Genomic DNA, 57,671 nt, shown 5'->3' with positions numbered 1-57,671 from the left:
GGCCCTGCTGCGGCCGCCCTTGACCATTCTGCCGCTGCCTGCCGTCGCCGCCCTGACGTCCGCCGCCCTGGCCGCGGTTGCCGCCGCGCTCGCTCTTCGCGGGCGCCCCCGGCTCGTCGTCCAGGCGCAGGGAGAGACCGATGCGCTGACGGGCGACGTCGACCTCGAGCACCTTCACCTTCACCACGTCACCGGACTTCACCACCTCGCGCGGATCCTTGACGAAGTTGTGCGACATGGCCGAGACGTGAACCAGACCGTCCTGGTGCACGCCGACGTCGACGAACGCGCCGAACGCCGCGACATTGGTGACCACGCCCTCGAGCACCATGCCGGGCTTCAGGTCGGCGACCTTCTCCACACCGGCGGCGAACTCGGCGGTCTTGAACTCCGGGCGCGGGTCGCGGCCCGGCTTCTCCAGCTCGCTGATGATGTCGGTGACGGTCGGGACACCGAACTTCTCGTCGGTGAACTCGGCGGCCCGCAGCGCGCGCAGCACGGTGGTGTTGCCGATCAGTTCGGACATCCCGCGACCAGTGGATTCCAGAATGCGCCGGACCACCGGGTAGGCCTCGGGGTGCACCGCGGAGGTGTCGAGCGGGTCGTCGCCGCCACGGATGCGGAGGAAGCCCGCGCACTGTTCGAACGCCTTCGGACCGAGCCGGGGCACGTCGAGCAGGGCGGTGCGGCTGCGGAACGGACCGTGCTGATCACGATGCGCCACAATGCTTTCCGCCACGGATGACGCGATGCCCGATACCCGGGAGAGCAGCGGCACCGAGGCGGTGTTCACGTCGACGCCGACCGCGTTCACCGCGTCCTCGACCACCGCGCCCAGCGAGCGAGCCAGCAGCGTCTCGGAGACGTCGTGCTGATACTGGCCCACGCCGATCGACTTCGGGTCGATCTTCACCAGCTCGGCCAGCGGATCCTGCAGGCGGCGCGCGATGGACACCGCGCCGCGCAGCGAGACGTCCATGTCCGGCAGTTCCTGGGAGGCGTAGGCGGAGGCGGAGTACACCGACGCGCCCGCCTCCGAGACCACGATCTTGGTCGGCTTGTTCGCCGGGATCCGCGAGATCAGCTCGGCGGCAAGGGCGTCGGTCTCGCGCGAGGCGGTGCCGTTGCCGATCGCGATGAGTTCGACGCCGAACCGCGCGACCAGCGCGCCGAGTACCGCAAGCGACTTCTCCGTCTGGCCCTGCGGCTTGTGCGGGTAGATGACCTCGGTGGCGACGACCTTGCCGGTGGCATCGACGACCGCGACCTTGACGCCGGTGCGGTAGCCCGGGTCCAGGCCCATCGTGGTGCGAGTGCCCGCGGGCGCCGCGAGCAGCAGATCGCGCAGGTTGGCGGCGAACACGTCGACCGCGTCCTTCTCCGCGGCCTGACGCAACCGCATGCGGGTGTCGATACCGAGGCTGACCTGAAGCTTGGTGCGCCACGCCCAGCGCACCGTGTCCAGCAGCCAGGAATCAGCGGGGCGGCCCTTGTCGGCGATGCCGAACCGCACCGCGATGCGGCCTTCGTAGACACTGCGCTCGCCTGGCTCGGGCTCTTCGGTGTCCGGCTCGAGGTGCAGGGTGAGCACGTCCTCCTTCTCACCGCGCAACAGCGCGAGCACGCGGTGCGAGGGCAGCTTGTGGAACGGCTCGCTGAACTCGAAGTAGTCGGCGAACTTCGCGCCCGCCTCCTCCTTGCCCGGCCGCACCGTCGAGCTGATCTGACCGCGGTTCCACATCATCTCGCGCAGCTCGCCGACCAGATCCGCGTCCTCGGCGAACCGCTCGACCAGGATCGCGCGGGCGCCGTCGAGCTGCTCGGCGGTGTACTGGCCTGGATCGGTGGTCGGATCGCCGATCAGCGCGTCGGCCACCGGCTCATGCCCCGCCTCGCGCGCGATCTGCGCCTTCGTGCGCCGCTTCGGCTTGAACGGCAGGTAGATGTCCTCCAGGCGGGCCTTGGTCTCGGCGAGCATCAACTGCCCGAGCAGCGCGTCGTCGAGTTTGCCTTGGCCACGGATGGATTCGATGATCGCGCCACGGCGCTCGTCGAGTTCGCGCAGGTAGGACAGCCGCTCGTCGAGCTGGCGCAGCTGGGCGTCGTCCAGCCCGCCGGTCACTTCCTTGCGGTAACGCGCGATGAACGGCACGGTCGAACCCGCGTCCAGCAGTTCGACCGCGGCGCGGACCTGGCTCTCGCGCACACCGAGTTCGTCGGCGATACGCCTGCCCACGCTGGCCAGCGGGGCGCCTGTCGGTGCGGCGGCGGTCGTGTCGGTGCTGTTCTGCTCTGAACTGGCGATCTCGGGCGCTGTCGTCACGACCCGCAACACTAGCTCGTCAGCCCGCCTCTCCGCGTTTCAGGCCGGTCGTGAGAGCCTCGGGAGTTTCGCAACGGGCCGGCGGTCGGGAGCGGTGTATGTTTTGGGCGTACCCGACGAGTTACCCGGGCCTCGCGAAATCAGTTGTCGCCTCGGCAGGCCTACCCCCGCGTTCGCTCCGGCCGTGCGCGGGCTGACAGCGGACTACCTCCGGCAGCGCTCATCGGGCGTACCTCCGCATTCCCTCCGGCCATGTGTGCGCTGACGACGGGCTCCGTCCGGCTGCGCCCATTGTGCCCCGAGGAACGGAGGCGCCGGTTTCGGTGCGCCCGTTCCTCTGGGCTCAGTGGGGCAGCTCGGGCTAGCCGAGGAGTTGCCTTGCCATCTCTCGCATTTCGGCCTTGCGGATCTTGCCCGTGACGGTCATCGGGAATTCGTCGACCAGGTGGACGTAGCGCGGGATCTTGAAGTGGGCGAGTTTGCCGGTGCAGAAGGCGCGCAGGGACTCGGCGTCCAGCGGGATGGCGCCCTCGCGCATGCGGATCCAGGCCATCAGTTCCTCGCCGTACTTCGCGTCGGGCACACCGATCACCTGGGCGTCCAGGATGTCCGGGTGGGTGTAGAGGAATTCCTCGATCTCGCGGGGGTAGATGTTCTCGCCGCCGCGGATCACCATGTCCTTGATCCGGCCGGTCACGGCGATGTACCCGTCGGCGTCCATCACGCCGATGTCGCCGGTGTGCATCCAGCGGGCCGCGTCGATGGCTTCGGCGGTCTTCTCCGGCTGATCCCAGTAGCCGAGCATCACCGAGTAGCCGCGGGTGCACAGTTCGCCGGGCTCGCCGCGCGGGACGGTCAGACCCGTTGCGGGATCGACGATCTTGACCTCGAGATGCGGGCCGACGCGGCCGACGGTCGCGGTCCGGCGATCGAGGTCGTCGTCGCGGCGGGTCTGGGTGGAGACCGGAGACGTTTCGGTCATGCCGTAGCAGATGCACACCTCGTGCATGCCGAGCCGGTCGATGACCCGCTTCATCACCTCCACCGGACACGGCGAACCCGCCATGATGCCGGTCCGCAAAGTCGACAGATCTGGTGTCGCGCCCGTCTTCTCGAGCACCGAGTCCAGCTCGGCGAGCACGGCGATGAACATCGTCGGCACGCCGTAAAGGGAGGTGCAGCGCTCCAGGGCGACCGCTTCCAGGGTTGCCGCCGGGTCGAAGGCCTGCGCCGGAATCACCACCGCCGCACCGTGACTGGTGGCGGCCAGATTGCCCATCACCATGCCGAAGCAGTGGTAGAAGGGCACCGGCACGCAGATCCGGTCTTGTTCGGTGTACCCGCACAGCTCCCCGACGAAGTAACCGTTGTTGAGGATGTTGTGATGGCTGAGCGTGGCGCCCTTGGGGAAACCCGTTGTGCCCGAGGTGTACTGGATGTTGATCGGATCGTCCGCCGACAACGTCGCCGCGACGGCGGCCAGCCGCTCGGCGTCGACCGGCGCGTCGGTCACCGCGGCCCAGTCCGCGCCGCCGAGGATCAGAACCTGGTCGAGGCCCGGGCATTCGGGTCGGACCTCCTCGATCATGGCGACATAGTCCGAGGTCTTGAACTTCGGTGCGGCGATGAGCATCCGAACCCCGGCCTGGCGCAGCACGTATCCGAGTTCGCTGGTGCGATAGGCCGGATTGATGTTGACCAGGATCGCGCCCAGCTTGGCGGTGGCGTACTGCACGAGGAACCACTCCGCGCAGTTGGGGGCCCAGATGCCGACGCGATCGCCCTTGGCGAGACCGCGGGCGGCGAGACCGGACGCTATCGCGTCGACCGCCGCGACGAGTTCGCGGTAGGTCCAACGGCGTCCGGTCGGCGAGTCCACCAACGCTTCCCGATCCGGATGCGCCGCGGCGGTGCGGTCCAAGTCGGCCCCGATGGTGTCGCCGAGCAGCGGCGCGTCCGAGGTGCCCGAGGCGTAGCTCGGCAGCGCGAGGTTCATCGCGCACCTCCCTGCTGCCGCAGCACGAAACGCTGCACCTTGCCGCTGGGCGTCTTCGGCAGACTCGTCACGAAATGCACCCGGCGCGGATAGGCGTGCGCCGCGAACTTCTCCTTCACCAATTGCTGTAGCTCGGCGGCCAATTCGGCGCTGCCCGCGGATGCGTTGCGCAACACCACGAATGCCTCCAGCACTTCCCCGCGCAACTCGTCCGGCAGACCGACCACCGCGGCCTCCGCCACCTGGTCGTGCAGCACCAGCACGCTCTCCACCTCGAACGGGCCGATGCGGTAGCCCGCCATGATGATCACGTCGTCGTCGCGGGCGGAGAAGTGGAAGAACCCGTCGGCGTCGCGGGATCCGGCGTCGCCGGTGAGATACCAACGGCCGTCGGCGGTGTAGCGCTGCGCGGTGCGCTCGGGGGCGTCGAGATAGCCCAGGAACCACAGCAGCGGACTGCGCTCGGTGTCGATCGCGACCCGGCCGAGTTCACCGGGCGCGGCCTCGACGTCCGCGTCCTCGGCGAGCACGGCACAGGTCCAGCCGGGCAGCTGCCTGCCCATCGATCCGAGCGGGGCGTCGGCGCTGAGCTCGTCGTGCCAGGCGTTGCAGACGACCATGCCGTGCTCGGTCTGCCCGTAGTGGTCGCGGACGGCGACGCCCAGATTCCGCGCCGACCAGGCGACGACCTCGGGGGTGAGCGGTTCGCCCGCGGAGGAGGCGCGGCGCAGCGCGAAACCCGTTGGCGGCGCGTTGTCGTCGGCCCGCAGGGCGCGGTAGACGGTGGGCGCGGCGGCGAAGTTGGTGACCCCGAAGCGCTCCATGACCCGCCAGGTGAGCGGCGCGGAGAAGCCCGCGTGCAGCAGCAGGCTGCGGGTGCCCGACGCGAGCGGGCTCAGGATCGCGTAGTAGAGCCCGTAGGCCCAGCCCGGATCGGCGGCGTTCCAGTAGACGTCGTCGGGGCGGACATCAAGCGCGAACTCCTGATACGCGTGGAAGGAAGCCAGCGCGCGCAGCGGGATCGGCACGCCCTTCGGGGTGCCGGTGGTGCCGCTGGTGAACAGCTGGACGAGCAGTCCGTCACCGCCGACCGCGACCGCGGCGGCGCGCGGGTCGTCTGCGGCGTACGCGTCGAGCAGGTCGGCGAAACGCAAGGTGTCCGGTCCGACCTCCTCGGACGATCCCGCGACGACCAGCCGCCATGGCGCGTCGGCCGGAATGTCGTCGCCGGGCGCCAGCTTCACGGCCTGATCGGCGTCCGCGACGACGAGCGCGGCGCGGGCGGCCGTCAATCGGAAGGCGATGGCGGGCGGCGCGAACGCGGTGAACAGCGGCACGTGCACAGCGCCGCGGCGCCAGATGCCGAGCAGCGCCACGATCAGGTCCGCGGACTTGCCCATCAGGGTGGCGACGCGATCGCCTCGCCCGACCCCGAGCCCAGCCAGCGCCGCGGCGAAACGCGCCGAACGCTCGCGGAGTTCGCCGTAGGTGAGGTCGGTGGCGCTCAGGTCGGCGTCCACCACCGTGAACGCGACGCGGTCCGCCGGATGTCGGTCGCACAGCAGCTCCGCCGCACAGGCCTCCGGTCCGTCGTAACACTCCAGCAGTTCGCGCACCCGCGCGTCCAGGTCCGTGCTCATGTCGCCTCTCCTCGTCGGTGATCCACGCCACCCTCGTGTCCCATAGGATGTGGGTTGCATCACGTTCGTCACTACCCCCGAAAAGGGGTGAGTCGTTTGACCACCACTTCCCTGCTGCGGCCCCGCGACGCGGACGCGCTGCGCGCCGAGATCCGCTGGGTGGCGCATCGGGCGGGCGTCCCCGTCGTATTCGGTGGCGAGGTGCACGAGGATGCGTTGCTGCTCACCGAGTTCGTCGGGACGATGACCAACGGGCTGCGTGGCCTCACCGTGTTGCGCCGTTCGGGCCTCGGCGGCCGGGTCATGGATATGCGCAGGCCCGCGTCGGTGGCGGACTACCGCAACGCCGCCTCCATCACCCACCACTACGACGCGCCGGTCTCGGGCGAGGGCATCCGCTCGGTGCTCGCGGTGCCGGTGGTCGTCGACGATCGGTCGCGCGCGGTGCTCTACGCCGCGACGCGCGGTACGAGCCCGCTCGGCGACCGGACCGCCGATCTGATGATGCAAGCGGGCAAACGGCTGGCCACCGAGTTCGCGATCCGCGACGAAGTGGATCGGCGGCTACGGCTGCTGGAGATGACGGCGCCGACGCCGGACACCGCGCCCGCCGCCGCCGAGGAATTGCGCGACATCGGCGCCGAACTGCGCGGCCTGGCCCGCACGGCCACCGACGAGCGACTGCGGGCCCGGCTGCACGGCATCTGCGACCGTCTCGGCCGGGTCCTCACCGGCGAACCCGCTCCCGACGCGCCGCGCCTGTCCCGCCGGGAATTGGACGTGCTCGCCGAGATCGCGCTCGGCTGCACCAATCAGGAAGCGGCCCAACGTCTCTCGCTCGGCGCGGAAACGGTGAAGAGCTACCTGCGCAACGCCATGACCAAACTGGACGCGCGCACCCGGCACGAGGCCGTCGTCACCGCCCGCCGCCTCGGCCTCCTCCCCTGATTCGGACCGACCTCCCTCATCAGGCACCGACCGTCGGCTCGGCCCGTGCCATGATCATGCGGTTGTGCGAACGCACCCTGGTCGCTGGCCGCGAACCCAGCGTGCGCGGGGAAGCCCCGATTCTTGCCATGGCGTTGGATCATTCGGAGCCGCCGAGTCCGGTGCCCTGGGGTCTGATGATCCACGGGTACCAAGAGCATCGCCGTCAAACCGGCTCGGTAGCAACCGCTCTGCGCCCCTTGGGCCTTCAGCGTTTCCGGTGTTCGGGCCAATTCGCCCGGCCGCCAAGGGATTGCGGCGGCCGTTGGAGGACTCCCGGGTCGGGGCGGTGATGTGGTCCGCCCTACACTCCCTTGCGTGACAGAGCCTTTCCGTATCGCGGGATTGTCCCTGGACTGCGCCGACCCCGATGCGCTCGCGCGGTTCTACCTCGATCTGCTCGGCGGACACACACTGTGGAGCAAGGAGCGCAGCGCGGCGATCCGCATCCCGTCCGGTCTAGCGGTCATCGCGCAGCGGATCGCGGACTACAAGCCGCCCGTGTGGCCCGGTAGCTCGATCGTGCACTTGGATTTGGCGGCCGACGACGACTTGGACGCGTGCGAGCAGCGCGCGCTCGCGTTGGGTGCGGTGCCCGCGCCCACCCAGCCGGGCGACCGGTGGCGGGTCTTGCTCGATCCGGCCGGGCATCCGTTCTGCATCACGACGGCGCAGTTGCCCGACTGAACGACGCTGTCGATCCTCCGACTGGCGGACAACCCGATAACGTTGGCGCTTCAGGAAATTCGGCCGCTGGATGATTCACTCCGGCGGCAGCAGATCCGGGCGGCGTTCGCGGGTGCGGGCCAGCGACTGTTCGCGACGCCAGGCGGCCACCTTCGCGTGGTCGCCGGAGAGCAGGATCGGTGGCACGTCGAGGCCGCGCCAGCTGACGGGGCGGGTGTAGCTCGGACCTTCGAGCAGGCCGTCGGAGAACGAATCCTCTTGGTGCGACTGCTGATTGCCGAGCACGCCGGGCAGCAGGCGCACGACGGCCTCGGTCATCACCAGCACCGCGGCCTCGCCGCCGATGAGGACGTAGTCGCCGATGCTGACCTCTTCGACGCGCACCCGCCGCGCGGCGTCGTCGAACACGCGCTGATCGATGCCTTCGTAGCGGCCGCAAGCGAAGACCAGATGCTGCTCGGCGGCCCAGCGCTGGGCGGTGGCCTGGGTGAACGGGACGCCCGCCGGGGTGGGCACCACCAGCAAGGCGTCGTCGGGGCACACCTCGTCCAGCGCGTCGCCCCAGACGGTCGGCTTCATGACCATGCCCGGCCCGCCGCCGTACGGCGAATCGTCGACCGACTTGTGCACGTCGTGCGTCCAGCGCCGCAAGTCGTGCACGTCGACGGAGATCAGTCCCTTGTCGATGGCCTTGCCGAGCAGCGCCGTGCGCAGCGGCTCCAGATACTCCGGAAAGATCGTGATGACGTCGAGCCTCATCCCAGCCCCTTCGTTCCGCCGAGATTCCCGCGCCCGGCGCGCGCAGTGCCCATCACTCGGGATCGAGCAGGCCCTCGGGCGGATCGATGACCACCAGCCGGTCGGCGAGCGACACGGTGGGCACGATCGCCGTGACGAACGGAATCAGGATTTCCCGGCCGTCGTCGGCGGCGCGTACCGAAAGCAGTTCTCCCGCAGCCGAATGCAGCACCTCGGTGACCGTGCCGACGACCGTGCCATCGGTGAGCTGGACGGTCAGCCCCTCCAGCTCGTGGTCGTAGAACTCGTCCGGATCGTCCGAGGGCGGCAGGTCCGCGCTGTCCACGACGAACAGCGTGCCGCGCAGCGCGTCGGCGGCGGTGCGGTCGGCGATCCCGGCGAGAAACACGAGGAGCCGGCCCGAGTGCTCGCGGGCCGACTCCACGGTGAAGTCGCGAACCTCCGACGAGCGCGGCAGGCGACCACGCAGGGTGGTGCCCACCGCGAAACGCTCTTCGGGTTCGTCGGTGCGGACCTCGACGACGAGTTCGCCGCGCACACCGTGCGACTTGGCGACCCGCCCTACGACGAGTTCCATCTACTGATCGGTGTCGACCACGTCGACCCGGATGCCCCGGCCGCCGATGCCCGCGACGAGAGTGCGCAGGGCGGTCGCGGTGCGTCCGCCGCGGCCGATCACCTTGCCCAGGTCCTCGGGGTGGACGTGCACCTCGACGGTGCGCCCGCGACGGCCGGTGATCAGCTCGACGCGGACGTCATCGGGATTGGCGACGATGCCGCGCACCAGGTGCTCGACGGCATCCGCCACTACCGCGCTCACGACTCCACCCCGCTAGCGCTCGGCTCGGTCGCGAGCGCGGTGCGCGCTGTGTCGATGGTTCGCTCGCTGCGCTCGCTCACGATTACTCGGCAGCCTCGGTAGCGGCCTCGCCCTCGGCCTCTTCCTTCTTGGCCTTCTTCTTCGGGGTGACGGCCTCGGCGACCGGCTCGTTCTCGGCGGCGGCCAGCGCGGCGTTGAACAGGTCCAGCTTGGACGGCTTGGACGGCTTCACCTTGAGCGTGCCCTCGGCGCCCGGCAGGCCCTTGAACTTCTGCCAGTCACCGGTGATCTCCAGGAGGCGCTGCACCGGCTCGGTCGGCTGCGCGCCGACACCCAGCCAGTACTGCACGCGCTCCGAGTCGATCTCGATCAGCGACGGCTCTTCCTTCGGGTGGTACTTGCCGATGGACTCGATGGCCCGGCCGTCACGACGGGTGCGGGCGTCCGCGACGACGACGCGGTACTGCGGGTTGCGGATCTTGCCCATGCGGGTGAGCTTGATGCGAACAGCCATGCTGATCTGCCTCTTTCAGGTAGTTGGTCACGGCGCGATTCAGCGACCCGCACGGTCTGCGAGCCCGGTTTCGCGCTTGAAGTGTGTGACCGCCGCGCGGTGCGTAACCGGAGACGGGCTGACACTGTCCGGAAGGACGGTGGTCCATTCTGCCAGACCGGTCCGCTCCGCCCGAAATCGCCTCTCGACCTCGATCACCACGGCTCGGTGACGCGGCCAGGGCGACGATACCGGGGGGTTTCGGCCCGAATGCAACGTTTCGCGGCCGCGCCGCAATAACCCGGTCATGGGGATCTTCCGACGCAACACCAGGCGCACCAGTTTCAAGCGCGAGGCCGCGCGTGAGGTGGGCGGCGAGGTCGCGGCGGAAGCGGCGATCAATGCCGCTCCGCTGCTGTTCCGACTCCTCGGCGCGGGGTTGCGCGGCATCGGATCGGCTGTCAACGCGATCCTGAACTGAGCTGCCGGGCGGCCGTACGGGCCGGATCCTCCCCTACCTGCGATGAAATCGCCGCGAATCAGGCGGGGCGGTAGCGCAGCAGCACCACTCCGGAACGGAACGTCTTGCTCTCGACGAGGCGCAGCGCCGGAATCCGCGCACCTTCGTCGAACAGCCGCGCGCCGCGGCCGAGCACGACCGGGTAGACGAACAATCGGTATTCGTCGACCAGCCCGGCCTCGATGAGCTGGTGGGCCAGCGCGATGCTTCCGGTGCAGACGATGTCCTTCCCCGGCCGCTCCTTCAGCGCGCGCACCTCGTCCAGCCCGCGCAGCACCGTGGAGTTCTGCCATCCCGGGTCGTCCATCGAGCGCGACACCACGTATTTCGCCATCTGGTTCAGGTCGTCGGTGATGCCGGTCCGGTCGTCGGTCTGCTGCGGCCAGTAGCCGCGCATGTCCTCGAAGGTGACGCGCCCGAACAGCACCGCGTCGCAAGCGGCGGTGTGGGCCATGAGCTCGGCCAGGATGTCGGATTGATCGTCCACCGCGTCGTTGCCGACGGTGAACCATCCCTCCGTCGCATCGATCACCCCGTCCAGCGTGATGTTCTCCGTCACCACCAGATCCCGCATGGGCCGACCTCCTTGGTACGAAAACGCCTTCCTCACTACCGACGAGACGAGTACGCCGAATTCATCGCGCCGGAGCCACACACCCTTCATACGCCCCACACAGGCGGTGCCTATGTGCGGCGTATAGAAGGCGTGTGGCTCCAGATCGATCCCCCGCGCGCAGACGATGAAGTCGCCGGTGAGGCCGGAGACTCCGCGGGAGCCGAACTCGCTTGCGAGGTGGTACGCGGTGCGATTGGCCGCACTCAGCGGTGACCGGTGACGGGGTCGGCGGAGGGGTAGACGCGGCCACGGAGGACGACGTATTCGGGACTACGGAGAGCCGCCGGTGCGACGCGGGGGTCTTCCCGGTAGACGACGAGATCGGCGGGCGCGCCGTGCTCGATGCCCGGCCGACCCAACCAGCTGCGCGCGTTCCAGGAGGCGGCGCCGAGCGCGTCGTGCGCGGACAGGCCCGCGCCGGCCAGCGCGGTGATCTCGTCGGCGATGCGGCCGTGCCGGATGGAGCCGCCCGCGTCGGTGCCCGCGTAGATCGGCACGCCCGCGGCGTACGCGGCGGCGACCGTCTGGCGCGCGCGACGGTGCAGGTCACGCATGTGGGCGGCGTAGACGGGAAACCTGCCCGCGCTGTCCGCGATGGACGGGAAGGTGTCGATGTTGATCAGGGTCGGGACCAGGGCGGTGCCGTGCTCGACCATCATCTCGATGGTCTCGTCGGTGAGGCCGGTGCCGTGTTCGAGGCAGTCGATGCCCGCGCCGATGAGCCCGGGCAGCGCGTCCTCACCGAACACGTGCGCGGTGACCCTGGCGCCGTTGGCGTGCGCGGCGTCGATGGCCTCTTTCAGGATGGCGTCGCTCCACAGCGGGCGCAGGTCGCCGACGGAGCGGTCGATCCAATCGCCGACGATCTTCACCCAGCCGTCCCCGAAACGCGCCTGCTCGGCCACGATCTCCGGGAGGTCGCGTTCGTCGTCCAGATCGATACCGAGTTCGCGGATGTAGCGCTTGGGCCGCGCGATGTGCCTGCCCGCGCGGATGATCGTCGGGAGTTCCTCGTGCTCGTCGACGAAGTGCGTATCGATCGGCGACCCGGCGTCGCGCATCAGCAGCACCCCGGCGTCGCGCTCGGTCACCGCCTGGGCGAGCGCGCCCTCGCGGGTCTCGTGGCCGCCGCCGTAGCGGATGCCGACGTGGCAGTGCGCGTCCACCAGCCCCGGCACGATCCACCCTGCGGCGCAGAGGGTTTCGGCTCCCGGCACCGGCTCGAAGGACACCAGCCCGTCGCGCACCCAGAGATCGCGCACCTCGTCGTCCGGCAGAACAACCCCGCGTAGATGCACAGCGACCTCCTCGACGTCCTCGGCTGTCCTCAACGTATCGGCCGCCGAGGGCAGACCGGAGATCGGCCCTCGCACCACCGTCCGCGCCCCGGTGGTCCCCTACTTCTTCGGGAACTTGAGCTTGGACAAGTCGAAACCGTCCAATCCCGGCGGCAATTCGTTGAGACCGGCGGGCATGTTCGACAGATCGGGCATGCCCGCGGGCATCTGCGGCATCCCCGGCATTCCCATGCCGGGCAGACCGCCGCGCACCTTCGGCGGCGTCGGCCCGCGACCGCCCTTCTTGCCCTTCTTGCCCTTCTTGCCGCCGCCGCGGCGCGAACCGGGCAGGCCCATCTGACGGCCCATCATGGCCATCATCTTCTTGGCCTCGAAGAACCGGTCGACGAGCTGGTTGACCTCGGAGACCGAGACGCCGGAGCCGTTGGCGATGCGCAGGCGGCGGGAGGCGTTGATGATCTTGGGGTTGTCCCGCTCGGCGGGCGTCATGCCGCGGATGATGGCCTGCACCCGGTCCAGCTGCTTGTCGTCGACCTGGGCGAGCACGTCCTTCATCTGACCCGCGCCGGGCAGCATGCCGAGCAGGTTGCCGATCGGGCCCATCTTGCGGATCGCCAGCATCTGCTCGAGGAAGTCCTCGAGGGTGAGTTCGCCGCTGCCGATCTTGCGCGCGGCCTCCTCGGCCTGCTGCGCGTCGTACACCTGCTCGGCCTGCTCGATCAGGGTGAGCACATCGCCCATGCCGAGGATGCGGCTGGCCATGCGGTCCGGGTGGAAGACGTCGAAGTCCTCGAGCTTCTCGCCGCTGGAGGCGAACATGATCGGCTCGCCGGTGACGTTGCGGACGGAGAGAGCCGCGCCACCGCGCGCGTCGCCGTCGAGCTTGGTGAGCACCACACCGGTGAAGCCGACGCCGTCGCGGAAGGCCTCGGCCGTGTTGACGGCGTCCTGACCGATCATGGCGTCGAGCACGAACAGCGTCTCGTCCGGCTGCACCGCGTCGCGGATGCCCGCGGCCTGGCGCATCAGTTCCTCGTCGATGCCGAGGCGACCGGCGGTGTCGACGATGACCACGTCGTACTGCTTGGTGCGCGCCTCGGCGACACCGGCGCGCGCGACCTCGATGGGGTCGGCGGCGGAGATGCCGAGCGGGTTGTCGCCACCGCCGATCGAGGTGCCGGGATGCGGTGCGAACACCGGCGCGCCCGCGCGCTCGCCGACCACCTGGAGCTGGGTGACGGCGCCGGGACGCTGCAGGTCGCAGGCCACGAGCAGCGGCTGATGGCCCTGGCCCTTCAGCCACTTGGCGAGCTTGCCCGCCAGGGTGGTCTTACCGGAACCCTGCAGACCGGCGAGCATGATCACCGTCGGCGGGGTCTTGGCCAGGTTCAGCCGCCTGGTCTCGCCGCCGAGGATGCCGATCAGTTCCTCGTTGACGATCTTGACGACCTGCTGGGCCGGATTCAGCGCCGCGGAGACCTCCGCGCCCTTGGCGCGCTCCTTGATCTTGGCGATGAAACCGCGCACCACGGGCAGCGCGACGTCGGCCTCGAGCAGGGCCAGACGGATCTCGCGGCACGTGGCGTCGATGTCGGCCGGTGACAGACGCCCCTTACCACGCAGATCCTTGAGGGCACCGGTAAGCCGGTCGGACAGGGATTCGAACACCGATCGCGCTCCTGATCTCGAGTGACGTCAACTTGCTCCCAGCGTAATGGGATCGCCCGCGTGTTCGTGCAGGCGGTGCGTCCTTCGAGCGGCGCGCGAAAGTTATTCGAGTGCGCGGCGGCGTGGTTTGGAAGTCTTGCGGTAATCGTGGTTCTCGAGCCGGACCATGTACGCGGCCTCCCGGCCGGTCAGTCCTAGCTCGAGCGCCAGATCGTCGAGCATCGCCCAGTCCGCGCCCTCCGGCGCGTCGGGCGTGGTGGAAACCGTCGAGGCGATCGTCATCGCGGTCACGGCCTGCTGCGCGGTCAACGTACGGCCAGGCAACCAGGAAACGACCCATCGATCTCCGCCGACACACCGCGCCATATGCGTGGTTTCGTCGCTCGTCATCATCGAAGCCGAAACAACCTCAATTGCCACCGACCTGCTCCCCTCGTGCTCGCGATAGCCAGACGCTCTGATAGTAGGGGTCGCCCGCCCCCGCGGAGAGAAGTTCCAGCAAATCGCGTGCAACGCCGCGGTTCGCATCGCGGCGCGGGCTGTCGAGGGTCAGGAAACGGACGAATCGGCGTCCTCGGTGTTCTTCGGCGCTGGGCGCGGCACCACGTCCAGCACGGCCTTCTCGATGGCGTCGCGGCGTTGCGGCCCGTCCTCGGCGCCGAGCTCCAGGCAGAACGCGTCGACCACGGCCGAACCCATGGTCACCACCTTCGCCCAGCGCACGTCCGCGCCGCAGCCCGCGAACGCGGCCGCCAACCGGCTGAGCAGGCCGACACGGTCCTCGGCGCGCAGTTCGAGGATCACCTGCCCGGGCGTCGCGGTCGACGACCAGATCAGCCGCGGCTGGGCTCGAGCGTAGGGACTCGGGCCCGCTCCGGTCGCTTCGCGTTCGCGCTTGGCGAGCAGCGCGGGCAGATCGAGGTCCCCGGCGATGGCCCTGATCAGCTCCTGGCGCAGCAAACCGGCGTCCGGCGGGTCGCCGAATTTCGGCGAGACGACGAAGGTGTTGACGGCCGAGGAGCCCTCGCCGCCGAGCGCCGCGGAGAGGACCCGGAGCGAATGCAGCGCGAGCACGCCCGCGGCGTCCGAGAGCAGGCCCGGCGCGTCCGGCGCGATCACCGTGGCCACGTAGGTGAACTTGCCCTCGCCCGGCTTCAGGTCGACGTGCACGCCGCCCGCCGCGGCCTTGGCCAGCAGTTCCGGCGCGATGGGCTCGGGCGTCGGCAGTTCGTAGCCCGCCATCACCGTGCGGCAGCGTCGCACCAGGTCACCGATGAGCGAGGCCTTCCAGTCGCCCCAGACGCCGGGGCCGGTGGCCAGCGAATCGGCCTCGGCCAGGGTGTGCAGCAGTTCCAGCAGCTGCGCGTCGCCGTCGAGCGCGTCGACCACGAACCGCACCGTGTCCGGGTCCGCGAGGTCACGACGGGTCGCGGTGTCCGGGAGCAGCAGGTGGTGGCGCACGATGGCGCTCAGCGTGCGCACGTCGGAGGGCCACAGCCCGAGCCTGCGGCCGATGTGGGTGGCCAGTTCGGCGCCGACCACGCTGTGATCGCCCGCGCGGCCCTTGCCGATGTCGTGCAGCAGTGCGCCGAGCAGAAGCAGGTCCGGGCGGGCGACGCGAGTGCTGAGCGCGCTCGCGTAGGCCACCGTCTCCATCAGATGACGGTCGACGGTCCAGGTGTGCAGTGCATCGCGCGGCGGCAGATCGCGCACCGCGCCCCATTCCGGAAGCAGCCTGCCCCACAGCCCGGTGCGATCGAGCGCCTCGATCGCGTCGATGGCGCCGCGACCCGCGCCGAGCAGCACGAGCAGATCATTGAGCGCGTCCTTGGGCCACGGCTCGCGCAGTTCCGGTGCGTCCTCGGACAGGCGGTTCAGCGTGGTGGCCGACATCGGCAGCCCGGTCTGCGCCGACGCCGCCGCCACCCGCAGGATCAGCCCAGGATCGCGCTGCGGCCGCGCGTCCCTGGCCAGCACCACCTCGCCCGCGTGTTCGACCACCCCCTCATCGAGTGGTCGTCGCACGGGCATCCGGCGCAGCCGAGCGAGTCCGCGGCGTGGCAGCGCGTTGGCCGCGGTGCGCAGTCCGACGTCGACGGAGTAGCTGACCGTCCGAGCCGAATCGCTGAGCGTGCGCGCGAGATCGAAACGATCGCCGATCCGCAGCGCCGCGCCGATCTCGTCGGCGTCCTGCGCGCGCAACTGATCGCGGGACCGTCCCGCGACCCGATGCAGCTCCGTGCGAACATCCAGCAAACGCCGCTGTGCCTGCTTGACGCCGCCACCGGGCACCTCGGGACCGAGCCCCGGCATGGCGTCGGTCAGCTGGGCGACGGCCAGCGCGTCGAGCAGCTGGATATCGCGCAGGCCGCCGCGCCCGTTCTTGAGGTCGGGCTCGGCGCGGTGCGCGATCTCGCCGCTGCGCTGCCAGCGGGCGTGGGCCTGGGCGATCAAGTCGTCGAACCGGTTTCGGATTCCGGTGCGCCACTCGCGGCGCACGCCGCCGATCAGCAGGTTGCTCAACTCCACGTCGCCGACGATGTGCCGCGCCTCGAGCATGCCGAGTGCCGCGATCAGATCGTCGTTGGCGACCCGCAGCGCCTGGGGGACGGTGCGCACGCTGTGGTCGAGTTTGATGTGGGCGTCCCAGAGCGGGTACCAGAGCTGGTCGGCGACCTCGGCCACCCGGGCCGGGTCCACGTCGTCGTGCAACAGCACCAGATCCAGATCCGAGTACGGCAGCATCTCCCTGCGCCCGAGCCCGCCGACGGCCACCACCGCGAGGCCGCTGTCGGCGGTGATGCCGAGTTCGGCGCCCTTGCTGGTGAGCCACAGTTCGAAGAGGTCGACCAGCGCCGACCGGAGGGACTCGGCGTCCAACCGCGGATTGCGCGGCACCCCGCCGTCGAGCAGCTGGTTGCGCGCCGCGACCAGATCGGCGGCCCCGTTGGAGACCCGTTCGCCGTTGCCCTGCTTGCCGTTTCCGCTACTGCTACCCACAACCCACCGCCCGTTCGATGCGTGCGGCCCCGCCCCGACCGGGCTTTCCGGTGGGAGCGGGGCCGCCGCTCATCAGTGTTCGCTTACAGCGCGTCGGTACCGCGTTCGCCGGTCCGCACGCGGATGATCGACTCCACCGGGGTCACCCAGACCTTGCCGTCACCGATCTTGCCGGTGCGGGAGGCCTCGACGATCACCTCGACGACCTTGTCGACCGACGCGTCGTCCACGACGACCTCGACCCGCACCTTCGGCACGAAGTCGACCGAGTACTCGGCACCGCGGTAGACCTCGGTATGGCCCTTCTGCCGCCCGTAGCCCTGCACCTCGCTGACGGTCATGCCGAGCACGCCCGCCTGCTCCAGCCCGGACTTGACGTCCTCGAGCGTGAACGGTTTGACGATTGCGGTGATCAGTTTCATGTCGTCATGCCTCCTTGACGAGCGAGCGTGCCGTGCCACCCACAGCAGCGAAATCGTATGCGGTTTCCGCGTGCTCGGACTCGTCCAGGCCCACCGACTCGCCCTCGTCCGTAGCGCGCAGACCGATCGTGAACTTCACGATGTAAGCGATCACCGCGGTCGCGACCAGGGAGAACGCAAGCACGGTGAACGCACCGACAGCCTGCAGCTTCAACTGCTCGATCCCACCACCGTAGAACAAGCCTTCGACAGCCGCCGGAGCTTCGGGCGCGGCGACCAGGCCGACCATCAGCGTGCCGACCAGACCACCGACCAGGTGCACGCCGACCACGTCGAGCGAGTCGTCGAAGCCGAACTTGAACTTGAGGCCGACCGCGAGGGCGCACAGCGCACCCGCGACGATGCCGATGGCCAGCGCGCCGACGACGTTCACCGAGGAACAGGCCGGGGTGATCGCGACCAGACCGGCGACGATGCCCGAGGCGGCGCCCAGCGAGGTGGGGTGGCCGTCGCGGATCTTCTCCACCAGGAGCCAGGCCAGCATGGCGGCGGCGGTGGCGATGGTGGTGGTCAGGAAGGTGGCGCCCGCGATGCCGTTGGAGCCGACGGCCGAACCGGCGTTGAAGCCGTACCAGCCGAACCACAGCAGACCGGCGCCGAGCATCACGAACGGCAGATTGTGCGGACGGAACGGCGTCTGCGGCCAACCCTTGCGCTTGCCGAGGATCAGGGCGAGCACCAGACCGGCGGCGCCGGCGTTGATGTGGACCGCGGTGCCACCGGCGAAGTCGATGGCCTTGAGGTTGTTGGCGATCCAGCCGCCCTCTTCACCGGTGTAGCCGTCGAAGGCGAAGACCCAGTGCGCGACCGGGAAGTACACCACGGTGACCCAGATACCGGCGAACAGCAGCCAGGAGCCGAACTTGAGGCGGTCGGCGACCGCGCCCGAGATGAGTGCGACGGTGATGATCGCGAACATCAACTGGAACGCAACGAACACCGACAGCGGAATGGTTCCGTTCAACGGAATCGCGGCCGGGGCCGCCGGATCGGTGGAGGCAAGGTAGCTACCGCCGAAAACGCTCTTCAGACCGAAATACTGCCCCGGGTCGCCGATGAGGTTCGCCTTGTCCTCACCGAAGGTCATGGAGAAGCCGTACAGCGCCCACAGGATGGTTACCAATCCCATGGCGCTGATGCTCATCATGATCATGTTCAGCACGTTCTTGCTGCGGACCATGCCGCCGTAGAAGAACGCGAGTCCGGGTGTCATCAAAAGCACGAGTGCTGAACTCGCCAGCATCCATGCGGTGTCACCGGCGTCCGGCGCGCCGATTACGGGAAATGCCACCTTGAAGTCCTCCTCATCTCGGGCCCAGCCGCCTTCGGCAAATGGACCTGCACAGAAGGGTCGCCATTCGGTGTTTCATCCGTTGAGCTGTCGTGTTTCACCTGGGTGAACGGATAGCGCGGTTGTGTTGCTTCCACGTTTCGCGATGTACACCACGTGTTTGCGGGTCGTTGTGAGCTTTGTTTCGACGCGCCGCGAGGAGGGGTTACCGGCGAGTTCAGCGCCGCAAATTTTCCGTTCACCGACCGTCGCGTCGGAAGTCTCGAGGGCGCGGGCGGAAGTCTCGAGAAAGAACGCCGAGGCGGCCCCCGAGTCGAGATCGTCCGCTATCGATTCGCAAACGAGGAACGGCCGAGCGGGTGGTCCGCTCGGCCGTCGAACGACTCCTCGGCTCAGCCGAGCAGAGCGTCCACGAAGGCGCCGGGCTCGAACGGGGCCAGATCGTCCGCGCCCTCGCCGAGACCGACCAGTTTCACCGGGACACCCAGTTCGTGCTGCACCTGGAAGACGATGCCGCCCTTGGCCGTGCCGTCCAGCTTGGTGAGCACCACGCCGCTGATGTCGACGACCTCGGCGAACACGCGCGCCTGCATCAGGCCGTTCTGCCCGACGGTGGCGTCCAGCACCAGCAGGACCTCGTCGACCTCGGCCTTCTTCTCCACCACGCGCTTGACCTTGCCCAGCTCGTCCATCAGGCCGGTCTTGGTGTGCAGGCGGCCCGCGGTGTCCACGAGTACCGCGTCGACGCCGCGCTCGATGCCCGCGCTGACCGCGTCGAACGCGACCGCGGCCGGGTCGGCGCCCTCCTTGCCGCGCACCGTCTCCGCACCGACCCGCTCGCCCCAGGTCTGCAACTGGTCGGCGGCCGCGGCACGGAAGGTGTCGGCCGCGCCGAGCAGCACGCGGCGGCCGTCGGCGACCAGGACCCTGGCCAGCTTGCCGGTGGTCGTCGTCTTTCCGGTCCCGTTGACACCGACGACCAGCAGGATCGACGGATGGTCCGCGTGCGGCAGCGCGCGGATGGAACGGTCCAGTTCGGGGCGCAGCGCCTCGACGAGCACGTCGCGCAGCACGGCCCGGGCCTGGTCGGTGGTGCGCACGCTGCGCGCTGCCAGTTCCTCGCGCAAGCGGGCGACGACGGCGGTGGTGCTCGCGGTGCCGAGATCGGCGAGGACCAGGGTGTCCTCGATCTCCTCCCAGGAGTCCTCGTCCAGGTCACCGCCGCCGAGCAGGCCGAGCAGGCTCTTGCCGACCGCGTTCTGCGAGCGGGACAGGCGGCCGCGGAGACGGACCAGGCGGCCCGCGGTGGGTTCGATCTCCTCGAGCGCGGGTGCGGTCTCCGCGGCGGCCGCGGTGTCGGGCACCGTCGTGGCGGGCTCGGTGAGCGCCGTGTCGGACGGCGGCTGGTCGACCGGGGTCTTCGGCTCGGCCGTCGGGGCGACCGGCTGCTCGACCGGGGCCTGCTCGGTTGGTTGTGTGTCGGTCGGAACTTCTGCGTCCGCTGGGGCCTGTGTGTCCGCAGGTGCCTGTGCGTCGACGGGCGACTGCGTGTCGGCCGGGGCCTGCGTATCGGCTGCTTGCGATTCGGTCTCCGTCGCGGCGGGAGCCTCCGTCGCGTCCGCCTGTTCCGGTTCGACCGGCGCGGTGGTCGGCCCCTCGGGCTGGGTGAGGACATCGCCGTCCGGTAGCGGCACGTTGGTGATGCCGCGCCGCGGCGCGTCGCGCGGAACGGCCGCGTCGTCGCCGACGTGCGGTTGCCCTTCGGTATCGGTTCGCTCCAGGGTCGGTTCCGGGCGTGTCGCGGTGGCCGCGCCGCCCTGACTGAAGCTGAATCCGCCCGCCGCCGTGTAACCGCCCGACCGGTCGGTCAGCTCCTTCTCCGGCTTCGGCGCCGTGATCGAGACGCGGCGGCGCTTGTACAAGACGAATCCGGCGACGAACGCCACCACGAGCAGGGCGGCGACCGCGGCTATCAGAATCCAGGCTTCGGAACTCACGCCGACCATCCTTGCAGAACTCCGCATCGCCGCTGGATAGGGTCGCTCGGCCGCGGTGCGCGAAAGGACGTGCACATAGCACGCCACGCGCGGGACCCGGACACAGCCCCCGAGATTTCTTGTCCTGCGGAACTTCTCGCGAACTGACAATAGGATCGGCGACGTGACCGATCGAAACGTGCTTGGGGGGCCGCTGGAAGAGTGCGGCACCGATCCTCTGACCGGTTTCTACCGGGACGGCTGCTGCAGCACCGGGCCAGAGGATCTGGGTAGCCACACCGTGTGCACCGTCGTCACGGCCGAGTTCCTCGAACATCAGGCGTCCATCGGCAACGACCTGAGTACGCCGCGCCCGGAGAACAACTTTCCCGGACTGCAGCCGGGCGACCGGTGGTGCGTGGTCGCGGTGCGCTGGTTGCACGCTCACGAGGACGGCGTCGCCGCGCCCGTCGTGCTCGCGGCCACCCACGAGAACGCCCTGGAAGTGATCTCCATGGACATCCTGCGCAAGTACGCCGTCGACGTCCCCGACGACGTGAGCGATTTGTTGTAGCGGTCACACGCCCCCACCGAATCATCCGGTGGTCTCGTTCCCGCCCTGGGATCTCGCCGCGCCGACCATCGGCACAGAAGGACCATCGATGACGTCCTCGCCGCCGTCGTGCCGGTGACACCGCCCGGATAGCCGCATCGAACACGACTCGCCCGGCCGCTCTCGTGGCCGACGGGTGGCCGCACGGGGGTAGGGGTGATCAGCGTGTGGGCGCCTATAGGAACAGCCCTCGAACCCACAGATCCGCCCGGACGCGACGCCCCGGCCGTTCAGCCGATGGCGCGTGCGGCGCGCGATCGGTGCGCCTTCTGCCGACAAGCCGCCGAGCAATAGCGGCGCGGGCGTCCGGCCCCGAGCACGGCCAGTGCCGTCCCGCAGACCGGGCAGCGCGGACTGGCCTCCATTTCGTTACGAGCATCTGTTTCGTCACGCGACTTCCGAGCGGGGCCGAATTTCGTTACGCCCGCAGCGCTCGGCGTGGCGCGCAGCGCGTCGAGCAGGATGACCACCGCGGGCGCCAGCTCGGCACCGGCAGGCCGATTGCGTTGGATGGCAACGCATCCGGTGAAGACGTCGAGCACATCGGCCACCGCGATGTCGGCGCGGACCGCACCCTGCCGCTGCGCCGCGAGCAGCAGCGCATCGAGCGCGCGGTGGAAACGCTCACCCGCACTGCGCATCAGCGTGCGCGGCCAGCCGTCGTCGGACTGCACCATCTCGCAGAGCGCCTGGTTGCGCGGGGTGGTCGACACCACCTCCGCGCACACCGCGAAGAACGCCGCGCCGGGATCCCGCGCACCGACCTGCTCGGCGGCGAGCCGGGCCAGCCGGTCGACGCGCTGTTGCATGACCGCTTCCAGCAGATCGGTTTTCGTCGGGAAGTGCCGGTAGACCGTGCCCGCGCCGACGCCCGCGCGGCGCGCGACCTCGGCCAGCGTCACCGCGACGCCGCGTTCGGCGAAGGCCCGCTGCGCGGCGGCCAGCACGAGGGCGCGGTTGCGTTGCGCGTCGGCACGCGCCGCGAGGGTGGAGGAGCCGGTGGAGACCGCCATTTCGTTACGCACCTTCCATAGAGCGCCTGGCGAAGCGGGTCGAATCGCCCGTAACGTCCGAAAACGGGTCGAGCGACCCGATTCTATCGAGAACGCAGAAAAGGCGAACATGTCCACACAGCACGACCCGATACTCGTCACCGGCGGCACCGGAAAGCAGGGCGGCGCGACCGCCCGGCGACTTCTCGCGGACGGTATTCCGGTACGCGCCCTGGTGCGCGACCCCGACGCTCCGGCCGCCCGGGCACTGGCCGAGGCGGGCGCGGAGTTGGCGATCGGCGACTTCGACGCACCGGATACTCTGGTGAAAGCCGCGACCGGCGCACGCGGCGTATTCGTTGTTCCCCCAGCGACTTACCGCGCCGACGGCTGGGACGGCGACCTGGAGGCCCAGCGCGGCATCGCACTGGTCGACGCGGCGCGCGCCGCCGGAGTCGACCACGTCGTCTTCGCCGGCATCGCCTCGATGGGAGATGCCAGCGCGTGGGGTGCGCACGGCAAAGAACGCATCGAGCAGGCCGTCGCCGCGGGCGGTCTTCGCTACACCGTGCTGCGCCCGGTCCGATTCATGGAGAACTACCTGCTCCAGGGTTCTCCGGTGGACGGCATCGCCGACGGCGTGCACCGCCACCTGTTCCCGGCCGAGCGGCCGTTGCAGATGATCGCGGTCGACGATGTCGCGATCTTCGCGGCGCTGGCCTTCGCCGACCCGGACCGCTTCCACGGCCAATTCCTCGAATTGGCAGGCGAGGCAATCACTCCCGTCGACGCCGCCGCCGCGCTCGCCCGGGCCACCGGGCACCAGGTGCGGTACGAAGAGGTGAGCGAGGCCGAAGCCGCGGCGATCGGGCCCGAGATCCACACGGTGTGGCGGGTGACCAGGGAGACCGGCGGCTGGCACGCCGACATTCCCGCGCTGCGTGAACTGCACCCAGGCTTGCGAAGCCTCGAGACCTGGCTCGCGTCCGGCGGAGCCGACCGGATCAGGTCGCTGATCGACACTTAGAAGACAAGCGCCCCTGTTGGGGCGAGAAATGCTCTACAGCACCGAGATTCGATCGACCGCTCGCGGCGACACGGCGCCGAAACACCGATAGAGTCATAGCACCTCCACACCGAACGCCAGTGAAAGCCGAGTCGCGATGACCACCACCGTCGCCGAGCGTTTGATCCAACCCGCCCCGATCCGCACCGTGCATGTCGGCCCGCTCCGCGTGACCTACCTGCCCGACGGACTGACCACCATGAACGCGCGCGCCTGGCTGCCCACCGCGCCCGACGGGTTCTGGAACACCCACCGCGAGTACCTCGACGCCGACGCCTTCGTGGGCAGCGTCGGCGGACTGCTGATCGAATACGGCGAACGGGCGATGCTGATCGACGCCGGTTTCGGTCCCCTCACCTTTCGGACCGGTGTCGGGGTCCTGCGCGGCGGCGCGCTGCTGGACAGCCTCGCCCAGGTCGGCCGCGAGCCCGCCGAGATCGAGACGGTCGCCGTCACCCACCTGCACGCCGACCATTTCGGCTGGCTGTGGCAGGCGGCGCCGGGTGCGACCCGGCCGCCGTTCGCGCACGCCCGTGTGCTGATCTCCGAGGTCGAGTGGCACCATCGCGCGCTGGCCGCCGCGGCAGGCACCACCGCGGAGATGCTGGACGCGTTCGCCCATCAGGTCCGCACCGTAGCCGACGGTGACGAGGTCTTTCCCGGTGTGCGGGTGCGGGCGCTTCCCGGGCACACCACCGGGCACACGGGCTTCGTCATCGGTTCCGGCAGTCAGCGGCTGGTCGCGTTCGGCGACGCGCTGCACTCGTCCCTGCAGATCGCCCACCCCGAGCTATCGGCCGTGGCCGATCACGACCCGATGTGCTCGGCCGACGTGCGGCACGGCCTGGTCGAGGAACTCGCCGTACCCGGGACCCTCGGCTACGGCTGCCATTTCGCCGACGTCCAATTCGGCAGCGCCATCCCCGCCACCGCCGGGCGTATGTGGCAACCGCACCGGTTCCCCGCGCCGGATCGGATCCGGTGACAAGAAGACGCACGGGCGTACGACGACCGGCAGTCGGGTGACGATCCGTTCGTCGACCTGGAATCCGGAGTGGTCAGACTGCTCGCGATCACCGGGGGACCGCCGACTTCCATACGGATGTGACATATCTCCCGAAGAAGAATTCTTCTGGATGTCGAGTGTTTCAGACTGCGAGAATTGATTCAGGCCGGAAATATCGACACGCCCGATCACAGCCGACCCGAGAGGATCATTCGACTCAATGGTCGATCGACAACCGAGCGCAGAAGACTTCGAAAACGCCGTGGCGATGGCGGTCCGCGCACCGTCGGTGCACAACACCCAGCCGTGGCGCTGGCGACTGGATGAAGGTTCCGTCGACCTGTACGCCGATCCCACCAGGCGACTTCCCTCGACCGACCCGACCGGCCGTGCGCTGCTGCTCAGCTGCGGCGCGGCGCTGCACCACCTCCGCGTCGCGCTCGCGTTGCACGGCTGGTCCGCCGAGGTGGACTACCTGCCGAATCCGCTCGACCACGAGCACCTGGCCCGCGTCACGGTCAGCGTCGACAGCCCGTCCCGCGACGACATCGACCTCGGCGCCGCCATTCTGCACCGGCAATCCGACCGCAGGCGCTACTGCGACCGCCGGGTTCCCTTCGGCCGGCTGCGCCAGGTCGCCGAGCGCGCGGTGTCGTTCGGCGCGGTGGCGCGAGTGGTCCCGCCGCCGATGCGCAAGCCGCTCAGCCGCGTGACCCGCGCCGCGGCGGGCAGGCACGCCCGCGATCGCGCCTACCTCGCGGAACTCGCCGCGTGGAGCGGCAGACACGGCACCGCGGACGGCGTCCCCGCCGCCAACACCCCGCGACCGCGCCCCGACGACGACGTCCCGCAGCGCGTCTTCCTCGAGCCGGAACTCGCCGACACCCCATTCGAGAACGACGGCTCCGAATGGCTGGTGGTCGGCACCGCCGCGGACGACCAGCGTTCCGCACTGCGCGCGGGCGAGGCCGCCAGCGCGTTGCTGCTCACCGCGACCAGTCTCGGCATGGCCAGCTGCCTGCAGACCGAACCGCTCGGCATGGCCGAATTGCGCTCGGCCATCCGCGCCGACGTCCTGCAGGGCTGCGCCCACCCGCAGGCGATGGTCCGCCTCGGCTTCATGCCGACCAGCGTCGCCCCGCTGCCGTTCACCCCGCGCCGCTCGATCGACGAGGTGATCGACGCCCGGATCTCGGCCTGACCAGCGCTATCGGACGCCGCAGTCGTCGAACCGCGCAGTCGGCGAATCGCATACGGCCGCAGCGATAGCGGAGATACGCCTACGCCGACGCGGGCGCGAGGTTCTCGCCGCGAAGTCGCTGCGAGATGACCTGGGTGATGCCGTCGCCACGCATGCTCACGCCATAGAGCGCGTCGGCGATCTCCATGGTCGGCTTCTGGTGCGTGATCACGATCAGCTGACTCTTCTCCCGCAGCTGCTCGAACAGCCCGATCAGCCTGCGCAGGTTGGTGTCGTCCAGCGCGGCCTCGACCTCGTCCATGACATAGAACGGCGACGGCCGGGCGCGGAAGATGGCCACCAGCAACGCGACCGCGGTCAGCGACTTCTCGCCGCCGGACAGCAGCGAAAGGCGCTTGACCTTCTTGCCCGGCGGGCGGGCCTCCACCTCGATGCCGGTGGTGAGCATGTCCGACGGGTCGGTGAGCAGCAGCCTGCCCTCGCCGCCGGGGAAGAGCTTGGCGAACACCTGGACGAACTCGCGCTCCACGTCGGCGTAGGCCTCGGTGAAGACCTGCAGGATGCGCGCGTCCACCTCGGCGACCACGTCGAGCAGGTCCTTGCGCGCGTTCTTGACGTCCTCGAGCTGCGTGGACAGGAAGTTGTAGCGCTCTTCGAGGGCCGCGAACTCCTCCAGCGCCAACGGGTTCACCTTGCCGAGCGTGGCCAGGTCCTTCTCGGCGCGTTTGGCGCGACGCTCCTGGCTCGCCCGGTCGTAGGGCATCGGCTGCGGCGCGCTGACCTGTTCGCCGCGCTCCTTGGCCTGCTCGTACTCCGCCATTTCCAGCGGTGACGGCGGCAGCGGCACGTCGGGGCCGTACTCCGCGATCAGGTCGTTCAGCGCGATGCCGAACTGTTCGGCGATGGTCGTCTCCAGCTGCTCGATCCGCAGCGCGGCCTGCGCCTTGGCCACCTCGTCGCGGTGGACCGCGTCGGTGAGCTGGGCCAGCTGGGTGCTCAGCGCGCGCACCCGCTCCTTGACCTGCTCGACCTGCGCCGCGCATTCGGTGCGACGGCGAACGAGGTCGTCGCGGCGGGCGCTGGCCTCCGCCACCACCTTCTCCAGCTCCGCGGCCACCCGCGCGCCCGACTCCGCGACGGCGGCGGCCACCGCGGCGGCTTGGCGGCGCGCGGCCTGGGCGCGTTCGGCGCGGGCCCGTGTCTCGCGTTCGGCGCGGGCCGCGCGGCGCAGCGAATCCGCCTTGCCGCGAACCGATTCCGCGCGTTCCTCGGCGGTGCGCACGGCGAGCCTCGCCTCGACCTCCATGGAGCGGGCCTCGGCCAACGCGGCCGCCGCCTCCTCGCGATCGCGGCCCGCGGACTCGGTGCCCGCGGCGCCGATGCCGTCGGCGTCGATCTCGGATTGTTCGAGTTCGGCGTGCCGCAGCCGGTCCTCGAGTTCGGCGAGCGACGCCAGCGCCTCCTCCCGCGCGGATTCCGCCTCGGTGCGCTGGGCGGCAAGCCGGTCGCTGTCGGTCTGGGCGGCGCGGGCGGCTTGACCGAGCCTGCCGAGACGGTCGTAGATGGCCATCAGCGCCTGATCGGATTCGTGCAGCGCGAGCAGCGCGTGGTCCACGGACTCCTTGCGATCGGCCTGTTCGGCCAGCGCGCCGGAGAGCGCCGCCTCCAGTTCCTCCGCGTGCCGCTGCGCGGCGATCAGTTCGGTCTTCGCGGCGTCGATGTCGGCCTGGATCTCCAGCTGGCTCGGGGCGCGGTCGGATCCGCCGAGCAGCCAGCCGGTGCCGGTGAGATCGCCGTCGCGGGTGACCACCCGCAGCTCGGGGCGGGCCGCGACGAGTTCGGTCGCGGCCGCGAGATCGTCGACCACCGCGATGCCCGCGGTCAGCGCGCCGATGGCCGCCCGCACGGAGTCCGGGCATTCCACCACGTCGACCAGCCAGCGGGCCGAACTGGGCAGCGCGCCGCCGGTCGCGCGTGCCGCGTCGGCCGCGCCGAAGACCAGTGCGGCCCGGCCACCGTCGGCCTCCTTGAGCGCGGCCACCGCCGCCTGCGCGGAATCCTCGGTGTCCGCGGCCACCGCGTCGGCGAGCGGGCCGAGCGCCGCGGCGACGGCCGCCTCGAATCCGGTGTGCACGCGCAGCAATCCCGACAGCGAACCGAGCAGCCCGTCGGCGCGGTTCTCCAGTAGCCAGGCGGCGCCGTCGCGGCGGGCCAGACCCATGCCGAGCGCCTCGATGCGCGCGGACAGCGAGGCCACCCGCTTGCTCGCGTCCCGATCCTGTTCGCGCAGTTCGGTGACGCGCTGATCGGCCAGTTCCAGCGCCTGCACGGCGTGCTCGTGCTGGGCGTCGAGGCCTTCTTCGCCCGCGTCGAGTTCGCCGAGTTCGTCCTGCACGCTGTCGAATTCGGCCTGCGCGGCCTCGCCGCGGTGCCTGGCCTCGGCGATCGCCACCGAGAGGCGGGCGATCTCCGCGTCCACCGACTGCGCCCTCGTCCGCAACGTGTCGACCTTGCCGGAGAGCCGGGCCAGTCCCTCGCGCCGATCCGCGATCGCGCGGACCGCGGCCAGGTGCGCCTGCTCGGCGGCCTTCGCCGCGTACTCGCGCTCGGCCAGCTGCTCCCTGGCGGCTTCCAAGGTCTCGACCGCGATCTCGACGGCCTCGCGCAGCTCGGCTTCCTCCGCTTCGACGCGATCGGCCTCCGCCTCGAGCTGATCGGGGTCGCGGCCGGTGCCGACGGGCGCCTCGGTGTCGAGATGACGAGCCCGATCACCCGCGATGCGGATGGTCGCGTTGACCCGCTCGGCCAACGCCGAGAGCTGGAACCAGATCTGCGCCGCGGCCTCCGCGCTCGGCGTGAGCTTGGACAGCTGGAATTCCTGCTGCGCCAGCGCGGCGTTCGCGGCGTCCAGCTCGCTCTGCACGGTGATCTGCTGTTCGCGGGCGTAGGCCTCTTTGCTCTGCTGGCTCTCCAGTTCACCGCGGCGAGTCACCAGGTCGTCGGCCGCCAGCCGCAGGCGCGCGTCGCGCAGGTCGGCCTGCACGGTCTGCGCGCGCCGCGCCACCTCGGCCTGCCTGCCGAGCGGTTTGAGCTGGCGGCGCAGTTCGGTGGTGAGGTCGGTCAGGCGCGCGAGATTGGCCTGCATCGCGTCGAGCTTGCGGACCGCCTTCTCCTTGCGCTTGCGGTGTTTCAGCACGCCCGCGGCCTCTTCGACGAAGGAGCGGCGGTCCTCGGGCCGCGATTCCAGGATCGCGGAGAGCTGGCCCTGCCCGACGATGACGTGCATCTCCCTGCCGATGCCGGAGTCGCTCAGCAGTTCCTGCACGTCCATCAACCGGCAGGAGCTGCCGTTGATCTCGTACTCGCCAGCGCCGTCGCGGAACATGCGCCGGGTGATCGACACCTCCGCGTAGTCGATGGGCAGCGCGCCGTCGGAGTTGTCGATGGTCAGCGTCACCTCGGCGCGGCCGAGCGGGGCGCGTCCCGCCGTGCCCGCGAAGATGACGTCCTGCATCTTGCCGCCGCGCAACGCCTTCGCACCCTGTTCGCCCATCACCCAGGTGAGCGCGTCGACGACGTTGGACTTGCCGGAACCGTTCGGGCCGACCACACAGGTGATACCGGGTTCGAAGCGCAGCGTCGTCGCGGACGCGAAGGACTTGAAGCCCTTCAACGTCAGACTCTTCAGGTGCAAATTCGACGACCTTTCCGTGCGCGGTGGTCGGACACATCCCCGCGGGGCGACCAGCCATGGTATCCGCCTGCCGCCGCATCGCTCGTCGGCGGGCGGCGCACCACGGCGCGGGCAGGGTCCGACGCGACCGGTGCGCTACAGGTTGACGAGCCGACCCGCGATGTCACGCGTTTCGATGTGCTCGAGGCCGCTCATCTCCCGCCAGAGGCCTACTGGCCTTACGATCCTGTCTGATTCGGCAGCGGCAATGTCTTTGTTCGGGAGCAATCAGCGGATGCGCGCACCTTCGGTCGACACCGGCACGGCCCTCCGGCTTGCCCGGATCGCCGCGCTCGTCGTGGGCTGTCTGCTGTTCCTGCACGCGTGCGAGCGGACGCGGCGGGTCGTACCGACCGACGTCTGGATCGAGCTGGCGATCGCGGCCGCGCTCGGCGCCGCCGCCATGGTCGTCGCCTGGTTCGAGATCGCCCGCGCGGAAGAACTCGACGAAGCCGAAGCGCCCGAGCCCGCGCGTGACGCCGGTCCGGCGGAAGCGCCGCGCGAGTGCCGCATCGAGTCCGACGGGCGCACGGTGCGTGCCCGCATCGCCAAGTCGGGCAATCTGGTCTTGCACGGACACGACTACAACGGACCCCATCCCGGCCACGAATGGTCCTGGACCTTCCGCCCTGCGGTCTTCCCCGCCATCCGCGCCGCGCTCGGCGGCGACAGCGAGAGCGATCTGATCGACCTCCTGGAGGACGTCGTCCTCGACTCGCGTCCGGAGATTCGGGACGACCCCGGCGCCTGGCTGCGCGCGCACGGTATCGCCGCCGCCTACCGCGAGAAGGGCGACCACCCGAGTCGCGTCACCACCAAATTGCCGATCTTCCGTGGCATGCGCCGCCTGCCCGAGAACGAAAGCGCCAGGGCGCTGCCGGGTGGCCGCGGCGAGGACGAGGTACCGGAGCGGTCCGCACGGTCGACGAGCGGTCGGGAGCCGGTGGCTACGAGAGCAAGCGTCACCAGGTCGCGGGAGCGATCACCGCGGGAGGTGTCGGAAACCCAGCAGACGGCGCAGACTCCCGACTCCCGTCGCGCCACACCGGTTTCCCGCCGCGGAGCAACCGCTACCGAAACCCGCCGCGCCACCACCGTTGCCGAATCAGGTCGCGCCACCAACGGCTCCGAAACCCGCCGCACCGCAACCGTTGCCAAAACTCGCCGAGCCGCTGAGACTTCGGAAACGCGCCGAGCCTCGAGAGCTTCCGATACTCGCCGAGCCGCAACGGCTTCCGAAACGCACCGCGGCACAAACGTTGCCGAAACTCGCCAGGCCGCAAAAGCTTCCGAAACACACCGCGCCGCGGCGGTCTCCGAAGCCGTGGACGACCGCCCCGCCCTTCCCCGGCGCGAGCGCACAGCCGAACGCGCGACCACCGGGCGCGCCCGGCAGTCCTACGAACCGCCGCGACCAGCCGACGAACCAGCATCCGACCGCCCCTCGCGCGACCACCATCCGACACCGAAACGTGCTCCGGCGGCGGCCGCTTCGCCGTCCGCACCGGACCGCCCTGTACCGCGCATACCCGCCGCGGCCGCCGCTTACGAAGCCGCGTCCGACCGAGCCGCCCCACCGCACCACACACCCGCCTATGACGCGCCCACCAGCAGGCACTCCACGGAACCGCCCGACCGCGGCTACCCGCCCCCGCCCCTCGAGCGCCGCCGTGCACACCGGTACCGATGAGCGCATTCGCCACTACCGACCGTCCATGGAGCGGCCCGTGAGCTTTTCCGATCGGCGCTCCGGAGCGGTGCGATTCACACGCTCTTGTCCCCGCCTGCCGCTGGATGCGATCTCCGCCGGAACGGCTCGCTGACGCGTCGACAGCACCGAGTCCGGTAAGCAGCCCCCGATCGGGCGCGTCCGGTGTATCGAGTCGCGCTCCACCTCGGATGATGCCGACTCGGCGCAGGCTGAGCCGCGACGCTCACCGTCCGTCGTGCTGAGGCTCCGCCCATTTCGCCACCCAGGTCTCGTTCTGCTGGGCGATCACCGTTTCGCAGTCGTCGACGAACGTCGTCCAGCGTGGCTTGTCGGTGGGCGAGCCCTCCGCTCGCCACTCGCGTAGCAGCTGCCCGAGCCGCCGGGCGGTCGCGGAGTAGCTCATCACCAGGAACTCGTAGCGGCGGCCCGCCAGGTAACCGGCGACTCCCGCGCCGAGCGTCGTCAGCACGGCGACCCACGGCGTGAGGTTGGCGGCCCAGGTGGTTCGGCCCGAGCTGGACGAGGCGCCGACGAGGACCGCTCCGATGGCGGCGACCACGGTCGCCGCCACGCCGAGCAGCAGGGCCGCCGCGCGCAACCGTCGCGCCCGTGCGGCGTATTCGCGGGCCCTGCGGTCGTAATAGCCGGTGATCTGGCCCTGCACCCGATCCCGCACGTACTGGTCGGGGGTCAGCACCGGGGGCGGCCTGGAGGCGGCGAGCGCGGCGGCGTCGGCACCGTTCGACGTCAGAAACGGCAGCAGATCGTCGGCGGACTCCTCGATTTCACCGACGGCCCGGTGCAGCCGGAGCAGGGCGTCGGCGTCGCGAAAGGGGCGCGCCCCGGCCCGGAACCGGTAGATCACCTGTTTGATGTTCTCCGCGACGGCGCGGGCCCTGGTCCAGCGACGGAGTTCGGCGGGGGTCAGGAAATGCGCGGCGAGGAACGTCGCCAGGGCGAGGCAGACCGCACCGAGGGCGGCGACCACGAGTTGCGGAAGGCCCGACGTGCGCAGGACGGTCGCGGTCGCCGCCGTGGCGATCGCACCCAGGCCGCTGAGGCAGAGGACGGCGACCCGGGTGCGGTCGGCACGCCGTTTCGCGGTATCCGCGGCCCGAGCCCAGCGCATTCGCCGCGCCCACAGCGCCGCGACTGCCTCGTCGTCGCTCACGATCGCCTACTCGGCTGCACGCCTCGTATTCTCACCTGCGGCGATGGCGCCGTCCGGGAAATCGGCCGGGTGGCACTCGGCCTGCCGCGACAGGTTCGGGCGGCCGCCGCCTCGTGGGCTCCGGCCGACCGCAGACCGCGCCCGGCCGGAGCGAAGGCGGACGTCGCCTAACTCGCCCGCTTGCAGGCGCCGCCGGATTCCCAGCCGGTGAGCATGCGGAAGGCAAGCACCGCACCCCACGGTCCGATGACCCAGACCGGCCACGGGTAGGTGAACTCGCCGACGCCGATCGAGATGGCCGCCCAGATGACCAGCACCAGGATGCTGACACCGAGCCAGCTGCTGCCCTCGATGCGCTGCCACACCGGAATCCGCGGCCGCGACTTCGGCTGCGCGGCGGACTCTTTCGTCAGCTTCGGCAGGTCGGCGAGCACCAGTTGCAGGTCGTCGCGGGTGGTGGTGCCGTAGACGCGCGCGACCCGCTGATCGTATTCGGCCAGGTCGAGGCGACCGTCGGCCATGTGCCTGCCGAGCAACCGGACGACTTGGTCGCGTTCCGCATCGGAGGCGCGGGTGCCGGTCGAGATGTCCATGCCAGTTCCTATCGACGATTCCACCCTCCACAGTGGAATAATACCCATAGCCTGCACCCTCCAATGTGGAATGTCAACCCTCGGCAGGCGTGGACTTCACCGGACACCTCCCCGCGCGGCGCGCGGCACGGCAAGATGGATCGGGTGCCGACGGCGGCATGCGAGCTTCGAGGAGGATTTCGTGTCCGAAACCGTGCGCGGCGTCATCGCCCGAGCCATCGGCGCTCCGGTCGAACTGGTCGACGTGGTCGTTCCCGATCCCGGTCCGCACGACGTGGTCGTGCGTGTCCAGTCCTGCGGCGTCTGCCACACGGATCTGCACTACCGCGAGGGCGGCATCAACGACGAATTCCCGTTCCTGCTCGGCCACGAGGCGGCGGGTGTGGTGGAAACCGTCGGCGCGGCGGTCACGCACGTGGCCCCCGGCGATTTCGTGGTGCTGAACTGGCGCGCCGTCTGCGGCGAGTGCCGCGCGTGCAAACGCGGACGCCCCTGGTACTGCTTCGCCAGTCACAACGCGAGCAAGAAGATGACGCTCACCGACGGCACCGAACTGAGCCCCGCGCTGGGCATCGGCGCCTTCGCCGACAAGACGCTGGTGCACGAAGGACAGTGCACCAAGGTCGATCCCGAGGCCGACCCCGCCGTCGCCGGCCTGCTCGGCTGCGGCGTGATGGCGGGCATCGGCGCCGCCATGAACACCGGCAACGTCTCGCGCGGCGACACCGTCGCGGTGATCGGCTGCGGCGGTGTCGGCGACGCCGCCATCGCGGGCGCCCGGCTGGCCGGTGCCCGCACCATCGTCGCGATCGACCGCGACCCGCGAAAGCTGACCTGGGCCAAGGAGTTCGGCGCCACCCACACCGTCGACGCCAGTACCGAGGACGTGGTGAGTCGCGTCCAGGAACTCACCGACGGTTTCGGCGCCGACGTGGTGATCGACGCGGTCGGCCGCCCGGAGACCTGGAAACAGGCCTTCTACAGCCGCGATCTCGCGGGCACCGTCGTGCTGGTCGGCGTCCCCACCCCCGACATGACCATCGAGATGCCGCTGATCGACCTGTTCTCCCGCGGCGGCGCGCTGAAGTCCTCCTGGTACGGCGACTGCCTGCCGGAGCGCGACTTCCCGATGCTCGTCGACCTGTACCGGCAGGGCAGGCTGCCGCTGGACCGCTTCGTCACCGAGCGGATCGCGCTCGACGAGGTGGAGCGCGCCTTCGCCGCCATGCACGCGGGCGAGGTGCTGCGCTCGGTGGTGGTCTGGTGAGCGCGCGCATCGACCGGGTGGTCACCTCGGGCACCTTCTCGCTGGACGGCGGCACCTGGGCGGTCGACAACAACGTCTGGCTGGTCGGCGACGACCGCGAGGTGCTCGTGGTGGACGCGGCGCACGATGCCGACGCCATCGTCGCCGCGGTCGGCGGGCGGCACGTCGTCGCGGTGCTGTGCACGCACGGCCACAACGACCACGTCACCGTCGCGCCGGAACTCGCCGAGCGCCTGGACGCGCCCGTCCTGCTGCATCCCGGCGACGAACCGCTGTGGCGGATGACCCATCCGGACGCCGACTACCGCTCGCTCGCCGACACGGCGCGAATCTCGGTGGCTGGCACCGAGATCGAGATCCTGCACACGCCGGGCCATTCGCCCGGCTCGGTCTCCCTCTACCTGCCGGAGCTGCACGCGCTGTGCACCGGCGACACGCTCTTCGCCGGAGGCCCCGGCGCGACCGGCCGCTCCTACTCCGACTTCGACACCATCATCGATTCCATCCGAGACCGCCTGCTCACGCTGCCCGAGGAGACGACGGTGCACACCGGCCATGGCGAGGGCACCACCATCGGCGCGGAGAAGCCGTCGCTGGCCGACTGGATCGCCCGCGGGCACTAGCGACTCGGATGTCGGTCACTGGGCGAACCGGACGCGGAGCCGGGCCGTCGCCCGCACGACTCGCCGCGCTGGAATCGGTCAGAGAATGGCGACCGCGACCACCAGGCCGAGCGCGAAGTGGGCGGCCGCCACCACGAGCACCTCGGTGGTGAACTTCTCCGCGTGCAGCGCGGTGCCGATGTCGATGCCGAGCACGCGCTCGACGACCCGCACCGAGATCACCTGGGCGATGATGCCGACCAGACCGAACACCAGCGCGGCGATCAGGCCCTCGGCGAGCTTGCCGCCCGCCGCGAAGATCGCGAGCACCACGATGAACGCCATGCTCAGCATGCCCGCCGCCGTGACGATGATCGCGTTGGGCTTGCCCTGGGCCACCATCCCGCGCAGCTTGCCGGGGGTGGTCAGGTCGATGGCGTAGAAGCCGACGAGCATCAGCGCGAGGCCGACGAGCGCGTAGAGGATGATCGCCCCTACGCCTTCGCCGAGCGCGCTCCAGTACCCCGATTCGAGGGCGACTGCGGTCATCGTGGTCCTTCCGGAAGTGGTCCCTACTGGGTGAATGGTCTATTCGGTGGGTATGCGGTGCGGGACGAACGCCGCGGCGTCGTCGGTGATCAGTCCCGCGGTCTCCCGGATGCCGAGGCCCGCGGAAGCGTCGCCGACGATCCAGGCGCCGAGCACAGGCCGCATGTCGTCGAATTCCGGCAGCGGGTCGAGCAATTGGTACACGAACCCCTCGGCGCCGTAGACGCCGCCGGTGGCGGTCTCCAAGCCCGCGCCGACGATCGTCATATTGGCGCCCTCACGGCCGAGCTTCGGTTTGCGAATATATTCGGTGAGCTCGTTGGGCTGGTCGAGATAGGCGGGCAACAGATTCGGATGCCCGGGATACATCTCCCACAGAATCGCCAGGATCGCCTTGTTGCTGAGCAGTGTCTTCCACAGCGGCTCGATCCACATGGTCTGCGGCAGGCTCTGCACCACACGCTTGCCGAAATCGTCGTCGAGCACCCACTCCCAGGGGTAGAGCTTGAAGACGGACTCGATCGGCGCCTCGGCCAGATCGACGAAACGCTCCAGCTCCGTGTCGAATCCGACTTCCTCGATGGGCAGCGCGATGGTGTCGAAGCCCGCCTCGGCGGCGGTCTCCTGCATGTAGGCCGTCGTGACGTTGTCCTCGCCGGTGGCGTCGGCGGAGGACCAGGTGAAATGCAGCTGCGGGGAGGGCAATTGGTCGCGCAACTCACCCCAGCGCTCGACCAGCTTCTCGTGCAACGAGTTCCACTGGTCGTCGTCGGGATACTGCGCGGTCAGCCAGTGCCACTGCACGATCGCCGCCTCCAGCAGCGAGGTCGGCGTATCGGCGTTGTACTCCAGCAGTTTCGCCGGGCGGCGCGCGTCGTAGCGCAGGTCGAAGCGGCCGTACACGTGCGGGTCACCGCGACGCCAGGATTCGGCGATCGGCTCCCAACTCCATTCCGGCAGGCCGAAATCCCGGAACCGCTCGGTGAGCACGACGTGCTCGACGGCGTTCAGGCACATCGAGTGCAGCAGTTCGACATCGGCCTCGAGCGCGAGGATCTCCGGCATGTCGAACTCGTAGTGCACCGACTCGTCCCAGTACGGGCGCGGCTGGCCGCTGGCGTCGCGGCCCGGGGCGCCGTAGACCAAGCCCTGCCCCTCGATGATCCGCTTCCAGTCCTGGCGCGGCGTGCCGCGGACTCGACGCATCAGGAACCACCGCCGCCGGTGCTCTTGCTGCCCAGTCCGCCGCGCTGGATGGTGGTGCCGGACTTGGTGGTGATCTGGGCCCCCTTGGGTTTCAGCGTGGAGCCGCCGACGGGCGGCTTGCCGACGGTGTTGTTGCCGCCGTAGTAGTAGCGGTACTGCGGGCCGCCGCCGTAGATGATGATCGGGCCCGCGTGGCCGTGCGAGCCGCCGCCGCTGTCGTCGACGAAGCCCGTCGTGCCGGGCGTGCAGTACTTGTCCTCGACGACGATCTCCTGGCCGTTCTCGTTCTTCACGCAGTAGGCGGTGACCTCGTCGGGCGCGGTGAGCGCCCGGTACGCCAGATAGCCGCCGCCGACGAGACCCGCGACGCCGACGATGGCGACGCCGCCGATCAGCACGCGCTTGCGGGTCCGCTTCTTGGCCTCGGCCGCCGCTTCGGCCGCGCGCTGCGCCTCGGCGGCGCGTTTGCGCGCCTTGTCCCTGGCGCGCGCCTCGGCCACGGTCGGCGGGCGGGGCTGGGTGACGCCGGGTTCCTGACGGTGAATACGGCCCGGTCGAGGACCGGGCGGCGGTCCCTGCTCACTCGGCCCCGGCAGGTCCGGCGGCTCCGGCACGTTCAGCTCAGGGGTGGTCCACTCCGGTTGCTCGGCGGGCTCCTCGGGACGCCGCTGGTCCCCGTCGCCCGGGTTCTGCGTGCTCACCGATCTCTCCCCATGGCCGTCGGATCCACCACTAGCGCTCCTCGAATCCGGTCGAATCACCCCGCGGAGGCTCCCAGCTTTCCACAACCAAAGTCACCCGGCCAGGCGTATCACCCGATCGCAGCAGTTCCAGCAAACGCTCGCACGCCGCGCGGGTGCCCTCCGCGATCACGTGCACGCGTCCGTCGGGGGCGTTCCGCGCGGAACCGACCAGACCGAGTTCCAGCGCACGCGACCGTGTCCACCAGCGGAAACCGACGCCCTGCACCGTGCCGTGCACCCAGGCGCCGAGCCGGACCCGGTCGGTGGATTCGGCCGCGCCGTGCGGAGTCTCAGTCATCCGCTCAGAATGCCGTACCGATCGCCGCGCGCGGCGCAGGGGGCCGGACATGCCGAGCGCCCGGCCGCAGAAAGGTGCGGACGGGCGCTCGGGAACGGTTCGGGCGTAGCGCGATGCGCACTTCGCCGGCAGTGCTGTCAGGAGTCGATGTCGAAGGCGAGCGTGACCTTGGTGCCCGCCTTCAACGTGCGGCCCACGGTGCACACCTTGTCGATGGCGCGCTGCACGGTGACCAGCAGCCGCTCGCGCGCCTCCTCGTCGAGCTCGCTCAGGTCGAGCTCGAACACCTCGTCCAGCTGCGGGTAGACCTCGTTCTCCCGGTCGGCGTCGCCCGCGACGTGGATGGTCGCGTCGAAGTTGTCACCCAGCTTGCGCGAGAGCGGGAAGTCCGCGCTCAGGCCGGAGCAGGCGGCCAGCGCGATCTTCAGCAGCTCGCCGGGCGTGAACACACCGGGCACGCCCTGCGATCCGATCAGCACCTCGGCGCCGCGGGAGCTGCGTCCGGTGTACGCGCGGGTGCCGGTGCGCTCGACCCAGAGGGTGGTCGGCTCCACGGTGGTAGACGCCGTGGCGCCGGTCGCGGGGGCAACGGTTGGTTCAGCCATGGGTTCGATCCTGCCATCTTCGTCGGGAACGGCTCACGCCTGCCAACAGCGTGCGAGCGGACGCCATTCCTGGGTGCGACCGCGGCCACATCGGCCATCCGACGCCGTGCGTCGACGGCCCACGCCTGTCCGAGGAAGGCGCGGCTCCGCTCAGACCTGGAAGCGATACCCCATGCCCGCCTCGGTCAGCAGGTGCTTCGGCCGCGACGGATCGTCCTCCAGCTTGCGGCGTAGCTGCGCGAGATAGACCCGCAGATAGTGGGTTTCGGTCGCGTAGGACGGCCCCCACACCTCGCGCAGCAGTTCCTTGCGGCCGACGAGTTTGCCCTTGTTGCGGACCAGCATCTCGAGCATCCCCCACTCGGTCGGCGTGAGATGGACGGCCGCGCCGTCCTTGGTGACCTGCTTGGCGGACAGGTCGACGGTGAACGAATCGGTGACCACCACCGGATCGGACGTCTCGCCGTCGGTGGCGCCGCGGCGCACGGCGGCACGCAGCCGGGCCAGCAGTTCGTCCATGCCGAACGGCTTGGTCACGTAGTCGTCGGCGCCCGCGTCGAGCGCCTCCACCTTGTCGGTCGAGTCGGTGCGCGCCGAGAGCACGATGACCGGCGCGCTGGACCACCCGCGCAGTCCGCCGAGCACCTCGATGCCGTCCATGTCGGGCAGCCCGAGGTCGAGGATGACCACGTCGGGGTGCTTGTCCGCGGCCGCGCGCAGTGCGGCGGCGCCGGTGCCCGCGGTGATCACCTCGTAGCCGCGCACCGACAGGTTGATCCGCAGCGCGCGCACGATCTGCGGCTCGTCGTCGACCACGAGCACCTTGGTCGGCGGCGGCTTCGACGCTTCGGCCTCCGGCCTGACGTCGCTCACCACGAATTCCCGTGCGGCCAGATCCGTTTCACCACGTTCCACCACCTTCGTCATCCTGGCGTACCCCCGGCCCGCGCCGCGCCACCGCCGTCTCTACCATCCTCCCCGGCCCCGACACGCTCCCCCGAAGCCGCGCCGGACGACTCGCGACCGACCCCGGCCGGGCGCCATTCGCTCGCCGCGATCCCGCCGCCCGCCGCTGACTCCGACGACGGCGCTGACGCCGAACCGCTTCCCCCCGGCACCTCGACCTCGCTCGTCGCCCCGCCGCCGTCGACGCCGACCGCCGACCCGGGCTCTGGCGCCGCACGGTTACGCTCCGACACCTCGGCCGCACTCGGCCTCTCGCCCCCGTCGAGGCCGACCGCCGACGCCACCTCGGCCGCGCCTCGTGCGTCCGCGCTTTCCGAACCGGCCGTCCACGCTTCGGCCCGCACCTCCGCCGCCTCTTCCGCGACCGGCGCAGCCGACTCCGCCGCGGGCAGATCGACCAGCATCGTCAACCCACCGCCCGGCGTCGGTTCGGCGTGCACCACGCCGCCCATCGCCTCGACGAAACCGCGCACCACCGAGAGCCCGAGGCCGACGCCGGTGGTGTTGTCCCGATCGCCCAGCCGCTGGAACGGTTCGAAGAGCTGCTCCTCCGCGCCGGGCGGCACCCCGGGTCCGCGGTCGACCACCGCGATCGCGACATGGTCACCAGCACGTTCGGCGGTCACCCGCACCGGGCTGTCGGGCGGTGAGTGGCGGATCGCGTTGTCGATCAGATTGGCGAGCACGCGCTCCAGCAGACCCGCGTCGGCCAGCGCCGACACCTCGCCGACGGACACCTCCACCCGGTTCATCGCCGCGCGGCGCAGACCGCGGGCGCCCATCCCGACGCTCACCAATGCGCGGTGCACCACCTCGTCCATGTACACCTGCCGCAACTGCGGGCTGACCACGCCGACCGCCAGCCGCGAGGAGTCGAGCAGGTTGCCGACCAGCGCGGTGAGCTGGTCCACCGATTCCTCGATGGTCTCCAGCAATTCGGTGGTGTCCTCCGGCGAGAACTCGATGTCGTCGCTGCGCAGACTGGATACCGCGGCTTTCGCGCCCGCCAGCGGCGTCCGCAGATCGTGGCTCACCGCAGAGAGCAATGCCCGGCGCAACCGGTCCGCCTCGAGCAGCGCCGCCGCGGCGCCCGCCTCCTCGGCGAGCCTGGCCTGGCGCACCAGTCCCGCCGCCTGGTTGGCCACCGCGTTGAGCACCGGAAGGTCCGCCGCGTCGAGCGTGCGTCCGGCGAGCAGCAGCAGGCTTGTGCCGTCCCCCGCCTCGATGACGGTGTCGGCCGCACCCTGCTCCCCGGGCGGTTCCGTGCCGACCTCAGCGACGACGGCGCCGCCGTGCACCATGCTCACCGCCCGCAGCCCGAACGTCTCGCGCACCTGTTCGAGCAGATTGGGCAGGTCCGCGCCGTGCAGCACCGCACCGGCGAACATGGTCAGCAGCTCGGCCTCGCGGGAGGCCTTGCGCGCCTGCCGCGTTCGCTTGGCGGCGACGTCCACCAGCGCCGCCACCGCGAGGGCGACGATCAACATCACCACCACCGTGACGAAGTTGTCCGGTTCGGCGATGGTGAGGCTGTAGCGCGGATCGGTGAAGAACCAGTTCAGCAGCAACCCCGACAGCAGTGCCGAGAACGAGGCGGGCAGCACACCGCCGAGCAGCGCGACCGCCACTACCCCGATGAAGAACACCGCGCTGAGCCCGCCCAGCTGCAGGTGGGCGTCGAGCACGGTGGCGCTGAGCACGCACACCAGCATCGGGACCAGGAGGGCAGCGGTCCAGGCGAGAGCGGGCTGACGCGGCACCAGTCCGCGCCAGCGCACGCCGTTATGGGCCTCCTCGTGGGTGACCATGTGCACGTCGATCTTCCCGGAGCGCTGCACGACGGCCGAGCCGATGCCCTCGTCGAAGATGCGCGCCCACCGGGAACGCCGCGAGGTACCGAGCACCAGCTGGGTCGCGTTCACCTCGCGGGCGAACTCCAGCAGCGTGCCGGGCACGTCGTCACCGGTGACGGTGTGCAGCGAGGCGTCCAGGCTGGCCGCGAGTTCGCGCAGCCGAGCGAGCCGCTCGGTCGAGACGCCCGCGAGCCCGTCCCCACGCACCACGTGCACGACGACGAGATCAGCGCTGGATTTCGTCGCGATCCGGCTCGCCCTGCGCACGATCGTCTCCGACTCCGGCCCGCCGGTCACCGCGACGACGACGCGTTCGCGCGCCTCCCACAGCTCGGTGATGTGGTGGTCGGCACGGTATTTCGCCAGCGCGGCGTCGACCTGGTCGGCCAGCCACAGCAGCGCGAGTTCGCGCAGCGCCGTGAGATTGCCCGGCCGGAAATAGTTGCGCAGCGCGGCGTCCACCTTGTCGGCCGCGTAGACGTTGCCGTGCGAAAGCCTGCGCCGCAGCGCCTCCGGCGTGATGTCCACCAGCTCGACCTGTTCGGCGCCGCGGACGACGGCGTCCGGGACCGTCTCGCGCTGCTGGATGCCGGTGATCCGCTCGACGACGTCGTTGAGGCTCTCCAGGTGCTGAACGTTGACCGTCGAGATGACGTCGATGCCCGCGGCGAGCAATACCTCGATGTCCTGCCAGCGCTTCTTGTTGGCGCTGCCCGGCGTGTTGGTGTGCGCGAGTTCGTCCACCAGCACGACCGCGGGCGCGCGCCGCAGCACCGCGTCCACATCGAGTTCCGGGAACCGCGCGCCGCGGTATTCGATGAACTTCGGCGGTATCCGCTCGATACCCGCCAGCAACACCTCGGTCCTGGCCCGGCCGTGCGTCTCGACCACCGCGGCCACCACATCGCGACCGCGCCCCAGCCGCCGGTGCGCCTCGCCGAGCATGGCGTACGTCTTGCCGACGCCCGGCGCGGCACCGAGGTAGATGCGTAGTCGACCGCGTTTCACTTGTCCATCATCGCTCTTCCGAGCAGCCACGCCGCGAATCCCTCGAATCAGTCGGCGCGCTGCGTCGACCCTCACGCATCGACGGTCCGCGCGGCGTCCCGCGGCCGTACGCGCCGGCCCCCGACGGTCGCCCGCCGCGGCCCGACCGCCTCCCCGCGCAGCGCGAACCCCCGAATGACCAGCGCGCAGCACACGAATCCGAGCAGCACCGCGATGGTGACGGTCGACATATCGATCCTCTCCACAGAACAAGAAGGGCACCGGTTGCGCTGAAAGCCCCGCCTGGCCGGCCACTACACGAATACCGCCGTCACCGCCGTCCACCACGCGTCTTTACGGTCTCTTGACGCTCTCCGCCCCGTCCTTGACGCCATCCTTGTGGTCGGTCGAAAGCGGTTTCAGCGCCGCCTTCTCGCACTCCGGATGGCGGCGCGGTGGGCGATCCAGCGGCCGGTGGAGCGGGCTGAGGCACAGATGAGCACAGTGCCGAAAAAGAGGAAACCGAGAACGGAAGGCCCCAATGGGTCGCCGTTCTTCGTCACTATGGCCGCACCGATACCGAAGGTAGCCAGCAGTACGGCGATAGCTGAAGAGACGATTGCCAGGACACGGCCGACCCGGGTGGCCATGAACAGCAGTAGTCCGGAACCGCCCGACAGCACCGTGACGATTCCGACGACCACGAGCGCGAGGAACGACTCCGCCGCACCATCGGAACGGGTCTCGACCATTTCGCTTGTCTCGATCGCGCCGAGAACGAAGAGGGCGCCACTGAGCAATCCGACGAGCGTCATGAGCAGTCCCGCGACCACCGCGGCGGCCTTCGACGGGGCCGGGTCGTGCGGTCCGGCCCAACCCGGCCAGGGATAACCGCCTGCGGCAGCCAGCGGGTGCGGCCCGGCCATCGGGACCGGCCCACCGGGCGTCGGCCATGCCGCGGGATCGACCCGCTGCTCCGGTCGCCGATCCTCGACCGGGTGTACCGTCGGCGCCGCGGGCATCACGACATGCTTGCCCTCGAGCACATCCCGAAACGCGGTCGTGAATTCCGAACAGCTGCCGAACCGTTCGGCACGCTGCTTGGCCATGGCGCGGGCCAGGACGGCGTCCACGGCGGGCGGCAGATCCGGGCGCGTGGCGGTGAGCCGCGGCACCGGCTTCGAGAGATGGCCCATGACGACCTGGCCGGGGTTGGTGGCCGCATAGGGCGGATGTCCGCTGAGGATGGCGAACAGCGTGCAGGCCAGGGAATACTGATCGCTGCGCTCGTCGACCACCTCGCCCGACAGCTGCTCCGGCGATCCGTAGGCGATGGTGGCGGTGAAGGTGCCGGTGGCGGTGAGGTGGGTGTTGGCGTCGGTGAGCCGGGCGATACCGAAATCGGTGAGTACCGAATGTGATTCGCGGCCACCTGCGGCGTCGGCGAAGAGGATGTTGGCGGGTTTGACGTCACGGTGCAGCACAGCCCGGCTGTGCGCGTAGTCGAGTGCCGCCGCCGTCTCCCCGATCAGCCGGGCCGTCGTCGTCACCGGCTGCGCTCGACCATTCCACGCCGAGGCGTCCATGCCGCGGATGTACTGCATCGCGATCCACAGATGCCCCTGCTCCGCACCTCGATCGAACACCCCGACGATCCCCGGATGCTCCAGCCGCGCAACGACATCGGCCTCCAGCTCGAACCGCCGAGTCAGCTCGGGATCGGTGGAAACCTGCTGGTGCAACAGCTTCAACGCGACGCTGCGCGGCAACCGCGGATGCCGAGCCAGATAGACGGTCCCCATTCCGCCCTGCCCGAGCACCCCTTCGAGCCGATAGCCGGCGAAGGTAGCACCCACCCCCAACACGACCGCTCCTTCCGCACGCCTTCGACACCGTGACGCTACCGCACCCTTCTGCTCCGGCTCGGCGCGGAACGGGCGGGCGGACGCCGATCACCACGGGTCGCCCCGTCGAGGCGATGTGTGTGGCAGGGGTGCGGCCCGCACGTTTACGACCGGTTCGTCCAGCGACCCGCCCGTTAACGGATCGTCAATGCCGAGGCACGAGGCGCTAAGAACCCGTCAGGGAGGCGGCCTGCCACGACGAACGAGCGTTGTACTCGCTGTGCGCTCCACATCCGGGAGCGCAAGGAGGTCGGAAAGTCATGTCTGTCGTGGTGTTCACGGCGCTCACGATCGCGGTGTTCGCACTGCTGGGTCTGATTCAACGAGGGGTGGAGAAGCTGTGACCGCGAACCTGATCGGTCTCGCGCTCGCCGTTCTCGTCGCCGTCTACATGGTGGCGGCCCTGCTCTTCCCCGAGAGGTTCTAGGTGAACACGACAACCGCGGGGATCGTCTTCGTGGCGTCCCTGGTCTTGGCGCTGGTCCTGGTGCACGTCCCACTCGGCGACTACATGTACCGCGTCTACAGCAGCACAAAGCACTCCCGCGCGGAGCGGCTGATCTACCGCGCCATCGGCGCGAAGCCGGAAGTCGAGCAGACCTGGGGCGTCTACGCCCGCAGCGTCCTCGCGTTCTCGGCGGTCGGCATCCTGTTCCTGTTCTTCTTCCAGTTGATCCAGGACAAACTGCCGCTGCACCTGAACGATCCGGGCACCGAGATGACCCCGGCGCTGGCCTGGAACACCGCGGTCAGCTTCGTGACGAACACCAACTGGCAGAACTACTCCGGCGAATCCACCCAGGGGCACCTGGTGCAGATGGCCGGGCTCGCCGTGCAGAACTTCGTCTCGGCCGCGGTCGGCATGGCGGTCGCGATCGCGCTGGTGCGCGGTTTCGCCCGCAGGCACACCGGTGATCTCGGCAACTTCTGGGTCGACCTGGTGCGCGGCACGCTGCGCATCCTGCTGCCGATCGCGTTCGTCTTCGCGATCGTGCTGGTGGCGGGCGGCGTCATCCAGAACTTCCAGCTGCACGACCAGGTCGCGCGGACCTTGGCGGGCGCGGAGCAGACGATCACCGGCGGCCCGATCGCCAGCCAAGAGGTGATCAAGGAACTCGGCACCAACGGCGGCGGCTTCTACAACGCCAACTCCGCGCATCCCTTCGAGAACCCGACGACCTGGACGAACTGGATCGAGATCTTCCTGCTCCTGGTCATCGCCTTCTCGCTGCCGCGCACCTTCGGCCGGATGGTGGGCAGCTCCAAGCAGGGCTACGCGATCGTGGCGGTGATGGGCACGATCGCGCTGGCCAGCATCGCGCTGACCAACCTGTTCCAGCTGCAGCACCACGGAACCGTGCCGACGGCCATCGGCGCGGCCACCGAGGGCGTGGAAACCCGCTTCGGCGTGTCGAATTCGGCCACCTTCGCGGCTTCGACGACGCTCACCTCCACCGGTGCCGTGGACTCGTTCCACGATTCCTACACCAGCCTCGGCGGCATGATGGTGATGTTCAACATGCAGCTCGGCGAGGTCGCGCCCGGCGGCGTCGGCTCCGGCCTGTACGGCATGCTGATCCTCGCGGTGATCACCGTCTTCGTCGCGGGCCTCATGGTCGGACGCACACCGGAATACCTGGGCAAGAAGATCACGCCGCGCGAAATCAAGCTGGCCGCTTCGTATTTCCTCATCAGCCCGCTGCTGGTGCTGACGTTCACCGCGATCGCCATGGCGCTGCCCGGTCAGCGCGCGGGCATGCTGAACGGCGGGCCGCACGGCCTGTCGGAGGTGCTGTACGCGTTCACCTCGGCCGCCAACAACAACGGCTCCGCCTTCGCGGGCCTCACCGGCAACACCGAGTGGTACAACACCGCACTCGGCCTGGCCATGGTGCTCGGCCGGTTCCTGCCGATCATCTTCGTGCTCGCGCTCGCCGGATCACTCGCCAAGCAGGGCACCACGCCCGCGTCGATCGGCACGCTGCCGACCCATCGCCCGCAGTTCGTCGGGCTGGTGGTCGGCGTGACCGTGATCCTGGTCGCGCTCACCTTCCTGCCCGCGCTCGCGCTCGGGCCGCTCGCCGAAGGAATCCACTGACATGATCGGTACCGCAACCGAACCCGACATCCGGCCCGAGACAACGCCGGAACGCGGCGACCACAAGGTCGCCCGCGGCGTTCTCGACCCCGCCCTACTGCTCACCTCGCTGCCCGACGCCTTGCGCAAGCTGGACCCGCGCACGCTGTGGCGCAATCCGGTGATGCTGATCGTGGAGGTCGGCGCCGCCTGGTCGACCGTGCTCGCGATCGCCGATCCGAGCGTGTTCGCCTGGGCCATCGTGGTGTGGCTGTGGCTCACGGTGCTGTTCGCCAACCTGGCCGAGGCGGTCGCCGAGGGCCGAGGCAAGGCCCAGGCCGACACGCTGCGCAAGGCCAAGACCGACACGGTGGCGCGCCGCCTGGTCGACTGGTCGCCCGGCGCGCGGGTGGTCGAAGAGCGGGTCGCCGCACCCGAACTGCGTCGCGGCGACCACGTGGTGGTCGAGGCGGGGCAGGTCATCCCGGGCGACGGTGACGTCGTCGAAGGCATCGCCTCGGTGGACGAATCGGCCATCACCGGCGAATCCGCCCCGGTCATCCGGGAATCCGGCGGTGACCGTTCGGCCGTCACCGGCGGCACCACCGTGCTCTCGGACCGGATCGTCGTCCGCATCACCCAGGAGCCGGGGCAGAGCTTCATCGACAAGATGATCGCCTTGGTCGAGGGCGCGAGCAGGCAGAAGACGCCGAACGAGATCGCGCTGAACATCCTGCTCGCCGCGCTCACGATCATCTTCGTGTTCGCCGTCGTCACCTTGCAGCCGCTGGCCATCTTCTCGAAGGCGAACAACCCCGGCGTGCTGGACACGGCGGCGCTGAACGCCGACGGCATCACCGGGATCGTCATGGTCGCGCTGCTGGTCTGCCTGATCCCGACCACCATCGGCGCACTGCTGTCGGCGATCGGCATCGCGGGCATGGACCGGCTGGTGCAGCGCAACGTGCTCGCCATGTCGGGCCGCGCGGTCGAGGCCGCGGGCGATGTGAACACGCTGCTGCTCGACAAGACCGGAACGATCACGCTCGGCAACCGGCAGGCCTCGGATTTCCTTCCGATGCCCGGCATTCCGGACGACGAACTGGCCGACGCCGCGCAGCTGTCCAGCCTCGCGGACGAAACGCCGGAAGGCCGCTCGATCGTGGTGTACGCCAAGCAGGCCTACAACAAGCGCGAGCGCACCCCCGGCGAGCTGACCGGCGCGACCTGGGTGGAATTCACCGCGCAGACCCGCATGTCGGGCGTCGACCTCGCCGACGGTCATCGGCTGCGCAAGGGGGCGGCGAGCGCGGTGACCGAATGGGTGCGCGCCAACGGCGGTTCGGTGCCCGACGATATCGGCGTCATCGTGGACGGTATCTCCGCCTCCGGCGGCACTCCGCTGGTCGTCGGCGAGATCAACGACGGCGTCGCCCGGCTGCTCGGCGTGATCCACCTGAAAGACGTGGTGAAGCAGGGCATGCGGGAGCGCTTCGACGAGATGCGCAGAATGGGCATCCGCACCGTCATGATCACCGGCGACAATCCGTTGACCGCCAAGGCGATCGCGGACGAGGCGGGCGTCGACGACTTCCTCGCCGAGGCCACCCCCGAGGACAAGCTCGCGCTGATCAAGAAGGAACAGGACGGCGGACGCCTGGTCGCCATGACCGGCGACGGCACCAACGACGCCCCCGCCCTTGCCCAAGCCGACGTCGGTGTCGCGATGAACACCGGCACCTCGGCGGCCAAAGAAGCGGGTAACATGGTCGATCTCGACTCCGACCCGACCAAGCTCATCGAGATCGTGGAGATCGGCAAACAGCTGCTCATCACGCGCGGCGCGCTGACCACGTTCTCCATCGCCAACGACATCGCGAAGTACTTCGCCATCATCCCGGCGCTGTTCGTCGGGTTGTTCCCCGGCTTGGACCTGCTCAATATCATGCGCTTGGCCAGTCCGCAGTCGGCGATCCTGTCCGCGGTGATCTTCAACGCGATCGTCATCGTGGCGCTGATCCCGCTGGCGCTGCGCGGCGTGCGCTACCGACCGTCGCACGCGTCGAAACTGTTGAGCCGCAACCTGACCGTGTACGGCCTCGGCGGCATCGTCGCGCCGTTCGTCGGCATCAAGCTCATCGATCTCGTCGTCCACCTCCTCCCCGGGATGTCCTGACATGCGTATGTCCACTTGGATCCGGCAACACCTTGCCGCACTGCGCGCTCTGCTGGTGCTGACCGCGATCACCGGAATCGTCTATCCGCTGGCAGTTTTCGCGATCGGCCAACTGCCGGGGCTGAACGAGAAAGCCGACGGCTCGCTGCTCGAGTCGGACGGAAAAGTGGTGGGCAGCAGCCTGATCGGCCAGTCGTTCACCGACGCCGACGGCAACGCGCTCGCCCAGTACTTCCAGAGCCGCCCGTCCGCCGCCGGTGACGGCTACGACCCGCTGTCCACGGCGGCGAGCAACCTGGGACCCGAGGACATCATCGACCAGAACGTCTTCGATGCCGAGGGTCGAGCGAGCCTGCTGAGCACCGTGTGCGCGCGAAGCAAGGAGATCGGCGACCGTGAGGGGGTCGACGGTTCCCGTCCGTTCTGCACGAACGACGGTGTGGGCGCGGTGCTCTCGGTGATCGGTCCGCGCGACGCCAATGGCGAGATCTCGCGTCCGGTCCAGGTCATCAGCGTGAACCAGGCGTGCCCCGCCACGCCGTTCGTCGACGCCTACCACGGCGTGCGAGTCGAGTGCGCCGAGGAGGGGGTCGACTACTCGGTCGGCCGCCTCGTGCCGATTCGCGGCGACGCGCCCGCCGACCCGGTGGTTCCCGCCGACGCGGTCACCGCGAGCGGCAGCGGACTCGATCCGCACATCTCCCCCGCCTACGCGGAGCTCCAGGTGCCCCGGATCGCCAAGGAACGCAACGTTTCCGAGGAGGAGGTGCGCGCGCTCGTCGCGGCGCACACCGAGGGAAGGACCCTCGGGTTCCTCGGTGAGCCGCGGGTCAACGTGGTCGAGCTGAACCTCGACCTGGACAGCACGCACCCGTTCCGCGGCTGAGTTCCTGGCTCACCGCATCAGTAGCGGACAGCCCCGGCGCATCTGCGCCGGGGCTGTCCGCGTTTCGGCGGCGGAGCCACCGTCGAACAACCTGTCTCACACCGTGGTTCGAACGGTCAGGTCGTCCAGCAGGATCATGACCTCACCTTCTCGCTTGACGACGTCGGTCAGCCGGATCTTCAGCCCCTGGAGATCGGCGTCGGCGATCGCGTCGGCTGGTTCGTGACCGAGGCGCTGCCAGTCCGGGCCCGCGCTGATACTGCCGAGCGCCAACTCTCGCTCACCGTGTTCGCCGCCGAGGCGCGCGGACACCCGGATCGACGCGTGCGGCGAGCGCACCCACAGGTTCACCACCGCCAACCGACCGGCGATCGAGAACGACTGTCCCGGCTTCGCCACGAGCTCGACCTCGAGATCGGCCTCCGCCGACTTGACCAGCAGCACGAGCGCCCGGTGATCCTCGCCCGCGACGCCGTCGGCGTAGACGCCGGGCGTCTTGCTCGGCGCGCCCTCGGCGAACGTGGTGAGGTGCGTCCGGCCCGCCCCGTCCCCCGCGAGCTCCCACTTGTCCTTGTTCTCGAAGTCATCGAGCAGCACCTCGACCGATGCGTCCGACATCCCCGCTGTCCCTTCCCTGCGTCGCATCCCGCCGGACACCCTCCGGCTCGCCATGAACCCTACAAGTTCACCGGGCGCGCCCGCCGCGCGAGGACACGCGGCCGGGTCCGAAGCCCTTTCGATGTCACATTTCTCGGAGCCATCTCGTCTCACCGGGGTAAGGCGAAATCTCGACGAAAGGACGACCGCATGTCACGGATGAAGCTGCCGGAGCTCGCACCCGAGGTCTACCAGGCGTGGATCGCCGCCGAAGGCGCGATCCGGCGTGGGCCGCTGGACCCGATGATCCGGGAACTGGTGAAGATTCGCGCCTCGCAGATCAACGGGTGCCTGTACTGCATCGACATGCACACCACCGACGCGCGCCTGGCGGGCGAGACCGAGAAGCGCATCTTCCAGCTCGACGCCTGGCGCGAATCCTCGCTCTACACCGAGGCCGAGCGTGCCGCGCTGGCCTACGCCGAAGCCGTGACCCGCCTCGGTGAGCACGGCGTGAGCGACGAGATCTGGGCCGAGGTGGAGAAGCACTTCGAGGAGGGCGCGCGAGCGGGCTTGGTCGCGATCACCGCGATGATCAATCTCTGGAACCGGATCGGCGTGCCGCTGCGCATGCGACCCGAGCCGGTCTGACGGGCGGGCCCGACCGGGACGGACCGGTCGGATTGTCGGTGCCATCGGCCAGGATGGGGTCATGACGGAACTATCGCTACGCGAGCTGAACCGGACCCTGCTGCTGCGCCAGAAGCTGGTCGAGCGGGTGGATCTGACGCCGTTCGAGCTCGTCAGGCACCTCGTAGCGGTGCAGGGTCAGGAACCCAACTGGCCCTACATCGGCCTGTGGACGCGCCTGGCCGAGTTCCGGCACGACGATCTCGCCGCCCTGCTGCGCGATCGAGAGCTGGTGCGCTCCACCATGATTCGCCGCACCGTGCATCTGGCCGACGGCGCCGACTTTCGCTGGCTGCGCCCCACCGTGCAGCCGATCGTCGACGCGGCGCTGAAAGCCGCGTACTACCGCGAGGAGATCGACGGCATCGATCTGGTCGAGCTCGCCGCCGCGGGCCGCGAACTGCTGGCCGGAAAGCAGTTGAGCCGCGGCGATTTCGGCAAACTGCTCGCCGACCGGTTTCCGGATCGGCATGTCCGCAGGCTCGCCGAGACCGTCGAATTGCTCGTCCCCCTGGTGCACGGCCCGGACACCGGGACGTGGGGCCGGTGGCGCAACCGCTACGTCACCGTGGGTCTGGCCGAGGAGTGGATCGGCGCGCCGATGGCAGAGCCCGACCCCGCCGCGCTCATCCGGCGCTATCTCGCCGCCTTCGGTCCGGCGACCGTGGCGGACATGCAGGCATGGGCGGGCATCACCCGGCTCGCCGAGGTGGTCGACGAGATGCGCTCGGAGCTCGTGGTCTACACCGACGACCGGCACCGCGTGTTGTTCGACCTGCCGGACGCGCCGCTGGCCGATCCGGAACTCGACGTCCCGGTGCGCTTCCTGCCCGCCTTCGACAACGCGCTGCTCGGCCACAAGGACCGCCGCAGGGTGATCAGCGAGGAGGATCGCCAGCGCACCGCGAAGGAAGCCTCGGCGGGCGTGCCGATGTACCTCGTCGACGGATTCGTGCACGGCCGCTGGGCGCTCGAGGACGACACCGTGCGCATCACGCCCTGGCATCCACTCTCCGCCGCGGACGAGGCCGCCCTCCGGGCGGAAGCTGTAAGTTTGCTGGAGTTCGCCACGCCCGACGGGCATGGAAAAATTTTTGTGGAGAGCGCATAAAAGCTCCGAAAAAACCGCTGCCGATAAGCACAAATTCGAGATGGAACTATCAGTCCGGTAACAGATCGAAGAAGATTTCCAGCAACTCCTTGGTTTGAGCCTCGCCAAACGAGGTACAACCCCTTCGGCCTCCCCTGACACGTTCCACTGTGACAGGCCAACCAAAGCCCCATGGACGGCGGTGAAGTTTTCGCTCCACCTCCGCCGGCGGCGGCCACCACGTTAGGCACCCGGCGCATCGGTGTGCTGGGTGGATGCGAGTGCAATGGTTGTGTCCCTGGAAGGAGGGTCATGAGCGCAGTGTTCTCGGCGCCGGTTTCGGCGCAGCGTGTGGCTTCGGATCTTCTGTCGATCGATCACCCTGGTACCCGATTCCGCATTGCCATGGTTGTTCCGCCCTATTTCGACGTGCCGCCGAAGGCTTACGGCGGCGTCGAGGCGGTAGTCGCCGATCTGGTCGATTCGTTGGTAGCGCGTGGCCATGATGTGACGCTGTTCGGTGCGGGCGAGCCCGGTACCAAGGCTCGCTTCGTTCCCCTCTGGGATCGGGCATTGCCCGAACGGCTCGGAGATCCGTTCCCCGAGGTCGTGCACGCGCTGAAGGCGCGAAGGGCGATCGAACGCCTGCACGCGACACACGGCGTCGATCTCGTGCACGACCACACCTTCGCCGGTCCGCTCAACGCACCGGCGTACTACGGTCTTGGCCTGCCCACCGTGGTGACGGTGCACGGGCCGGTGCAGGACGACTGCTACCGGTACTACCAGGCCATGGGCGACGAAGTGTCGCTCGTCGCGATCAGCGACCGCCAGCGCGCGCTCGCCCCCGATCTGCACTGGGTCGGGCGGGTGCACAACGCGCTGCAGGTGCAGGACTGGCCGTTCCAGACCGAGAAAGAGGACTACGCGCTGTTCCTGGGCCGGTTCAACGAGTGCAAGGCGCCGCATTTGGCGCTGGAGGCCGCGCACGCCGCCGGAATTCCACTCATCCTGGCCGGCAAGTGCAGCGAACCACCTGAGCTGGCGTACTTCGAGGAGAAGGTGCGTCCGCTGCTCACCGACCGCGATCACGTCTTCGGGATGGCCGACGCCAAGGCCAAGCGCAAGCTGCTCGCCGGTGCGCGCTGCCTGCTGTTCCCGATCCTCTGGGAGGAACCCTTCGGCATGGTGATGATCGAATCGATGGTGTGCGGCACCCCGGTGGTCGCGCTGCGCGGCGGCGCGGTCGAGGAGGTGGTCGTCGACGGCGTCACCGGACGCATCTGCGACGATCCCGCCGAACTGACCGCGGCGATCGCCGAGGTGCAGACGATGGATCCGGCGGCGTGCCGGGCCCACGTCGAGGCGAACTTCGGCGCCGACGGCGCGGGCCGCGGCTACGAGCAGGTCTACCGCAAGCTCCTGCGGCCGAAGACCCGGGTCGCCACCCGTGTTCCCGAGACCACCGTCCCCGTGGCGGTCGCGGGCAGGCTCGCGTGACGGGAGCCTCCGCCGCGAGCGGCCCGACGCCGCTCAACTCGGGTGAACCCGCGGGCTTCGGCGGAGCCGGGTCGGTGACCCTGGTGGAAGGTGGCACCTTCTGCCTGTCGAACCGGCTCGGCGACGTCGAGCCCGGCCGCCCGCACGGGCTGTTCTTCCGGGACGCACGCGTCCTGTCGCGGTGGGAACTGCTCGTCGACGGCAGACCGGCGGAGCCGCTGTCGGTGCTCAGCCCGGAGGCGTTCATCGCGCGATTCGTCATGCGCAGGCCGCCGCATGCCGGGCTGGCCGACAGCACCCTGCTCGTCGTGCGCGAGCGCATCGTCGCCGACGGCATGCACGAGCTGCTCACCTTGGAGAACATGGGCCGCGAACCCACCGCGGTCACCTTGGAGCTGCACGTCGACGCCGATTTCGTCGACCTGTTCGCGGTCAAGGAGGGCCGCGCGGGACATTCGCGCGCCGATGTGACCGTCGCCGAAGGCGAACTGCTGCTGCACGATCGCTCCGACCGGATGCGGGGTATCACGATCTCGGCCACCGTGGAACCCTCGGTGCTGCCCGGCACGCTGGTGTGGCGGGTCGTCGTTCCGGTCGGCGGCAAGTGGCAGACCGAGGTCATCGCGCAGCCGACGCTGGGCAACCAGCAGGTGCAGATGCCGCTCATGCCGGGCGAGCACATGGGTTTCAGCGCACCGTGCCGCAAGATCGCGGCGTGGCGCGACACCGCCACCGACATCTCCTCGGCGGACCCGGTGCTCACCCAGGTGCTGCGGCGTACCGAAAGCGATCTGGGCGCGCTGCAGATCCACGACGACACCGGCGAGAGCAGGCCGTTCGTCGCGGCGGGCGCGCCGTGGTTCATGACGCTGTTCGGGCGCGACAGTCTGCTCACGGCGTGGATGGCGTTGCCGCTCGCCGTCGACCTCGCTCTCGGCACGCTGCAACAACTGGCGGAACTGCAAGGCCAGGAACTGAATCCGCTCACCGAAGAAGAGCCGGGCCGGATCATGCACGAGATGCGGCGCGGACCTTCGGGCGGGCAGGTGCTCGGCGGCAACATCTACTACGGAACCGCCGACGCCACACCGCTGTTCGTGATGCTGCTCGCCGAATGCCATCGGTGGGGCGCTGATCCGGCGGCGATCGAAGATTTGCTGCCCGCCGCGGACGCGGCCATGGAGTGGATCACCGAGTACGGCGACCGCGACGGTGACGGGTTCGTCGAGTACCGTCGCGCCACCGATCGGGGTCTGATCAACCAGGGCTGGAAGGACAGCTACGACGGGATCAACGACGCGGGAGGACATCTCGCCGAGGCACCGATCGCGCTGTGCGAGGTGCAGGGCTATGTGCACGCCGCCCTGCTCGCCAGGGCCGAGCTGGCCGAAGCCTTCGACGAGATGCGCCTGGCCGGGCGCCTGCGCGAGCGGGCGGCCGAACTGCGCGGCAAGTTCACCGAACAGTTCTGGATGCCCGATCGCGGCTGGTACGCGGTCGCGTTGGACGGCACCAAACGGCACGTCGACGCGATGACCAGCAATACGGCGCACTGTCTCTGGGCGGGTATCGCCAGCGACGAGCACGCCGAGGAACTGGTGCGTCAACTGGCCAAGGAGGAGATGGACACCGGATTCGGGCTGCGCACGCTGGCCTCCAACATGGGCGCCTACAACCCGATGAGTTACCACTGCGGCTCGGTCTGGCCGCACGACACCGCGATCGCCGTCGCCGGCCTGCTGCGCTACGAGCACGTGCCGGGCGCGACGAAGCTGGCCACCCGGCTGGCCACCGGATTGCTGGACGCCGCAGCGGCTTTCGACGGGCGCCTGCCCGAGCTGTTCTGCGGATTCCCGCGCTCTCGGTTCGCGGTACCGGTGCCCTACCCCACGTCCTGCTCGCCGCAGGCGTGGGCGAGCGCCGCGCCGCTGCTGTTGGTGCGCGCTTTCCTCGGCTTGAATCCCGATGTGCCGCGACGCACGCTGACGGTGCGACCGCGGCTGCCCCAGTCCTGGGGCCGGGTGACGCTCACCGCGCTGCGCCTCGGCGACGTCAGCGTCGACCTGGAAGCCGAGGGTCATCAGATTCACGCGGCACGACTGCCGGACGATTGGCAACTGATCACGCTATGAAACGCTCATAACGGCCCGCGCACGGGAAACGGGCGTCCCGCAACGCACTGTCGCGGGCTGGAGGTGCACGATGCAGACATCGCTGGACAAGCGGGATCTGTGGAGCACTCAGCACAGAGACTGCGGTATCGAACCGACCGACCTGGACATGGAACTCGCGCAGTTCCTCCGCAGCGTCCACGCCGGGCACGGGCCGGACTGTCGCCAGTATCTGGCGGCCGCCGCCTACTGTTTCGGCCACACCGAAACGGACTGACCCGCAACGCGCGACGACCGTTCAGGAAGCCGGTGCGCAGCGGCCTCGTTCGAGCAGATCGCTGGCACACGGCTCGTTGCCGTGCTCGCGAAGCACTTCCGCCCCCACGTCCGCGGTCAGGTAGTGCAGGAAGCTCGCGGCGAGCGAATCGCCGGGTAGATCGCCGTTGCTGTAGGCGTATTCGACGCCCCAGAAGGGGTAGGAGCGATCGATCGCGGCCTGTCGTCCCGGCGCGACGCCGCCGAGCGTGAGCACGCGCATCTCGGCCCTGCGCGCCTCGGACAGCTCCGAATAGCCGATCGCACCGGGAATCTCCCCGACCGCCTTGTGCATGTCCTTGGTGACCGGCACGTCGCAGTAGGTGCCCGCGGTGTCCTTGATGGCAGTGCAGCTGCGGTGCGGGCGGGCCGGTTGCGCTCCGCCGAGCAGCGCGTTCTCGAAGATCACCCGAGTGCCCGATCCCGGCGCCCGATCGATCAGCACGACGGGCAGATCCGGACCACCCACTTCGCGCCAGTTGGTGATTCGACCCTGATAGAGATCCCTCACCTGGGCGACGGTGAGATCGGTGATGCCGAGATCTTCGTGCACGACGACGGCGAACGCCGACAGCGCGAGCGGACGAGCTTGCAGCGCGGTGTAACCCGGACCTTTCGCACCGTCGCTGATCGTCAGGAGGCTGTAATCCGGCCCGGCCTCGGCCAACCGGTCGAGACCCCGTTCGGTGCCCTCGAAGTCGAAGGCGAATTCCGCTCCCGTGCAGCGCTTCTCGTACTGCGCCGCAGCGTCGCGGATCACCGGATCGAACGCCGAGGAGCCGACCAGCGTGAGCTTTCCCGCGGCGCAGTCCAGCGGCGGCGGCGGTGGCTGTAGCGCGTCGACGACGAACTGCCCGATGATCACCGACACCAGGAACACGGTGAGCAGCAGCATCACGCGGGAGATGCCGGTGCGGCTGCGCGTCTCCACGACGCTCCCGCCGCGAATGTCGCCACGCAGCACGGGGTCCGGAGTCTGATCGTTGGTGTCGCCGTTGCCCTCCCCACGCTGCAGGATGGCGAGGATCTTGTAGTGCGCGTTCCGGGTCAGCGGCACCTTCGGCAGATCGATGACGCCCGTACGCCCATCGGCTCCCACAGTGATGGCGATGCCCGAGGTGGGACCGAGTCTCGAGGCCAGGTCCGTGTCACTCAGCTCGGTCACGGCCATGCCGATCACCCGGCGCTGCGGGAAGTGCAGATGCAGGCCGACCTGTTGGGAGGGCGACAGATAATCCGACTCGGAGATCGCGGTGTTGCCGCTGTTCTCGATGCGGACCAGCACCACCGACAGCCCGCGAAGCTGTTCCCGCAGTTCGGCTTCGGTACCGGCGGGGTCGGGATGCAGCCGCTCCAGCACACCGGGATACACCGATCCGATCTCGCCGGTGACGGGCGTGTCCATCTGCACGCGGTAGCCGAGCCGCCTGCGGCCGACGAAGACGAATTCCCACAGGAAGGCCGCGAGCGGCACCACGATACCGATGAACGCGAGGACGGTATCGAGCGGAAAATCGGCCAACGCTTGCCCCACCCCTGAGTATCCTTTCGCCCCTCATTCTGCTGTGCCGCACCGCGATTCGTCCGCGCGGCCCCCGAGTATTCGCCGAGCGTTCACCGGCCGACCATCCGGCTCGGTCAGTGCGACGCCGCCCAAGCCAGCAACTCGTCCACCGGCCAGGTGTTGATCACCCGGTCCGGATCGACGCCGTTGGCGACGGCGCGCTCGCAACCGTAACCCTGCCAATCCAATTGGCCCGGTGCGTGCGCGTCGGTGTCGACGGAGAAGTGGCAGCCGATCTCGACGGCCAGCCGCAGCAGCCGGGAGGGCGGGTCCAAACGCTCCGGGCGGCAGTTGATCTCGACCGCGGTGCCGTACTTCTTGCACGCCTCGAAGACGAGTTCGGCGTCGAAGGTGGATTCCGGGCGGGTGCCGCGGCCACCGGTGACCAGCCTGCCGGTGCAGTGACCGAGCACATCCACGTTCGGATTCGCGACCGCGTAGACCATGCGCTTGGTCATCGTCTCGCTGTCGGCGCGCAGGTGCGAATGCACGCTGGCCACCACGATGTCCAGCTCGGCGAGCAGGTCGGCTTCCTGATCGAGGGTGCCGTCGTCGAGAATGTCGACCTCGATGCCGGTCAGGATGCGGAACGGCGCGAAGTGCTCGTTCAGCTCGGCGACCAGGTCCAGCTGGCGGCGCAGCCGCTCGGCGGACAGGCCGTTGGCGACGGTCAGGCGCGGCGAATGATCGGTGAGCGCGCAGTACTCGTGCCCGAGCGCCGCGGCGACGCTCATCATCTCCTCGATCGGGCTGCCGCCGTCGGACCAGTCGGAGTGGGTGTGCAGGTCACCGCGCAGCCGGGTGCGCAACGGCTTGCCCGGCACGCCGATGGGCTGCGCGGCGCGGCGCAGATCGGTCAGGTAATCGGGCACCTGCCCCGCGCAGGCCTGCGCGATGACGGCGGCGGTCTTCGGTCCGATGCCCGGCAGATCCTGCCAGATCCCCGCCGCCTGGTACATGGCGAGCTCATCGGCCGACAACCCCGCCACCACGTCGGCGGCGCCGCGATAGGCCTTGACCCGGTAGCTCTTGGCGCGTTCGCG

Annotated in this window: 49 protein-coding genes and 1 pseudogene (2 of these 50 running past the window's edge); 19 read left to right on the top strand and 31 right to left on the bottom strand. The window is 69.6% G+C overall.

Features of this window, described 5'->3' with window-relative positions; all coding sequences use genetic code 11:
- From ABZV58_RS07460 to ABZV58_RS07450, 3 genes are all read right to left on the bottom strand, one after another.
- Positions 1-2,245: the 5' portion of a Tex family protein gene (locus ABZV58_RS07460; RefSeq protein ID WP_354999843.1), read on the bottom strand. Its footprint begins 86 nt before the window's first position; only the first 2,245 of its 2,331 coding nucleotides appear in the window; the start codon lies at positions 2,243-2,245; its stop codon lies off the left edge, out of view.
- A 439-nt stretch (positions 2,246-2,684) separates the two neighbouring features.
- On the bottom strand, positions 2,685-4,319 hold the full coding sequence (locus tag ABZV58_RS07455; RefSeq protein WP_354999329.1) for an AMP-binding protein: 1,635 nt from the start codon (positions 4,317-4,319) through the stop codon (positions 2,685-2,687).
- Positions 4,316-5,959 carry an AMP-binding protein gene (locus ABZV58_RS07450; protein WP_354999328.1) on the bottom strand — a complete coding sequence of 548 codons (1,644 nt, stop codon included), beginning with the start codon at positions 5,957-5,959 and terminating at the stop codon, positions 4,316-4,318. The genes ABZV58_RS07455 and ABZV58_RS07450 overlap by 4 nt, the downstream gene beginning before the upstream one ends.
- A 96-nt stretch (positions 5,960-6,055) precedes the next feature.
- Here ABZV58_RS07450 and ABZV58_RS07445 point away from each other — a divergent pair, with 96 nt between their 5' ends.
- Both ABZV58_RS07445 and ABZV58_RS07440 read left to right on the top strand, forming a co-directional pair.
- A complete protein-coding gene (locus ABZV58_RS07445) occupies positions 6,056-6,907 on the top strand; it encodes a LuxR C-terminal-related transcriptional regulator (RefSeq protein ID WP_354999327.1) in 852 nt (283 codons plus the stop codon).
- A 357-nt stretch (positions 6,908-7,264) separates the two neighbouring features.
- Entirely contained in the window at positions 7,265-7,633 is a 369-nt protein-coding gene (locus ABZV58_RS07440) for a VOC family protein (protein WP_141809511.1), read from the top strand.
- Positions 7,634-7,708: 75 nt separating this feature from the next.
- Here the strand turns inward: ABZV58_RS07440 and trmD are convergent, their stop codons facing one another.
- From trmD to rpsP, 4 genes are all read right to left on the bottom strand, one after another.
- Positions 7,709-8,392 carry a tRNA (guanosine(37)-N1)-methyltransferase TrmD gene (trmD, locus tag ABZV58_RS07435; RefSeq protein WP_354999326.1) on the bottom strand — a complete coding sequence of 228 codons (684 nt, stop codon included), beginning with the start codon at positions 8,390-8,392 and terminating at the stop codon, positions 7,709-7,711.
- A 52-nt stretch (positions 8,393-8,444) separates the two neighbouring features.
- Entirely contained in the window at positions 8,445-8,969 is a 525-nt protein-coding gene (rimM, locus tag ABZV58_RS07430; protein WP_354999325.1) for a ribosome maturation factor RimM, read from the bottom strand.
- Positions 8,970-9,212 (bottom strand): RNA-binding protein, encoded by a 243-nt coding sequence (locus ABZV58_RS07425; protein WP_067782143.1) that lies wholly within the window; start codon positions 9,210-9,212, stop codon positions 8,970-8,972. It abuts the gene before it with no gap.
- An 82-nt stretch (positions 9,213-9,294) separates the two neighbouring features.
- Positions 9,295-9,726 carry a 30S ribosomal protein S16 gene (rpsP, locus tag ABZV58_RS07420; RefSeq protein WP_354999324.1) on the bottom strand — a complete coding sequence of 144 codons (432 nt, stop codon included), beginning with the start codon at positions 9,724-9,726 and terminating at the stop codon, positions 9,295-9,297.
- A gap of 286 nt (positions 9,727-10,012) precedes the next feature.
- On the opposite strand from rpsP, the gene ABZV58_RS07415 reads away from it, so the two are divergent.
- Positions 10,013-10,186, top strand: coding sequence for a hypothetical protein (locus ABZV58_RS07415; RefSeq protein ID WP_354999323.1), 174 nt, complete (start codon positions 10,013-10,015; stop codon positions 10,184-10,186).
- A gap of 58 nt (positions 10,187-10,244) precedes the next feature.
- Here the strand turns inward: ABZV58_RS07415 and ABZV58_RS07410 are convergent, their stop codons facing one another.
- From ABZV58_RS07410 to ftsY, 8 genes are all read right to left on the bottom strand, one after another.
- Positions 10,245-10,799, bottom strand: coding sequence for a dihydrofolate reductase family protein (locus tag ABZV58_RS07410; RefSeq protein WP_354999322.1), 555 nt, complete (start codon positions 10,797-10,799; stop codon positions 10,245-10,247).
- Between the two features lie 245 nt (positions 10,800-11,044).
- On the bottom strand, positions 11,045-12,139 hold the full coding sequence (locus ABZV58_RS07405; RefSeq protein WP_354999842.1) for an amidohydrolase family protein: 1,095 nt from the start codon (positions 12,137-12,139) through the stop codon (positions 11,045-11,047).
- A 99-nt stretch (positions 12,140-12,238) separates the two neighbouring features.
- A complete protein-coding gene (gene ffh, locus ABZV58_RS07400) occupies positions 12,239-13,807 on the bottom strand; it encodes a signal recognition particle protein (RefSeq protein WP_354999321.1) in 1,569 nt (522 codons plus the stop codon).
- 102 nt (positions 13,808-13,909) lie between these two features.
- Positions 13,910-14,200 (bottom strand): hypothetical protein, encoded by a 291-nt coding sequence (locus tag ABZV58_RS07395; RefSeq protein ID WP_067782136.1) that lies wholly within the window; start codon positions 14,198-14,200, stop codon positions 13,910-13,912.
- 156 nt (positions 14,201-14,356) lie between these two features.
- Positions 14,357-16,807 (bottom strand): [protein-PII] uridylyltransferase, encoded by a 2,451-nt coding sequence (locus ABZV58_RS07390; RefSeq protein ID WP_354999320.1) that lies wholly within the window; start codon positions 16,805-16,807, stop codon positions 14,357-14,359.
- Between the two features lie 83 nt (positions 16,808-16,890).
- Positions 16,891-17,229: a P-II family nitrogen regulator gene (locus tag ABZV58_RS07385; RefSeq protein WP_040868325.1), complete on the bottom strand. Its 339-nt coding sequence runs from the start codon at positions 17,227-17,229 to the stop codon at positions 16,891-16,893.
- A 4-nt stretch (positions 17,230-17,233) separates the two neighbouring features.
- Complete coding sequence (locus ABZV58_RS07380) at positions 17,234-18,532, bottom strand: ammonium transporter (RefSeq protein ID WP_185757244.1); 1,299 nt, start codon at positions 18,530-18,532, stop codon at positions 17,234-17,236.
- Positions 18,533-18,972: 440 nt separating this feature from the next.
- Entirely contained in the window at positions 18,973-20,577 is a 1,605-nt protein-coding gene (gene ftsY, locus ABZV58_RS07375) for a signal recognition particle-docking protein FtsY (RefSeq protein WP_354999319.1), read from the bottom strand.
- Positions 20,578-20,740: 163 nt separating this feature from the next.
- Here ftsY and ABZV58_RS07370 point away from each other — a divergent pair, with 163 nt between their 5' ends.
- The gene (locus ABZV58_RS07370) at positions 20,741-21,130 is read left to right on the top strand and encodes a DUF2237 domain-containing protein (RefSeq protein ID WP_019048221.1); all 390 of its coding nucleotides are present in this window, start codon (positions 20,741-20,743) and stop codon (positions 21,128-21,130) included.
- Positions 21,131-21,399: 269 nt separating this feature from the next.
- Here the strand turns inward: ABZV58_RS07370 and ABZV58_RS07365 are convergent, their stop codons facing one another.
- Positions 21,400-22,182 (bottom strand): TetR family transcriptional regulator, encoded by a 783-nt coding sequence (locus ABZV58_RS07365; protein WP_354999318.1) that lies wholly within the window; start codon positions 22,180-22,182, stop codon positions 21,400-21,402.
- A gap of 109 nt (positions 22,183-22,291) precedes the next feature.
- Between ABZV58_RS07365 and ABZV58_RS07360 the strand changes: the two genes are divergently transcribed.
- The 3 genes from ABZV58_RS07360 to ABZV58_RS07350 all read left to right on the top strand — a co-directional run bounded on the left by ABZV58_RS07360 (position 22,292) and on the right by ABZV58_RS07350 (position 25,434).
- On the top strand, positions 22,292-23,188 hold the full coding sequence (locus ABZV58_RS07360) for an NmrA family NAD(P)-binding protein (protein WP_354999317.1): 897 nt from the start codon (positions 22,292-22,294) through the stop codon (positions 23,186-23,188).
- Positions 23,189-23,324: 136 nt separating this feature from the next.
- Complete coding sequence (locus ABZV58_RS07355; protein ID WP_354999316.1) at positions 23,325-24,212, top strand: MBL fold metallo-hydrolase; 888 nt, start codon at positions 23,325-23,327, stop codon at positions 24,210-24,212.
- A gap of 241 nt (positions 24,213-24,453) precedes the next feature.
- Entirely contained in the window at positions 24,454-25,434 is a 981-nt protein-coding gene (locus ABZV58_RS07350) for a nitroreductase family protein (RefSeq protein ID WP_354999315.1), read from the top strand.
- Between the two features lie 79 nt (positions 25,435-25,513).
- Here ABZV58_RS07350 and smc read toward each other — a convergent pair whose 3' ends face one another.
- A complete protein-coding gene (gene smc, locus ABZV58_RS07345; protein ID WP_354999314.1) occupies positions 25,514-29,128 on the bottom strand; it encodes a chromosome segregation protein SMC in 3,615 nt (1,204 codons plus the stop codon).
- A gap of 274 nt (positions 29,129-29,402) precedes the next feature.
- Here smc and ABZV58_RS07340 point away from each other — a divergent pair, with 274 nt between their 5' ends.
- The gene (locus ABZV58_RS07340) at positions 29,403-30,857 is read left to right on the top strand and encodes a hypothetical protein (RefSeq protein ID WP_354999313.1); all 1,455 of its coding nucleotides are present in this window, start codon (positions 29,403-29,405) and stop codon (positions 30,855-30,857) included.
- Between the two features lie 244 nt (positions 30,858-31,101).
- On the opposite strand, the gene ABZV58_RS07335 is transcribed toward ABZV58_RS07340, so the two are convergent.
- Positions 31,102-32,049: a DUF4231 domain-containing protein gene (locus tag ABZV58_RS07335; protein WP_354999312.1), complete on the bottom strand. Its 948-nt coding sequence runs from the start codon at positions 32,047-32,049 to the stop codon at positions 31,102-31,104.
- Positions 32,050-32,216: 167 nt separating this feature from the next.
- Positions 32,217-32,642, bottom strand: a complete 426-nt coding sequence (locus ABZV58_RS07330; RefSeq protein WP_354999311.1) for a DUF1707 domain-containing protein — start codon at positions 32,640-32,642, stop codon at positions 32,217-32,219.
- A 181-nt stretch (positions 32,643-32,823) separates the two neighbouring features.
- On the opposite strand from ABZV58_RS07330, the gene ABZV58_RS07325 reads away from it, so the two are divergent.
- The gene (locus ABZV58_RS07325) at positions 32,824-33,909 is read left to right on the top strand and encodes an S-(hydroxymethyl)mycothiol dehydrogenase (RefSeq protein ID WP_354999310.1); all 1,086 of its coding nucleotides are present in this window, start codon (positions 32,824-32,826) and stop codon (positions 33,907-33,909) included.
- Positions 33,906-34,532 carry an MBL fold metallo-hydrolase gene (locus tag ABZV58_RS07320; RefSeq protein ID WP_354999309.1) on the top strand — a complete coding sequence of 209 codons (627 nt, stop codon included), beginning with the start codon at positions 33,906-33,908 and terminating at the stop codon, positions 34,530-34,532. Before ABZV58_RS07325 ends, ABZV58_RS07320 begins: the two co-directional genes overlap by 4 nt.
- A gap of 78 nt (positions 34,533-34,610) precedes the next feature.
- Here ABZV58_RS07320 and ABZV58_RS07315 read toward each other — a convergent pair whose 3' ends face one another.
- From ABZV58_RS07315 to ABZV58_RS07275, 9 genes and pseudogenes are all read right to left on the bottom strand, one after another.
- Positions 34,611-35,060, bottom strand: coding sequence for a DUF350 domain-containing protein (locus ABZV58_RS07315; protein WP_354999308.1), 450 nt, complete (start codon positions 35,058-35,060; stop codon positions 34,611-34,613).
- 39 nt (positions 35,061-35,099) lie between these two features.
- Positions 35,100-36,266, bottom strand: a complete 1,167-nt coding sequence (locus tag ABZV58_RS07310; RefSeq protein WP_354999307.1) for a glutathionylspermidine synthase family protein — start codon at positions 36,264-36,266, stop codon at positions 35,100-35,102.
- The gene (locus ABZV58_RS07305; protein ID WP_354999306.1) at positions 36,266-36,967 is read right to left on the bottom strand and encodes a hypothetical protein; all 702 of its coding nucleotides are present in this window, start codon (positions 36,965-36,967) and stop codon (positions 36,266-36,268) included. Before ABZV58_RS07305 ends, ABZV58_RS07310 begins: the two co-directional genes overlap by 1 nt.
- Before the next feature lie 31 nt (positions 36,968-36,998).
- The gene (locus ABZV58_RS07300; RefSeq protein WP_354999305.1) at positions 36,999-37,307 is read right to left on the bottom strand and encodes an acylphosphatase; all 309 of its coding nucleotides are present in this window, start codon (positions 37,305-37,307) and stop codon (positions 36,999-37,001) included.
- 137 nt (positions 37,308-37,444) lie between these two features.
- Positions 37,445-37,912 (bottom strand): OsmC family protein, encoded by a 468-nt coding sequence (locus tag ABZV58_RS07295; protein WP_354999304.1) that lies wholly within the window; start codon positions 37,910-37,912, stop codon positions 37,445-37,447.
- A gap of 150 nt (positions 37,913-38,062) precedes the next feature.
- Positions 38,063-38,839: a response regulator gene (locus ABZV58_RS07290; protein WP_354999303.1), complete on the bottom strand. Its 777-nt coding sequence runs from the start codon at positions 38,837-38,839 to the stop codon at positions 38,063-38,065.
- A gap of 386 nt (positions 38,840-39,225) precedes the next feature.
- A pseudogene (locus tag ABZV58_RS07285) lies at positions 39,226-41,739 on the bottom strand (sensor histidine kinase KdpD); the annotation flags it as partial.
- 71 nt (positions 41,740-41,810) lie between these two features.
- Complete coding sequence (locus tag ABZV58_RS07280) at positions 41,811-41,969, bottom strand: hypothetical protein (RefSeq protein ID WP_354999302.1); 159 nt, start codon at positions 41,967-41,969, stop codon at positions 41,811-41,813.
- A gap of 168 nt (positions 41,970-42,137) precedes the next feature.
- On the bottom strand, positions 42,138-43,583 hold the full coding sequence (locus tag ABZV58_RS07275) for a protein kinase (protein ID WP_354999301.1): 1,446 nt from the start codon (positions 43,581-43,583) through the stop codon (positions 42,138-42,140).
- A 187-nt stretch (positions 43,584-43,770) separates the two neighbouring features.
- Between ABZV58_RS07275 and ABZV58_RS07270 the strand changes: the two genes are divergently transcribed.
- Genes ABZV58_RS07270 through ABZV58_RS07255 form a run of 4 tightly spaced genes read left to right on the top strand, consistent with a single transcriptional unit; the run spans position 43,771 to position 48,761 of the window.
- On the top strand, positions 43,771-44,049 hold the full coding sequence (locus ABZV58_RS07270) for a potassium-transporting ATPase subunit F (protein ID WP_354999300.1): 279 nt from the start codon (positions 43,771-43,773) through the stop codon (positions 44,047-44,049).
- Complete coding sequence (gene kdpA, locus ABZV58_RS07265; RefSeq protein WP_354999299.1) at positions 44,050-45,720, top strand: potassium-transporting ATPase subunit KdpA; 1,671 nt, start codon at positions 44,050-44,052, stop codon at positions 45,718-45,720. It abuts the gene before it with no gap.
- Between the two features lies 1 nt (position 45,721).
- Positions 45,722-47,875, top strand: a complete 2,154-nt coding sequence (gene kdpB, locus ABZV58_RS07260) for a potassium-transporting ATPase subunit KdpB (RefSeq protein ID WP_354999298.1) — start codon at positions 45,722-45,724, stop codon at positions 47,873-47,875.
- Position 47,876: 1 nt separating this feature from the next.
- Positions 47,877-48,761: a potassium-transporting ATPase subunit C gene (locus ABZV58_RS07255; protein WP_354999297.1), complete on the top strand. Its 885-nt coding sequence runs from the start codon at positions 47,877-47,879 to the stop codon at positions 48,759-48,761.
- A 96-nt stretch (positions 48,762-48,857) separates the two neighbouring features.
- Here the strand turns inward: ABZV58_RS07255 and ABZV58_RS07250 are convergent, their stop codons facing one another.
- Positions 48,858-49,379 (bottom strand): hypothetical protein, encoded by a 522-nt coding sequence (locus ABZV58_RS07250; protein ID WP_354999296.1) that lies wholly within the window; start codon positions 49,377-49,379, stop codon positions 48,858-48,860.
- A 189-nt stretch (positions 49,380-49,568) separates the two neighbouring features.
- On the opposite strand from ABZV58_RS07250, the gene ABZV58_RS07245 reads away from it, so the two are divergent.
- From ABZV58_RS07245 to ABZV58_RS07225, 5 genes are all read left to right on the top strand, one after another.
- Entirely contained in the window at positions 49,569-50,009 is a 441-nt protein-coding gene (locus ABZV58_RS07245; RefSeq protein ID WP_354999295.1) for a carboxymuconolactone decarboxylase family protein, read from the top strand.
- A 61-nt stretch (positions 50,010-50,070) separates the two neighbouring features.
- Positions 50,071-51,159 carry a winged helix DNA-binding domain-containing protein gene (locus tag ABZV58_RS07240; protein WP_354999294.1) on the top strand — a complete coding sequence of 363 codons (1,089 nt, stop codon included), beginning with the start codon at positions 50,071-50,073 and terminating at the stop codon, positions 51,157-51,159.
- A gap of 384 nt (positions 51,160-51,543) precedes the next feature.
- On the top strand, positions 51,544-52,638 hold the full coding sequence (locus ABZV58_RS07235; protein WP_354999841.1) for a glycosyltransferase family 4 protein: 1,095 nt from the start codon (positions 51,544-51,546) through the stop codon (positions 52,636-52,638).
- A gap of 74 nt (positions 52,639-52,712) precedes the next feature.
- A complete protein-coding gene (locus ABZV58_RS07230) occupies positions 52,713-54,770 on the top strand; it encodes a glycogen debranching N-terminal domain-containing protein (RefSeq protein WP_354999840.1) in 2,058 nt (685 codons plus the stop codon).
- 70 nt (positions 54,771-54,840) lie between these two features.
- Positions 54,841-55,026: a hypothetical protein gene (locus tag ABZV58_RS07225; RefSeq protein ID WP_141809478.1), complete on the top strand. Its 186-nt coding sequence runs from the start codon at positions 54,841-54,843 to the stop codon at positions 55,024-55,026.
- Positions 55,027-55,047: 21 nt separating this feature from the next.
- Here ABZV58_RS07225 and ABZV58_RS07220 read toward each other — a convergent pair whose 3' ends face one another.
- Together ABZV58_RS07220 and ABZV58_RS07215 are read right to left on the bottom strand one after the other, a co-directional pair.
- Entirely contained in the window at positions 55,048-56,598 is a 1,551-nt protein-coding gene (locus tag ABZV58_RS07220; protein ID WP_354999293.1) for a substrate-binding domain-containing protein, read from the bottom strand.
- A 104-nt stretch (positions 56,599-56,702) separates the two neighbouring features.
- Positions 56,703-57,671, bottom strand: partial view of a PHP domain-containing protein gene (locus ABZV58_RS07215; protein ID WP_354999292.1) — the 3' portion only. Its footprint extends 90 nt past the window's final position; only the last 969 of its 1,059 coding nucleotides appear in the window; its start codon lies off the right edge, out of view; its stop codon occupies positions 56,703-56,705.

It is taken from the genome of Nocardia sp. NPDC004654 (assembly GCF_040609595.1).
In the GTDB taxonomy this organism is placed as follows: domain Bacteria; phylum Actinomycetota; class Actinomycetes; order Mycobacteriales; family Mycobacteriaceae; genus Nocardia.
This window is presented reverse-complemented; position numbering and strand designations above follow the sequence as displayed.

What these genes read in the sequence shown, in the direction of transcription:
- ABZV58_RS07455 (WP_354999329.1), bottom strand. Translation starts at nt 4,319, where the DNA reads ATGAACCTCGCGCTGCCGAGCTACGCCTCGGGCACCTCGGACGCGCCG.
- ABZV58_RS07450 (WP_354999328.1), bottom strand. Translation starts at nt 5,959, where the DNA reads ATGAGCACGGACCTGGACGCGCGGGTGCGCGAACTGCTGGAGTGTTAC.
- trmD (WP_354999326.1), bottom strand. Translation starts at nt 8,392, where the DNA reads ATGAGGCTCGACGTCATCACGATCTTTCCGGAGTATCTGGAGCCGCTG.
- rimM (WP_354999325.1), bottom strand. Translation starts at nt 8,969, where the DNA reads ATGGAACTCGTCGTAGGGCGGGTCGCCAAGTCGCACGGTGTGCGCGGC.
- rpsP (WP_354999324.1), bottom strand. Translation starts at nt 9,726, where the DNA reads ATGGCTGTTCGCATCAAGCTCACCCGCATGGGCAAGATCCGCAACCCG.
- ABZV58_RS07415 (WP_354999323.1), top strand. Translation starts at nt 10,013, where the DNA reads ATGGGGATCTTCCGACGCAACACCAGGCGCACCAGTTTCAAGCGCGAG.
- ABZV58_RS07410 (WP_354999322.1), bottom strand. Translation starts at nt 10,799, where the DNA reads ATGCGGGATCTGGTGGTGACGGAGAACATCACGCTGGACGGGGTGATC.
- ABZV58_RS07395 (WP_067782136.1), bottom strand. Translation starts at nt 14,200, where the DNA reads ATGATGACGAGCGACGAAACCACGCATATGGCGCGGTGTGTCGGCGGA.
- ABZV58_RS07385 (WP_040868325.1), bottom strand. Translation starts at nt 17,229, where the DNA reads ATGAAACTGATCACCGCAATCGTCAAACCGTTCACGCTCGAGGACGTC.
- ABZV58_RS07380 (WP_185757244.1), bottom strand. Translation starts at nt 18,532, where the DNA reads ATGCTGGCGAGTTCAGCACTCGTGCTTTTGATGACACCCGGACTCGCG.
- ABZV58_RS07365 (WP_354999318.1), bottom strand. Translation starts at nt 22,182, where the DNA reads ATGGCGGTCTCCACCGGCTCCTCCACCCTCGCGGCGCGTGCCGACGCG.
- ABZV58_RS07360 (WP_354999317.1), top strand. Translation starts at nt 22,292, where the DNA reads ATGTCCACACAGCACGACCCGATACTCGTCACCGGCGGCACCGGAAAG.
- ABZV58_RS07355 (WP_354999316.1), top strand. Translation starts at nt 23,325, where the DNA reads ATGACCACCACCGTCGCCGAGCGTTTGATCCAACCCGCCCCGATCCGC.
- ABZV58_RS07350 (WP_354999315.1), top strand. Translation starts at nt 24,454, where the DNA reads ATGGTCGATCGACAACCGAGCGCAGAAGACTTCGAAAACGCCGTGGCG.
- ABZV58_RS07340 (WP_354999313.1), top strand. Translation starts at nt 29,403, where the DNA reads ATGCGCGCACCTTCGGTCGACACCGGCACGGCCCTCCGGCTTGCCCGG.
- ABZV58_RS07330 (WP_354999311.1), bottom strand. Translation starts at nt 32,642, where the DNA reads ATGGACATCTCGACCGGCACCCGCGCCTCCGATGCGGAACGCGACCAA.
- ABZV58_RS07315 (WP_354999308.1), bottom strand. Translation starts at nt 35,060, where the DNA reads ATGACCGCAGTCGCCCTCGAATCGGGGTACTGGAGCGCGCTCGGCGAA.
- ABZV58_RS07310 (WP_354999307.1), bottom strand. Translation starts at nt 36,266, where the DNA reads ATGCGTCGAGTCCGCGGCACGCCGCGCCAGGACTGGAAGCGGATCATC.
- ABZV58_RS07300 (WP_354999305.1), bottom strand. Translation starts at nt 37,307, where the DNA reads ATGACTGAGACTCCGCACGGCGCGGCCGAATCCACCGACCGGGTCCGG.
- ABZV58_RS07295 (WP_354999304.1), bottom strand. Translation starts at nt 37,912, where the DNA reads ATGGCTGAACCAACCGTTGCCCCCGCGACCGGCGCCACGGCGTCTACC.
- ABZV58_RS07290 (WP_354999303.1), bottom strand. Translation starts at nt 38,839, where the DNA reads ATGACGAAGGTGGTGGAACGTGGTGAAACGGATCTGGCCGCACGGGAA.
- ABZV58_RS07280 (WP_354999302.1), bottom strand. Translation starts at nt 41,969, where the DNA reads ATGTCGACCGTCACCATCGCGGTGCTGCTCGGATTCGTGTGCTGCGCG.
- ABZV58_RS07270 (WP_354999300.1), top strand. Translation starts at nt 43,771, where the DNA reads ATGCCGAGGCACGAGGCGCTAAGAACCCGTCAGGGAGGCGGCCTGCCA.
- kdpB (WP_354999298.1), top strand. Translation starts at nt 45,722, where the DNA reads ATGATCGGTACCGCAACCGAACCCGACATCCGGCCCGAGACAACGCCG.
- ABZV58_RS07255 (WP_354999297.1), top strand. Translation starts at nt 47,877, where the DNA reads ATGCGTATGTCCACTTGGATCCGGCAACACCTTGCCGCACTGCGCGCT.
- ABZV58_RS07250 (WP_354999296.1), bottom strand. Translation starts at nt 49,379, where the DNA reads ATGTCGGACGCATCGGTCGAGGTGCTGCTCGATGACTTCGAGAACAAG.
- ABZV58_RS07245 (WP_354999295.1), top strand. Translation starts at nt 49,569, where the DNA reads ATGTCACGGATGAAGCTGCCGGAGCTCGCACCCGAGGTCTACCAGGCG.
- ABZV58_RS07240 (WP_354999294.1), top strand. Translation starts at nt 50,071, where the DNA reads ATGACGGAACTATCGCTACGCGAGCTGAACCGGACCCTGCTGCTGCGC.
- ABZV58_RS07235 (WP_354999841.1), top strand. Translation starts at nt 51,544, where the DNA reads ATGGTTGTTCCGCCCTATTTCGACGTGCCGCCGAAGGCTTACGGCGGC.
- ABZV58_RS07225 (WP_141809478.1), top strand. Translation starts at nt 54,841, where the DNA reads ATGCAGACATCGCTGGACAAGCGGGATCTGTGGAGCACTCAGCACAGA.